General features: G+C 69.1%; 43 protein-coding genes and 9 pseudogenes. 31 read left to right on the forward strand and 21 right to left on the reverse strand.

The window, feature by feature from the left end; translation table 11 throughout:
- The 6 genes and pseudogenes from ACFYXB_RS36580 to ACFYXB_RS36605 all read left to right on the forward strand — a co-directional run.
- Positions 1-81 (forward strand): cold-shock protein (locus ACFYXB_RS36580; protein ID WP_389584148.1); only part of this gene is annotated, 81 nt, incomplete at its 5' end.
- A gap of 1,046 nt (positions 82-1,127) precedes the next feature.
- Entirely contained in the window at positions 1,128-2,483 is a 1,356-nt protein-coding gene (locus tag ACFYXB_RS36585) for an ABC transporter substrate-binding protein (protein WP_389589338.1), read from the forward strand.
- A gap of 13 nt (positions 2,484-2,496) precedes the next feature.
- Positions 2,497-3,450 (forward strand): sugar ABC transporter permease, encoded by a 954-nt coding sequence (locus tag ACFYXB_RS36590; protein ID WP_351366683.1) that lies wholly within the window; start codon positions 2,497-2,499, stop codon positions 3,448-3,450.
- The gene (locus tag ACFYXB_RS36595; RefSeq protein ID WP_389589339.1) at positions 3,447-4,319 is read left to right on the forward strand and encodes a carbohydrate ABC transporter permease; all 873 of its coding nucleotides are present in this window, start codon (positions 3,447-3,449) and stop codon (positions 4,317-4,319) included. Before ACFYXB_RS36590 ends, ACFYXB_RS36595 begins: the two co-directional genes overlap by 4 nt.
- Positions 4,320-6,608 carry a glycosyl hydrolase family 65 protein gene (locus ACFYXB_RS36600; RefSeq protein WP_389589340.1) on the forward strand — a complete coding sequence of 763 codons (2,289 nt, stop codon included), beginning with the start codon at positions 4,320-4,322 and terminating at the stop codon, positions 6,606-6,608.
- Positions 6,609-6,692: 84 nt separating this feature from the next.
- Positions 6,693-7,012: pseudogene (locus tag ACFYXB_RS36605) on the forward strand (transposase); the annotation flags it as partial.
- On the opposite strand, the gene ACFYXB_RS36610 reads toward ACFYXB_RS36605, so the two are convergent.
- On the reverse strand, positions 7,000-8,481 hold the full coding sequence (locus ACFYXB_RS36610; protein ID WP_389589341.1) for a hypothetical protein: 1,482 nt from the start codon (positions 8,479-8,481) through the stop codon (positions 7,000-7,002). The pseudogene ACFYXB_RS36605 and the gene ACFYXB_RS36610 overlap by 13 nt on opposite strands.
- 153 nt (positions 8,482-8,634) lie before the next feature.
- Positions 8,635-10,110 (reverse strand): FG-GAP repeat protein, encoded by a 1,476-nt coding sequence (locus tag ACFYXB_RS36615; RefSeq protein ID WP_389589342.1) that lies wholly within the window; start codon positions 10,108-10,110, stop codon positions 8,635-8,637.
- A gap of 625 nt (positions 10,111-10,735) precedes the next feature.
- Between ACFYXB_RS36615 and ACFYXB_RS36620 the strand changes: the two are divergent.
- Positions 10,736-10,840 (forward strand): annotated as a pseudogene (locus tag ACFYXB_RS36620) (Lrp/AsnC family transcriptional regulator); the annotation flags it as partial.
- Here the strand turns inward: ACFYXB_RS36620 and ACFYXB_RS36625 are convergent.
- Positions 10,837-11,439 (reverse strand): PQQ-binding-like beta-propeller repeat protein, encoded by a 603-nt coding sequence (locus tag ACFYXB_RS36625; protein WP_389589343.1) that lies wholly within the window; start codon positions 11,437-11,439, stop codon positions 10,837-10,839. The pseudogene ACFYXB_RS36620 and the gene ACFYXB_RS36625 sit on opposite strands and share 4 nt — an antisense overlap.
- A 714-nt stretch (positions 11,440-12,153) precedes the next feature.
- A complete protein-coding gene (locus ACFYXB_RS36630) occupies positions 12,154-12,927 on the reverse strand; it encodes an enoyl-CoA hydratase-related protein (protein WP_389589344.1) in 774 nt (257 codons plus the stop codon).
- A 693-nt stretch (positions 12,928-13,620) separates the two neighbouring features.
- Between ACFYXB_RS36630 and ACFYXB_RS36635 the strand changes: the two genes are divergently transcribed.
- Together ACFYXB_RS36635 and ACFYXB_RS36640 are read left to right on the forward strand one after the other, a co-directional pair.
- Positions 13,621-14,775: an NAD(P)-binding domain-containing protein gene (locus tag ACFYXB_RS36635; protein ID WP_389589345.1), complete on the forward strand. Its 1,155-nt coding sequence runs from the start codon at positions 13,621-13,623 to the stop codon at positions 14,773-14,775.
- 829 nt (positions 14,776-15,604) lie between these two features.
- On the forward strand, positions 15,605-16,648 hold the full coding sequence (locus ACFYXB_RS36640) for a DUF6348 family protein (protein ID WP_389589346.1): 1,044 nt from the start codon (positions 15,605-15,607) through the stop codon (positions 16,646-16,648).
- A gap of 256 nt (positions 16,649-16,904) precedes the next feature.
- On the opposite strand, the gene ACFYXB_RS36645 is transcribed toward ACFYXB_RS36640, so the two are convergent.
- Both ACFYXB_RS36645 and ACFYXB_RS36650 read right to left on the reverse strand, forming a co-directional pair.
- Positions 16,905-18,068: a LacI family DNA-binding transcriptional regulator gene (locus tag ACFYXB_RS36645; protein WP_389589347.1), complete on the reverse strand. Its 1,164-nt coding sequence runs from the start codon at positions 18,066-18,068 to the stop codon at positions 16,905-16,907.
- Between the two features lie 28 nt (positions 18,069-18,096).
- A pseudogene (locus ACFYXB_RS36650) lies at positions 18,097-18,299 on the reverse strand (transposase); the annotation flags it as partial.
- 153 nt (positions 18,300-18,452) lie between these two features.
- Here ACFYXB_RS36650 and tnpA point away from each other — a divergent pair.
- Positions 18,453-18,899, forward strand: coding sequence for an IS200/IS605 family transposase (tnpA, locus tag ACFYXB_RS36655; RefSeq protein ID WP_389589377.1), 447 nt, complete (start codon positions 18,453-18,455; stop codon positions 18,897-18,899).
- Positions 18,883-20,091: an RNA-guided endonuclease InsQ/TnpB family protein gene (locus ACFYXB_RS36660; RefSeq protein WP_389589348.1), complete on the forward strand. Its 1,209-nt coding sequence runs from the start codon at positions 18,883-18,885 to the stop codon at positions 20,089-20,091. The genes tnpA and ACFYXB_RS36660 overlap by 17 nt, the downstream gene beginning before the upstream one ends.
- 243 nt (positions 20,092-20,334) lie before the next feature.
- Here ACFYXB_RS36660 and ACFYXB_RS36665 read toward each other — a convergent pair whose 3' ends face one another.
- Both ACFYXB_RS36665 and ACFYXB_RS36670 read right to left on the reverse strand, forming a co-directional pair.
- A complete protein-coding gene (locus ACFYXB_RS36665) occupies positions 20,335-21,249 on the reverse strand; it encodes a helix-turn-helix transcriptional regulator (RefSeq protein ID WP_389589349.1) in 915 nt (304 codons plus the stop codon).
- A gap of 4 nt (positions 21,250-21,253) precedes the next feature.
- Positions 21,254-22,186 (reverse strand): phytanoyl-CoA dioxygenase family protein, encoded by a 933-nt coding sequence (locus ACFYXB_RS36670; RefSeq protein ID WP_389589350.1) that lies wholly within the window; start codon positions 22,184-22,186, stop codon positions 21,254-21,256.
- 242 nt (positions 22,187-22,428) lie between these two features.
- On the opposite strand from ACFYXB_RS36670, the gene ACFYXB_RS36675 reads away from it, so the two are divergent.
- The 10 genes from ACFYXB_RS36675 to ACFYXB_RS36720 all read left to right on the forward strand — a co-directional run bounded on the left by ACFYXB_RS36675 (position 22,429) and on the right by ACFYXB_RS36720 (position 36,183).
- Positions 22,429-23,586, forward strand: coding sequence for a LacI family DNA-binding transcriptional regulator (locus ACFYXB_RS36675; RefSeq protein WP_389589351.1), 1,158 nt, complete (start codon positions 22,429-22,431; stop codon positions 23,584-23,586).
- Entirely contained in the window at positions 23,583-24,509 is a 927-nt protein-coding gene (locus ACFYXB_RS36680) for an ABC transporter permease (protein WP_389589352.1), read from the forward strand. Before ACFYXB_RS36675 ends, ACFYXB_RS36680 begins: the two co-directional genes overlap by 4 nt.
- On the forward strand, positions 24,509-25,387 hold the full coding sequence (locus ACFYXB_RS36685; protein ID WP_389589353.1) for an ABC transporter permease: 879 nt from the start codon (positions 24,509-24,511) through the stop codon (positions 25,385-25,387). The genes ACFYXB_RS36680 and ACFYXB_RS36685 overlap by 1 nt, the downstream gene beginning before the upstream one ends.
- A gap of 142 nt (positions 25,388-25,529) precedes the next feature.
- The gene (locus ACFYXB_RS36690) at positions 25,530-27,074 is read left to right on the forward strand and encodes an ABC transporter substrate-binding protein (RefSeq protein WP_389589354.1); all 1,545 of its coding nucleotides are present in this window, start codon (positions 25,530-25,532) and stop codon (positions 27,072-27,074) included.
- Entirely contained in the window at positions 27,071-28,102 is a 1,032-nt protein-coding gene (locus tag ACFYXB_RS36695) for an ABC transporter ATP-binding protein (RefSeq protein ID WP_389589355.1), read from the forward strand. The genes ACFYXB_RS36690 and ACFYXB_RS36695 overlap by 4 nt, the downstream gene beginning before the upstream one ends.
- Positions 28,099-28,977 carry an ABC transporter ATP-binding protein gene (locus tag ACFYXB_RS36700; RefSeq protein WP_389589356.1) on the forward strand — a complete coding sequence of 293 codons (879 nt, stop codon included), beginning with the start codon at positions 28,099-28,101 and terminating at the stop codon, positions 28,975-28,977. Before ACFYXB_RS36695 ends, ACFYXB_RS36700 begins: the two co-directional genes overlap by 4 nt.
- Complete coding sequence (locus tag ACFYXB_RS36705; RefSeq protein WP_389589357.1) at positions 28,974-31,214, forward strand: trehalase family glycosidase; 2,241 nt, start codon at positions 28,974-28,976, stop codon at positions 31,212-31,214. Before ACFYXB_RS36700 ends, ACFYXB_RS36705 begins: the two co-directional genes overlap by 4 nt.
- Positions 31,215-31,254: 40 nt before the next feature.
- Positions 31,255-32,868: an FAD-dependent oxidoreductase gene (locus tag ACFYXB_RS36710; RefSeq protein ID WP_389589358.1), complete on the forward strand. Its 1,614-nt coding sequence runs from the start codon at positions 31,255-31,257 to the stop codon at positions 32,866-32,868.
- A 125-nt stretch (positions 32,869-32,993) separates the two neighbouring features.
- Positions 32,994-33,875, forward strand: a complete 882-nt coding sequence (locus ACFYXB_RS36715; protein ID WP_389589359.1) for a dihydrodipicolinate synthase family protein — start codon at positions 32,994-32,996, stop codon at positions 33,873-33,875.
- Between the two features lie 193 nt (positions 33,876-34,068).
- The gene (locus ACFYXB_RS36720; protein WP_389589360.1) at positions 34,069-36,183 is read left to right on the forward strand and encodes an exo-alpha-sialidase; all 2,115 of its coding nucleotides are present in this window, start codon (positions 34,069-34,071) and stop codon (positions 36,181-36,183) included.
- A 265-nt stretch (positions 36,184-36,448) separates the two neighbouring features.
- Here the strand turns inward: ACFYXB_RS36720 and ACFYXB_RS36725 are convergent, their stop codons facing one another.
- Positions 36,449-36,853 carry a hypothetical protein gene (locus tag ACFYXB_RS36725; RefSeq protein WP_389589361.1) on the reverse strand — a complete coding sequence of 135 codons (405 nt, stop codon included), beginning with the start codon at positions 36,851-36,853 and terminating at the stop codon, positions 36,449-36,451.
- A 254-nt stretch (positions 36,854-37,107) separates the two neighbouring features.
- On the opposite strand from ACFYXB_RS36725, the gene ACFYXB_RS36730 reads away from it, so the two are divergent.
- Together ACFYXB_RS36730 and ACFYXB_RS36735 are read left to right on the forward strand one after the other, a co-directional pair.
- Positions 37,108-37,323: an SDR family oxidoreductase gene (locus ACFYXB_RS36730; RefSeq protein ID WP_389589362.1), complete on the forward strand. Its 216-nt coding sequence runs from the start codon at positions 37,108-37,110 to the stop codon at positions 37,321-37,323.
- A pseudogene (locus tag ACFYXB_RS36735) lies at positions 37,271-37,444 on the forward strand (NAD-dependent epimerase/dehydratase family protein); the annotation flags it as partial. The gene ACFYXB_RS36730 and the pseudogene ACFYXB_RS36735, both read left to right, overlap by 53 nt.
- A 120-nt stretch (positions 37,445-37,564) precedes the next feature.
- On the opposite strand, the gene ACFYXB_RS36740 reads toward ACFYXB_RS36735, so the two are convergent.
- The 4 genes and pseudogenes from ACFYXB_RS36740 to ACFYXB_RS36755 all read right to left on the reverse strand — a co-directional run bounded on the left by ACFYXB_RS36740 (position 37,565) and on the right by ACFYXB_RS36755 (position 41,099).
- On the reverse strand, positions 37,565-38,332 hold the full coding sequence (locus ACFYXB_RS36740) for a hypothetical protein (protein WP_389589363.1): 768 nt from the start codon (positions 38,330-38,332) through the stop codon (positions 37,565-37,567).
- Positions 38,333-38,413: 81 nt separating this feature from the next.
- A pseudogene (locus tag ACFYXB_RS36745) lies at positions 38,414-38,997 on the reverse strand (5-methyltetrahydropteroyltriglutamate--homocysteine S-methyltransferase); the annotation flags it as partial.
- Between the two features lie 160 nt (positions 38,998-39,157).
- A complete protein-coding gene (locus ACFYXB_RS36750; RefSeq protein ID WP_389589364.1) occupies positions 39,158-39,829 on the reverse strand; it encodes a hypothetical protein in 672 nt (223 codons plus the stop codon).
- Between the two features lie 271 nt (positions 39,830-40,100).
- Positions 40,101-41,099, reverse strand: a complete 999-nt coding sequence (locus ACFYXB_RS36755) for an Ig-like domain-containing protein (RefSeq protein ID WP_389589365.1) — start codon at positions 41,097-41,099, stop codon at positions 40,101-40,103.
- 731 nt (positions 41,100-41,830) lie between these two features.
- Between ACFYXB_RS36755 and ACFYXB_RS36760 the strand changes: the two genes are divergently transcribed.
- The 3 genes from ACFYXB_RS36760 (at position 41,831) to ltaE (ending at position 45,156) form a co-directional block, all read left to right on the forward strand.
- Positions 41,831-42,832, forward strand: coding sequence for an aldo/keto reductase family protein (locus ACFYXB_RS36760; protein WP_389589366.1), 1,002 nt, complete (start codon positions 41,831-41,833; stop codon positions 42,830-42,832).
- Between the two features lie 158 nt (positions 42,833-42,990).
- Entirely contained in the window at positions 42,991-43,980 is a 990-nt protein-coding gene (locus ACFYXB_RS36765; protein WP_389589367.1) for an NAD(P)-dependent oxidoreductase, read from the forward strand.
- 135 nt (positions 43,981-44,115) lie between these two features.
- Positions 44,116-45,156, forward strand: coding sequence for a low-specificity L-threonine aldolase (gene ltaE, locus ACFYXB_RS36770; protein WP_389589368.1), 1,041 nt, complete (start codon positions 44,116-44,118; stop codon positions 45,154-45,156).
- Between the two features lie 63 nt (positions 45,157-45,219).
- Here the strand turns inward: ltaE and ACFYXB_RS36775 are convergent, their stop codons facing one another.
- Positions 45,220-45,399, reverse strand: a complete 180-nt coding sequence (locus ACFYXB_RS36775; RefSeq protein ID WP_389589369.1) for a hypothetical protein — start codon at positions 45,397-45,399, stop codon at positions 45,220-45,222.
- A gap of 429 nt (positions 45,400-45,828) precedes the next feature.
- Between ACFYXB_RS36775 and ACFYXB_RS36780 the strand changes: the two are divergent.
- Positions 45,829-46,080 (forward strand): annotated as a pseudogene (locus ACFYXB_RS36780) (transposase); the annotation flags it as partial.
- Between the two features lie 186 nt (positions 46,081-46,266).
- Here ACFYXB_RS36780 and ACFYXB_RS36785 read toward each other — a convergent pair.
- Positions 46,267-47,070, reverse strand: a complete 804-nt coding sequence (locus ACFYXB_RS36785; protein ID WP_389589370.1) for a DUF427 domain-containing protein — start codon at positions 47,068-47,070, stop codon at positions 46,267-46,269.
- Positions 47,071-47,308: 238 nt separating this feature from the next.
- On the opposite strand from ACFYXB_RS36785, the pseudogene ACFYXB_RS36790 reads away from it, so the two are divergent.
- Positions 47,309-48,050: pseudogene (locus tag ACFYXB_RS36790) on the forward strand (HAD family hydrolase).
- The gene (locus ACFYXB_RS36795; RefSeq protein WP_389589371.1) at positions 48,047-50,392 is read left to right on the forward strand and encodes a glycoside hydrolase family 65 protein; all 2,346 of its coding nucleotides are present in this window, start codon (positions 48,047-48,049) and stop codon (positions 50,390-50,392) included. Before ACFYXB_RS36790 ends, ACFYXB_RS36795 begins: the two are co-directional and overlap by 4 nt.
- A gap of 143 nt (positions 50,393-50,535) precedes the next feature.
- Here the strand turns inward: ACFYXB_RS36795 and ACFYXB_RS36800 are convergent, their stop codons facing one another.
- The 5 genes and pseudogenes from ACFYXB_RS36800 to ACFYXB_RS36820 form a co-directional block, all read right to left on the reverse strand.
- A complete protein-coding gene (locus ACFYXB_RS36800) occupies positions 50,536-50,658 on the reverse strand; it encodes a DNA-3-methyladenine glycosylase I (protein WP_389589378.1) in 123 nt (40 codons plus the stop codon).
- 263 nt (positions 50,659-50,921) lie between these two features.
- A pseudogene (locus tag ACFYXB_RS36805) lies at positions 50,922-52,289 on the reverse strand (IS1380 family transposase).
- A 122-nt stretch (positions 52,290-52,411) separates the two neighbouring features.
- Positions 52,412-53,023 (reverse strand): maleylpyruvate isomerase family mycothiol-dependent enzyme, encoded by a 612-nt coding sequence (locus ACFYXB_RS36810; RefSeq protein WP_389589372.1) that lies wholly within the window; start codon positions 53,021-53,023, stop codon positions 52,412-52,414.
- A 143-nt stretch (positions 53,024-53,166) separates the two neighbouring features.
- Positions 53,167-53,598, reverse strand: coding sequence for a VOC family protein (locus ACFYXB_RS36815; protein ID WP_389589373.1), 432 nt, complete (start codon positions 53,596-53,598; stop codon positions 53,167-53,169).
- A gap of 30 nt (positions 53,599-53,628) precedes the next feature.
- Entirely contained in the window at positions 53,629-54,057 is a 429-nt protein-coding gene (locus tag ACFYXB_RS36820; RefSeq protein ID WP_389589374.1) for a helix-turn-helix domain-containing protein, read from the reverse strand.
- A gap of 17 nt (positions 54,058-54,074) precedes the next feature.
- Between ACFYXB_RS36820 and ACFYXB_RS36825 the strand changes: the two genes are divergently transcribed.
- A complete protein-coding gene (locus ACFYXB_RS36825) occupies positions 54,075-54,233 on the forward strand; it encodes a hypothetical protein (RefSeq protein ID WP_389589375.1) in 159 nt (52 codons plus the stop codon).
- 42 nt (positions 54,234-54,275) lie between these two features.
- Here the strand turns inward: ACFYXB_RS36825 and ACFYXB_RS36830 are convergent, their stop codons facing one another.
- Positions 54,276-54,572 (reverse strand): hypothetical protein, encoded by a 297-nt coding sequence (locus ACFYXB_RS36830; protein WP_389589376.1) that lies wholly within the window; start codon positions 54,570-54,572, stop codon positions 54,276-54,278.
- Between ACFYXB_RS36830 and ACFYXB_RS36835 the strand changes: the two are divergent.
- Positions 54,525-54,712 (forward strand): annotated as a pseudogene (locus tag ACFYXB_RS36835) (hypothetical protein); the annotation flags it as partial. The gene ACFYXB_RS36830 and the pseudogene ACFYXB_RS36835 sit on opposite strands and share 48 nt — an antisense overlap.

Raw genomic sequence — 54,712 nt, forward strand, 5'->3', positions numbered from 1 at the left:
CTCCAGGAAGGCCAGGCTGTCACCTTCGACATCACCCAGGGCCAGAAGGGCCCGCAGGCGGAGAACATCACCCCCGCCTGAGTAGGCGCTGCGTACGGCCAGGCCTCCTGGAGCTCAGCTGAAGGAGGCCTGGCGCATCGCGCTCAGCAAGCCCCAAAGCCGCTGGTGGTCACGCCCGCGACGAACTGCTCCAAGGATCGGATCACATCGGATCCGGGGGCGTTCTGGGCCCAGCCAACAGCGAGCCAGGCCCGGCCAGGCGACCCACCCAACACAGCGTGTCCAGCGGGCACGATGACCAGCCTGCTGCCACCGGCGGATCCTCCGCGGTGAAGTGCTGACCGTCTTCCTGACGGGCGCGAACCGCGACCCGGTCGTCTTCTCCGACCCCGATCGCTTCGCTGTCCACCGCGAGAATGCCCGACTCCAACTGGCCTTCGCACACGGCCCACGCTACTGCCTAGCCGCGCACGAAGACCCGCATCGCTTTCCGGCGTCTGCTCGAACGCCTTCCCGCCTGCGTCTCGGCAACGTCCCATCGGAAGCACCGGGTTCATGATGAGGGTGGCCGGTCAGGTCGGGCGCAGGCCGCCCAGTGTCTCTTCGGCGCCGGTGGCTTCGAGATGGACGCAGGCCAGTCGCAGGTGGGGCAGCTCGGCCAGGAGGGCGTTGTAGAACTCTGCGCCCGTCCGATCGCCCGCAGCCGACTGCCGGCGCCTGCCGCACCATGTCGGCGAGCGAGGGGGCCGAACCGTTGGAGCATGCTCCGTAGTAGCGAACTCGCGTCGGCGTACCCAGGTGCGGCTCGGTCAGCATCAGTCCCGCGGGGCGGCCAGAGCTCCCGTGCGTACGCGGTCGTATCGGCAATGCTTCACGGCTGAAGTAGCCGGATATGAACGATCAAATTTCCGGTGACGGCGGAAGCGGTGCAGAACGGTCGGGACGGTCTTGAATGGGCGTGGGAAGGTCAGTTGGAGTGTGCACATTCCCTCCCCAGGGGTTGACGGGACGCTCTCTCGCGGCCATCTTGAACGATCAAATCTGGGTTTTGGTCGTCGACGAGCCGCCGCCGGGAGCCGTGTTGTGGTGCGGTCCGCGACCTGCCGGTGAACAGCGAGGAGGCCACGGTGAGTTCGTTGCGGATGGTGTTGGGTGTGGGACGGACACCCCCGGGCTCCGGGGGAGCGGGACCGCGGCGGCGGGCCGTGGCGGCGATTGCCGCAGTGGTGTGCGCGTCGGTGCTCGCCGGATGCGGCGACTCGGGCTCCTCCGACTCCAAGGGCGGCCCAAAGAAGTCGAACGACCGCGGCCCGATCACCCTCGCCACCGGCAAGGACACCACCGGCACCCTGCAAGGGCAGCTGGACCGCTGGAACCAACAGCACCCCGCCGAGAAGGTCACCCTCGTCGAACTGCCGGAGAGCGCGGACCAACAGCGCCAGCAGTTCATCCAGAACGCCCAGACTAAGTCGGACGCCTACACCGTGCTCAACCTCGACCCGATCTGGGTGGCCGAGTTCGCGGCCAACCAGTGGATCGACGAACTGCCCGCCAAGGACTTCCCGCTCGACAAGATGATCCCCGCCGTCGTGAAGACCGGGAACTACTTCGGCAGGCAGTACGCGATCCCGTTCAACACCAACGCCGGGCTGCTCTTCTACCGCAAGGACCTGCTCGGCAAGATCGGTGCCAAGCCGCCCACCACCTGGGCCGAGATGAAGCAGGACTGCGCGAAGGCCCGTCAGCTCCCTGAAGGCAAGGGCATCGACTGCTACGCCGGCCAGTTCGACAAGTACGAGGGGCTCACCGTCAACTTCTCCGAGGCCGTGGCCTCCGCGGGCGGCAGCGTCGTCGACGCCAAGGGCAAGGCGACGGTCGACACCGACGCCGCCAAGAAGGGCCTGCAGTTCCTCGTCGACGGCTTCAAGGACGGCTCCATTCCCAAGCAGGCCGCCACCTACGAGGAGGAGGACGGCCGACGCGCCTTCCAGGCAGGCAACCTGCTCTTCCACCGGCAGTGGCCGTACCAGTGGACGCTTGCCAACGCCAAGGACGGCTCCAGCAAGGTGGCCGGAAAGTTCGGCGTCGCCACGCTGCCGGGTCTCGACGGGCCCGGCAAGTCGAGCCTCGGCGGACTCGACCTCGCGATCAGCAAGTTCGCCAAGCACAAGGCGACCGCGCTCGACTTCATCAAGTTCTTCTCCAACGAGGAGAACGCCCGCACCAACCTGAAGGTCACCTCGGCGGCCCCGCCGTACACCGACCTCTACGACGACCCGGCCCTGCGCAAGCAGTTCCCGTACCTGGACACGCTGAAGCAGTCACTGGCCACGGCGACACCCCGGCCGGTCGTGGTGCACTACGGCGACGCCACGGCCGCCATCCAGGAGAGCGCCGCGGCCGCGCTGAACGGCTCGAAGTCCGTCGACGCAGCCCTCGCCGACATGCAGAAGAACCTCTCCGCGGCGATCGCCGAGAAATAGGCGGGTCCCGCTCATGTCCGTACTCGCCCAGACGCCGGGGCGCACGGCCCCGGCGTCCCGGCCCCCGCGCACCTCGCGCCGGGCCGGGACCGGCCGCCTGGCTGCGGCACTGCTCTCGCCGACGCTGCTGGTCCTCGCCCTGGTCATCGGCTACCCGGTGATAGCCGCTCTGCGGCTGTCGTTCCAGGTGTCCACCGAGGGCATTGATCCGCACACCGGTTTCGTCGCGACCACCAGTCACTACGGAACCGGCAACTACGCCGCTGTCTTCACTGACGACCGGCTGCTGCGACCCTGGTGGAACACCACGTCGTTCGCCCTGGCCTCGGTCACCCTCGAAGTCCTCATCGGCGTGTTCATGGCCCTGGTGATGCACCGTGCCTTCCGCGGCCGCGCGCTCGTCCGCGCCGCCGTCCTCGTGCCCTGGGCCATCCCCACCGCGATCTCAGGCATGCTCTGGAAGTGGATCTTCAACAGCCAGGGTGTCGCCAACGAACTCCTCGGCACCCAAGTGCTGTGGAGCAGCGAGGGGTTCCACGCCTGGCTGTCCGTGGTCGTCGCCGACACTTGGAAGACCGCGCCGTTCATCGGCCTGCTCGTCCTCGCCGGACTGCAGATCATCCCCGGCGAGTTGTACGAGGCGGCCCGCGTCGACGGCGCCTCTGCGTTGCGTGTCTTCTGGCGGATCACCCTGCCCCTGGTCCGCCCGGCCCTCGTGGTCGCCGTTCTGTTCCGCCTCCTGGATGTACTGCGCATGTTCGACCTGCCGTACGTCCTGGTGGGGCCGCGCAAGCACTCGGTCGAGACGCTGTCGATGATCGCCTTCAACGAGATGACCAATCTGCGCTTCGGCTCGGCCGCCGCGTACGCGGCCGTCCTCTTCGTCTACATCGCCGTCGTCGCCCTCGCGTTCGTGAAGCTGTTCGGCGCCGATCTGCTCGGCCGGGGCACCAGGAGTGAGCCATGAGCATGCTGTCTCTCACACGACTTTCGCGGCGCGGGGCGACCGGGGGCGGACGGGGCGCGGCCTGGGCCCGGCGGCTCGGCATCGCCGCGATCGTCGCTTACTGCGTCGCGCCGTTCTACTGGATGGTGGTCTCCAGCCTGCGCAGGCCGGCCGACCAGTTCTCGAACGCGCCGCTGCCCGCCCCGGTCACCTTCGACAACTACACGGCGGCCTTCGACCCGCACAACGGATTCGGCCGGGCCCTCGTCAACAGCCTCGTCGTCGCCGGCGTCACCACCGCGGCCACGCTGATCGTCGGCATCTTCGCCGGATACGCCCTGGCACGGCTACACTTCCGCGGCAAGACACTGATCCTGACACTGATCATCGCAGCGTCGATGTTCCCGCCGATCATCCTGGTGGTCCCGCTGCTGCGGCTCTTCACGGACGCCGGCTGGATCAACACCTACCAGGCGATGATCGTCCCGAGCATGAGCTTCGCCCTGCCGCTGGCCGTGTGGAACCTCACGGCGTTCTTCCGCCAGATGCCCGCCGAGTTGGAAAAGGCCGCGCAGGTCGACGGCTGCACACCGGCGCAGGCGTTTCGCAAGGTCGTGCTCCCGCTCGCCGCGCCGGGCGTCTTCACCACGGCCATCCTCGTTTTCATCAGTGCCTGGAACGAATTCCTCATTGCCGTCAGCGTGGTGAACGACCGTCACATGATGACGGCCAACGTGATCGTGTCCCTCTTCACCGGGCAGTACAAGTACGACCAGCCGTTTGGCACACAGATGGCCGCGGGGGTTGTGGTGACCCTTCCGCTCGTCGTGGCCGTGCTGTTCTTCCAGCGGCGGATCGTCGACGGCCTCACGGCAGGAGGGCTCAAGTAGGTGAGCGACCCGACCAGGGGCGGCCCCGCCCCGGCCGTCGACGCATGGGTGCTGGCCACGGACGATCCTCTCCGAGCCTCCGGCCGCGGGGACCCCCGCCTCGCTGCGCTCGTCGGCTACCACCCCGCCTTCACCGGCAACGGCCGTTTCGCCGCACGCGTCCCGGCGGCCGGCAACGGCTTCGCCGAGGCTCCCGTGCGCACCCAGTTCCACGTGGCCGGCCTCTACACCGGCCGTAACGGCACCTGGTCCCGCAAGGCGTCCCTGCCGGCGTGGTCCACGCTCGACGTGAGCGACGGCAGCGGTTCGTTCAACGCCGCATTCACCTGTCCAACCGGCGCGCGCGAGACCGCACCAGACGAGGGCGAGCGGCTGGTCGGCGGCGACTGGGCCCCGGTGACCAGCCCCCGCGCCGGGGTGGCCCGCGGCATCGAGCGGTATCGGCAGTGCCTCGACCTGCGCACCGGGGCGATCATCACCGAGGCCCGCTGGACCTCCCCGGCGGGCCGGGTCACCGACGTGCGCTACGAGGTGTTCACCGATCGGTCCAGGCCGTACGTAGCCGTCGTGAGCGTGACGGTCACGCCGCACTGGGAGGGCGAGCTCGTCGTCACCGACGCGCTGGACGAACGTGCCGCGTTGCGCACCCGGGCCGTGGAGCGGGGCGCGGGCCGCGGGCGGATCTGGGCGCTGGTGGAAGCCGAGGGCAGCGGCGTCACGGCCGCGCTCGTCTCCGTCCTGCATGGGCCGGGCAGCCGGGGCGGACCCGGCTACGACGAGCCCGTCCCGGCGCTGGACGGCACCGCGGCGCAGACGATCCCCGTCCGCACCTCCCCGGGACGCCCCCTGACGTTCACCAAGTACGTGTCCGTGGCCACCTCCCACACCGCGGACGAGCCGCTGAGCACAGCCCGGGCCCACGCCGATGAGGCCGCCCGCGAGGGACACGCGCAGCTTGCCGACGACAACCGGCGCGCCTGGCAACGCGAATGGGAGGGCGACATCGTCATACGCGGCGACGCCCTGCTGCAACGCCGCGTGCGGGCCGCGAAGTTCTACCTCCTCACCAGCATGCACGAGGACTCCCCCTGGTCGCCCTCGCCCTCCGGACTGTCCAGTGACGGCTACAACGGCCACGTCTTCTGGGACACCGAGACCTGGATCTGGCCCGCCTTGCTCGCCCAGCATCCGCACATCGCGCGCAGCGTTCTCGACTACCGGGTCGCCCGGCTCGACGCGGCCCGCGCCGCCGCGGACGCCGGAGGCCACCGGGGTGCCCGCTTCCCCTGGGAGAGCGGACTCACCGGTGACGAGGACACCCCCGAGTGGGCGCCCTTCGGCCGCCTCGAACAGCACGTCAGCGCCGATGTGGCCCTGGCCTTCTGGCAATACTGGCTCGCCACCGGCGACAAGCAGTGGCTCCGTACCGCGGGACTGCCCGTGCTGAGCGCGGTCGCGGACTTCTGGGCGAGCCGCGTCACCACCGACGCCGACGGCCGCTGCCACATCAACGGCGTGATCCCGCCGGACGAGTACGCGGTCGGACCACACGACGACTCCGTCTACACCAACGTCGCCGCCCGCGACACCCTGCGCTTCGCCGCCCGCGCCGCCGAGGCCCTCGGCAAGAGCGCCGACCCGCGATGGGCCGAGACCGCGGACCGCATCGTCGTCCCCTTCGACGAAGCACGCGGCACACACCCGGAGTTCGCCGGGTACGACGGCCAAATGATCAAGCAGGCCGACGTGGTGATGCTCGCCTACCCGTGGGAGAACCCGCAGCCCCCCGAGGTCACGCGTGCCGACCTGGAGTACTACGCACCCCGTACGCACGAGGACGGGCCGTCGATGACGGACTCCGTCCACTCCATCGTCCATGCCGAACTCGGCGACGCCAAGGCGGCCTTCGAGTACACCCGGCGCAGTGTCGAACCGTTCGTCAGACCGCCCTTCGAGCAGTTCGCCGAGGCCCGCGCCGGGGGTGCCTTCACCTTCCTGACCGGCCACGGCGGCTTCCTGCAGGAGTTCCTGTACGGCTACTCGGGGCTGCGTTGGCGCACCGACCGGGTCGTCCTCGCGCCGATCCTGCCCGGCCCGCTGGAAGGTATCACCCTGAAGCGGCTCCGCTGGCGGGGCCGCGTCTTCGACGTGGACATCCGGCACGACGGCACGACCGTGCGGCTCCACACGGGCGAACCGCTCCCGGTGGAGACGGCGGGCACGGTGCGCCAGGTACCGGCTGGGGGAGAGGTCACGGTGGCCACACGGACCTCTGCGCCGCACCGTTGAAGACGTGCCGCCGCACGCGTCGGGCCGCTGATAGGACTCCGTCAGGTCTTCCGGTCGGGCATCTTCGGGATCAAGGTGGGTTGGGTGGATGCCCATGAAGTGAACCGTGTTCGGGTGACGTCGGCGTTATTCGTCGCTGATGTGTTCGCCTCGGTGCCGCGGCAAGGACCATCGGGCCAGGGGCGACTGCTACCTGCGGGGACTGATGCTGGACGGCCGCCGCAAGTCCATCCAGGCCATGGCCTCGCGGCTGACGGACGGCAACGAGCAGAGCCTGCAGCAGTTCGGTACCCAAGGACGGCAGAACGTCGGTCGCCGTGGCTCCGCAGTACTGCGGAGCCTTGGGTGAACGCGCCAACTGCCAGGTCGCGGTCAGCGTCCACGCCGCTCGTCAGCCGGTGTCGGCGGCGAGGGTGAACGGCGCGGTGTTGTTGTGCAACTGCGGGTCGAAGTCGCTGATCCGCGGCCCCTCAAGTCCGTTGTCGGGGAGGGTGACCGATCCGGGGGCGTTGGCGGGATCCACGCTGTCGATCCGCAGGGTGAAGGTGAAGGTGTTCCGGCCCTTCTCCCAGAGGTAGATCGGCGTCTGGCACACATAGTGCCCGGTGTCCACGGGCTCCGCGGTCCCGTCGTCGTCGCCGGTCCACGGGATGTGGCAGGTGTCCGGCTTGGCGACGGCGGTCGTGCCTTCGGGAAGCTGCACCTCGACCGGCGCGACCTGGGCACCCGCCCCGAGCGAGGCGACCCAGGCAGGCCCGTTGTTCTTCACCCCGACGGTGGCGGTGACGGTGTCACCGGGCTTCCCCGACACCTCGTCGCCGAGCGCGATCAGATCGGCGGTGTTGGCGACGTTGATCTGGGTGACGCGGTAGTTGTCCTCCTCGCCAAGGTCCGGAGCCAGGGCCGTGGCCTTCAACGGGGCAGCCATCGGCTCCAGGGCGAGGTCGGCGCCGGAGCCGGGGACGAACTCACCGAAGCGCAGCGCTTGTTGGTACGCCTCGTCGGAGTACGGCTGGACGGCGTAGTCGAACCGCTCGTACAGGGCGGCGCGGGTGGTCCGTACCGCGGCGGCGTCCGACAGGTCGTAGGTGGTACCGGGCACGACCGGCTGGTCGATGACGCACACCACGGCGGCCATCGTCGGGTTCGTGACCGGGTCGGCGTCGTCGTACTGGCAGTTCCCGTACCGGTTCTTGAGTGCGAGCCCGTGCGAGACGAAGAAGGTGAGAAGGGTGCGGTCGACGGGCTGGTTGCCGAAGTTGCTGAGCCGGACCGGCTGGGCGATGTCCGTACGCGGCGCCACGCCGTCGAGATAGGGCACCTGGTTGAGCGACAGATCGGGCCCGTCGCCGATCGTGACGGGCACCTCCGTCATGTCTGAGTTGAGTTGCCCGAAGCTGCTGTCGGCGGTCGCCGACAGGCGCAGGGTCCCGGAGGCGCCGACGACGGCGTCCGCCTTGGCACGCAGCCGGATCTCGGCGACGCTCCTGTACGACCACCCTACGGGTATTGCCCCGAAGTCACAGACGGCAGTGAGCGGTGCCGTGCTGTCCGGAGTACAGGTGTCGGGCCATGCCACCTCGGCCACGTCCGCCAGACCGCTTGCGTCAACGGTGAGATGACCGCCGGTGACGATGTTGTCCGCGTTGTAGTGCTGGAGCCGCACTTCGAAGGTCCGCTGGATTGCGTTGCCGCTCTCACTGTCGGCGACGGGCAGCGGAAGTTCGTACGGGCTGTCGATGAAAAGACTGTCGGTCTGCTCGTCGGCGACGGCCGAACCGGCGCTGCCCGCGATCAGGGCGGCGGCGCCCAACACAGCGACGAGAGCGAGCCATCGGCGACGGCGTGCGTACTGACCCTGAATTGTCCGCATAGTGATATGCCCCTCCCCGATTCTTCCTGCGTACGTGCCCGGGTGGCCCGGACACGAGTTCTGACTGCGAGGTACCGCCAGGTCCGGTGGGACGGGAGAACGGGCCCCCGGCCCATGGGCGGGCGGCGTTGCTGTGAAGCTGTGGCGCGGCGGCTACGGGGCGAGGGTCTCGCCGAGGCGGGCGTCCGGGGACGGGGCATGGAGTTTGGCGCCGTTGAACCACCACGAGCCGCTGGTGGCCAGGCCGCTGCTGGTCCCGGAGAAGACCCAGGCGCCGCCGTCGTTCGTGTCCTCACCGGGGGCGCCGACGACCAGGCCGGCCCTGCGGTCCCGGTTGGCGTCGATGAGGCGGAGGGCGCTGCCGAACTGGTCGGCCTTCTCGGCGGTGCCGGGAACGGACGAGAGGTCCTGGCTGAGGGTCTTGGCGCCGGTTGTGGTCAGGCCGGTGGCCGTGCCGCGCATGACCCACACGGTGCCTGCGTCTTCGGCGTGCACCCTGTTGCCCGGGGCGCCGATCGCGGCGTCGGCGTATCCGTCGCCGTTGATGTCACCGACGCTGACGGCTGCGCCGAAGTAGTCGCCTCTGATGTCCGTGCCCGGAACGCCGGGGGAGTTCTGGGTCCAGCGCTGGTGTGAGGCGGATCCCGGGGCGCCCGGACCGTCGGGTCCGCCGAGGACGACGTCGACGCTGCCGCCGTCGAGCAGGACCTCATTGAGGTCGTCGCTGTCGGCGGGGGAGCCCATGACGAGGTCGGCGTAGCCGTCCCTGTTGATGTCACCTGAGGCGCCGATCGGGCCACCGGGGACGTAGCGGCCGTACTTCAGCCCGTCGGGGCCTCCAGGAAAGTAAGTGGCCGAGCCGTGCGTTTCTACAGGGTAGAGCCACTCGTCAATGGTGGCGATGCCGAGGAGGACAAGGTCGTCGGCACCGTCCTTGTTGTAGTCGCCCGAGGTGAGGCCGGCGGGCGTGGAGACGTTGTGGCGCCAGGACAGAGCGGCGGCCTCGGACGCGTGCCGGACCCCGCCTGCGGCGTTGAAACCGTATGTACGTATGTCCTTCCAGTGGAGAACGGCCAGCTCGGTGCCGGATCCGTTGAACCGGCCGGTCGCCAGGCCCATCCCGAAGCGGTCGCCCGCCACAGGGCTGCCGTCTGTCAGCCACAGGCTGTCGGCGCCGTGCAGCCCGGTCCTGGAGCCAAACAGCACCGTCGCCGCACCCGCGTCGGCCGCGGTGCCGACGTCCTTGCCGGGGATTCCGATGACGAGATCGGCATAGCCGTCGCCGTCCAGGTCACCGGAAGCGGTTGCCTTGCCGAAGTTGTCGTTGACCTGGGCGAGACCTTGTATGCCGGGGGTGCTGAGGCTGAACGTCGCCCGCCGGGAGGCGGAGATGCCGCCCGGGGAGCCGTACAGGACGGCGACATACCCGGCGCCCTTCTTGGCGCTGACGGTGCCGCCGGGAGCGGAGACGACGAGGTCGGGGTAGCCGTCGCCGTTGAAGTCGTCGTGGGCCACGGCCGCGGGCGCGGCTGTGGCGGGCGATGTCGTCGCGGTGATCGTGGCGCCGATCGCCAGCAGCACGACCGCGGCGGATATCCGACTTCTTCTGGTGAGTCGCTTACTGCGCACGTGACGGCTCCTGAGCTGATTGGTCCGGTTCCCCGCGACGTACTCGGTCGACCAGCTGACCGCGACGCGCTTGCCCGGGACGATGGGGCGGACGTGCCTTTTCACCCGCGAGAGTTGTTGGTGCACATCGGCTCTGCGTGCTGCCTGCCGACGAGCCGGAAAACTACCCATCTCGCGGCAACGGCCTTCGCAGTGAAATGACTCGGTGGTTTTCTCCAGCATCGGCGGACGCGGATCGCCTGTCGTTGTCCGTCAGCGCCGTGCAGTTGACGATGCGGGCCGACCGGTTCGTGCAACTGCCATGAGCTGGTGCCGATTTGGAGATTCCGTCCGGGCGGCGGCCTGCGAGTGACAGCTCGATGGAGTGCGGGCAGCCCGCGGAGGCGGGGGCTCGGGGGACGGCCCACCCTGAACGGACGCGGTGGCTTCGCGCGGCAAAACGCCGGCCACGACAGTTTGACCCGTGTAATCCCGGCCGCGGTGGCGTCCGGCGCGGCCCGACCTGTTCATCGCCGCCCGCATCGCCGCCGACCAAGCCCACGAGCAGCAACTCGCCTCAGGTCAGGCCGCAGTTGCCGATGACTTGCACGGCGCCCAGCCCATGGCGAACGCCGACCGGGCTGCGGTCAGCAAGATCCCGGGCGTTCTGGCCACCGACACGCACGTCGCCTTCCGCACGTACTCCCAGCACGACCTGGAGGCTGCGTTCGCGATCGGGCTCGACAACTAGACCATTACGTCCAAAGCGGTGACGCCCTTGGCGGTGGCCACGTAGACGCGGTCGCCGCGGACCACCGGGTGGTGGGTGTCGACCTGCGGGTACTCGAAGGCCACCCGGCTCCGCAGCCTGCCGCGCCTGTCCACCACGTGCAGCGTCGAGTCCAGGCAGGTGTAGGCGAACGCTCCCTGGACCGTCGGATCGCTGCGGCTCTGCCCGGTGCCGCCGCCGGTGACGTTCCACACCGTCGACCCGTCGCGCGGGCTGAGGGCCGTCAGCTGCCCCTCGTTTGTGGTGACGGCGACCGCACCGAATGCCACGGACGTGAAGTAGCGGCTGCCGCCCACGTCCCTGTTGTCGACACTCCACTTCGGCCTGCCGTCCAGTGTGATCCCCCGCAGCCCGCGGTCGCCGGCGGAACCGAGGACCAGCGTCCCGTCGACGGCCTCGGCCCGCCCGGGGGCGGCGCTGATCCGCACGGACCACATGCGGTTCCCGGTTCTGACGTCCAGGGCCTCCACCGCGTCCCCGAAGGTGCTGACGTAGACGTTGTCGTCCACGACCGCCGGCTCGCTGGTGGGGGCCGGCCCGGACGCCGTCTGCCAGCGCACGCTCCCGTCCGCCCCGTACGCCCGTAGGCTGCCCCACGGAACCTGGCACGGAAGATGCGGTCCTCGGCGTACTCGGCCCGCACCACCTTGACGGCCAGCCTGACGCCCGCGCGTGCCTCGGCGAGATAGACCTCGCCCATCCCGCCCCCGCCGAGCCTGCCCATGACCTCGTACGGCCCGATCCGCCGCGGATCCGCCTCGCGCAGCTCCTGCAACTTCTCGCTCCCCCTGTCGCCCGTTGGGCCGCCGAGAGGAGCGTATACGCTCCGGGACCTCAGTGGATCAGTCCGTCCGCACGCAACGACCGCCCTCCGTACGCGGGCAGGCCAGGCTTCCTGCTTCGTCGCGCTGTGCGAAGTTCCAGCTGGTGACAGGGGTCTGCGGTGAGTGTGCTGGAACTCCCTTAGTACCCCGAGCTGTTCGGTCGGCGCGAGCAAACCGCACCGCGGAGGGGCCACTGCCGGCGAGGCCCGCCACGGCGAGCCCTTGCAGGGCGGTGCCGCACGCCGAGAACGGGGTGATGCCTCTGGCTCTCGTTCTCACAAATGACCGTTTGTGAGAGATCCGAACGGGAACCGGCGCTACCGCCAGCCGCGGTTCCGTTGTTCCCCGAGTCCGGACACACCACCCCTGGCCCCGCACCTGGAGAACTCCAGGTGCGGGCGGTGCTGGTGCCCATTTTCATCGGGAGCGCGAAGTGCCGCCGGGTCTGTGTCACGCGGGCCACACCGGTGCCCGCTTGTCGAGGAAGGAGGCGACGCCTTCCCGAGCTGCCGGGGACTGGGAGGAGACGGCCATGACCTCACCGGCGATCTCGTAGGCATCGGCCTCCGGGCGGTCCAGCTGAGCGTAGAGGGTCTGTTTGCCCAGCGCCTTGCTGGCCGGGCTGCCGCGGGTGGCGCGGGCGAGTAGTTCTTCCACCGCGGTGTCCAGCTCCCTGTCGGGAACCACTCGATTGATCAGCCCCCAATCGGCGGCGGTACGCGCATTGATCACGTCGCCGGTCAGGGCCATCTCCATGAGCCTCTTGCGCCCGACCGAGCGGGCCACCGCAACGGCGGGCGTATGGCAGAACCAGCCTCCCTTGCCCCCGGGGAGAGCGAACCCGGCAGACTCGCCGGCCACCGCCAGGTCGCAGGTCGCCACCAGTTGGCATCCGGCGGCTACGGCCAGTGCGTGCACCCTGGCCACCACTATCTGCGGCACGGACTGGATCAGCCGCATCACCCCGGTGCACAGCTCCAGCAGTTCTCGCACGTCGTCGGTGTCCGCACCGATGACGTCGGCGAAGTCGTGCCCCGAGCAGAAGACCGGGCCATTTCCTGCCAGTACGATGCCCGTCGCCGGGGAATCAGACACCTCGGTAAGGGCCTTGTGCAGTTCCCGCAGCATGCTCCAGCTCAGGGCATTCCTGCGTTCGGGGTGGTTCAGGGTGACCCAAGCGGACGGTCCTCGGGCCGCCACGGTCAGGTGTTCGTACGCGGCCATGTCCTCACCCTACGCCGGAGTAGCGGGCCGTGCTTCGGCCCGCCTCCCTCCTGCGAGGAGCGGGGATCTCACCTTCCGGTGGGTCGCGCGGTCGCCCGGCCGGCAGGGTCTTGCGAATCCCGCGGGGCGTCTGGGCCGGCAGTGCCATGGCAGGCCCATGTGGGCGGGTCGAAGGCCTTGTGCCGCGCCGAAGACCCTCGAGTCCGGCGAGGACGCCTTTGATCATCGCCGAGCGAGTGCCGCACCTGCCCGGCCGCGGCTTGGCGAGCCTCGGTTGCGGCAGTGTCCACCACCGAGAGATCCTCAACAGCGTGGGGCCGTCACCTGGGTGTGAGGAGCTCTGGTGCCGGATGCCGCTGCCGCAACGCAGACGTCCATGGGGCTTGGAGCGCGCCGGCGCAGCACACGTGCCGGTGGTACTGCCGGGCCGGCGGCGACGCCCTGGTGCGGCCCGTTCGACTCCGGGCCCGGGGAAGACCGGATCGCCCGGCGATGACGACGCGTCCGGCACCGCGCACCTGAGCTGCCGATTCACCGGCGACTGCCACTGCTGGGTGTGAGATGCCGGCGGCTCGGTATCCAGCAGGCGCTTTGCAGAGTGCGTGCCCCTGAGAGCCGCCGTGCGGACGTCGATGCGCCGCGCATGTCGCGCAACGACTGGATCCGCATCAAAGCCGGGGACAGGAGCTGACCGTGAATGACACCACCTCCACGAGCGTGCTCATCGTCGGCGCCGGCCCGTTCAGCCTGTCCGCGGCCGCGCTCGCCCAAGAACATGGCATCGACACGTTCACGGTCGGCCGGCCGATGGGCTTCTGGCGCGAGCACATGCCCGACGGGCTGCTGCTGCGCTCAGGCCACGACTGGCACCTGGATGCCACCGGGGAGCACACTCTGCGGGCTTTCCTGGACGAGCAGCGCCTCGCCGCTGATGACGTCGACCCGATACCCGTCACCTTGTTCCTCGGCTACGCCGACTGGTTCTGCCATGCCAAGCACATAACGGTCCAGGAAGAGCTGGTCACCGCCATCACCCGGCACGACGGCGGATTCGAGGCCGAACTCTCCGGAGGCGGACGCGTGCGCAGCGACGTAGTAATCGCCGGCCCCGGCATCGGCTATTTCGGGCAACTGCCGGGCTGGGCTGCCGAGGTGCCGCCTGGTCGCGCCGCCCACAGCAGTGAGCTGGTCCGTTTCGACACCCTGTCGGGACGGCGCGTCCTGATCATTGGAGGCCGGCAGAGCGCGTACGAATGGGCGGCGCTGATCAGTGAGCACGGTGCGGAGCGAATCGATGTCGTGCATCGTCATCCCGCGCCCCGCTTCGCACCTGTGAGCTGGGAGTTCTTTGACGAGCATGTCGAGAGCACGCTACGGGTGGCAGGCTGGTGGCGCCGGCTGACGGCCGCGGAGCGAGAGGCGGTCCTCGCGCGGTGCTGGCAGGCCGGCCGGGCGACGCTGGAGCCATGGCTGCCGCCGCGTCTTGCCCCCTCCGTCGTCCATGTGTGGCCGCAGTGCCACGTGGTCCACGTGGACGGCGGCGCAAGCGGCAACGGCCTGCAGATCACCCTGTCGAACACCGAGACTCTGACGGCCGACCAGATAGTGTTCGCCACCGGGTACGCGCCTGACCTCGGACGCGTCCCCTACCTGGCCGGCCTGCTCGACCAGATCGCCACCCGCAACGGCTTCCCGGTGCTCGACGAGGGCTTCCAGACCACCGTTCCCGGCCTCTACCTCACCGGGTTCGCGGCCACTCGGGACTTCGGCCCCTTCTTCGGCTTCGTCAAGGCCGCACCGGCCTCCTCCATCATGCTCCTGCGGGCGCTCCAGTCACGCTGGAGCTGATGACACGCCCCTGGTGTCTTGGCGGTCGTTTCCGCGGCAGGAGGACATGCGCCCCTGCCCGCGAGGTGGCCGGAGAGCCGGCTACGCGGTGAGGCGCGGGTAGTCCAGATTGAAGCCGCCGATTTCACCGTGGACAGTGATCGCCTGTTGCCCGGCCGGGAGGCGTCGGGTACGTGCACCGACTGGTACGTCCCCCAGCCGCCCGCGACGGCGGCGCAGCCAGGTGTCTTGATCGCTCACGTGCCCCTCACGCGTGAAACCTGATCAGGAACAGGTAAGAGCGGGCACCTAGCGAGACTGGGCGCCCGCTCCTTGTTTTGGTATCCGCCCTGGTCAGCGCTTGATCCCTGCTGATCTTCGGCGAGCGCCCCCGGCAGGATTCGAACCTGAGCAACGGTTCCGGAGCCCAGGTGATAGGCAGAGGCCTACAGGCGCCTGACCTGCGAGGGAGGGGAAGTCGGAGGCTCGGCAGAGCGAGATCATTACTCCCGATCACGTGGCGGGCCGCCGGGCGGCCGCTCCGGCCCGTATGGTCGAAGCATGATCTCGGGCAGCAGCGGGGGCCCGGACGGCCGCGGCACAGAGTTCACGGCGGAGGGCATGGTGCCCGTTCTGCAGCGGCAACGGGTCGAAGTATGCAACCCCAGAGACTCAGCTTCCTCAAGCCAGTGCAAGCGGCGTAGAAGATCAGCCAGCGGTTGCGTCCAAGGAAGTGGTGTACGGGTTCGACCTGATCCGGGGGTTTGCTCCGGCGTCGGGGTGAGGACCGCATAGACGAACGGCCACCGGCTGATCTTCGAGGTGTCGAAGCTCGAAGGAGATCAGCACGATGACCGCTCCAGACAGTGTGCCCCTGCACGCCCTCGCCGAGGACAACCTCGCCGCGGCGAGTCCCGATCTGCTCCGCGCATTGGACAGCGTCGGTGTCGGGTTGTCGGCCCGGAGGGCGTGTCTGGGCATTGTCGGCAGTCACCGATACAGGTTCGGTGACAGCCGGACTGAGGCCTGTCCGGCGAATCGTTCAGTCGGCCGCTGGTCATCCGTGGACCAAGGGATCCGAGACGGCATCCGCGCACGGTTGCGGCTCAGTAAGATCCACCGCATGCCCTGGATACGACGCCGTGCGCGCGAAGCCCAGCCGCCTGAGGAGCGCCTGCCCGACCTTGAGTTCCTCGCCCTTGTGAAAGCGAGCCTTGAGGAGTACGCGCCCGGTGTGACGCGGGGCACCGAACTCAAGGGCAATTCGCTGAGCAGCCCGCACGGATGGGCGGTGGGCGTGGCGCCGCCCCACCATGGGGGCGGCCGCCATTACGACCTTGTCGCGGTGCCGGACGTGAGTGTCCAGCCGGATGTGCCTTGTTTCATGGACTGTGTCGTGGCGATGTCCGGCGATCCCCGCAAGGCGGCCGATGCGTGGGTGCAGACGGCGGGCGCGTGCATGCTTGAACTCCTCGACCGGCGCGGGCGCTTCGCGGACCACGCGGGCCCCGATCACCAGCGCGGCGTTCCCGGCTGGCACTCGATCATCTCCGGCGCGGTCGGCTTCGGGCTCGACGCCGCCGAGAACCAGCGTCTGCAGAGTGCTCTGCTCGACGCGAACGTGCTGCACCGCATCGCGGGCACCTTCACCGCCGACCTGGAATCGCCGTTCTTCAACGGGGTCAAGGTCTTCTACGGTGGTCGACCCGGCGCGATGGAGGTTGAGATCCGGGTCAACGGGGAGCGCCACGAAACCGCCTCGGCCGCGATGGCGATGTTGGACCTGCCCGAGCCGAGGGTGTTCACGGCTGTTCGTCACTACGCGCTGTTGCTCCCGGCGCCGGCTGACGGTGGGGAGCCGAGTTACTCCCCTCGGCCCGCCTCGACGCCCTGATGACCGAGCGACTCGACAACTGCCGTGCGGACACTGCGCTCGGCTTCGAGTAGGCCGCCCGGCGGGTTGGGCGCAGCAGTCGGAAGCTTCCCGCAGAGGCGGCACCCGGCCGACAGGCTGTCGGGTGTCGAGGGAGCCGCCCCTGTCGGATGTGAACTGGCGACCGTCGCCTTACAAGTGATGGCACTGCGGAATCGATCACGGCCGACGGTATGCGACCAGGTCGTTGCCGGGGAGGGGTCTCTGGGCCAGGCTGTTAGAGACGAAGAGAGCGGGGGTCCAAATCGGCCGGGGTCGAGCCCTGCAGCGGCGTGGAGCTCGCCCGGACGACCAACTCGGGTGCCAGGAGCCGGTGCAGTGGCTCCGCGGGCGGTTCGCCGCCCGCACCGGGACTCCGGCCGGTCAGCCGCAGCACTTCCGCCATGACCAGCCGGCCCACCTCCTCGATCGGCTGACGAACGCTCGACAGATCGAGCGCCGTAGCCGCCGGAGAGTCGTCGAAGCCCACCACAGCGATGTCCCGACCGGGGTACAGCCCGTGGTTGCGCACCGCGTGGAGCGCCCCCACCGCGAGCGTGTCGGTCGCCGCGACGACGGCGGTCGGTGGGCCGGGCTTGTTCAGGAGCTTCGTCATCAGCGTGGTACCGCTCGTTGTCGTGTCGTCGCCCCGTACGTCGAGTCGGTGGCTCCCGGCCAGCAGACCGTGCCGGTCCATGGCGAGCAGCCAGCCGTGCGCCCGCGCATCGCCGACGCTGGACCCCTCGGGCCAGCCCAGGAAGCCGATGCGCCGGTGACCGGCGGCAACCAGGTGGTCGACGGCCGAGGCAGATCCCGCCGCGTTGTCGACGTCGACCCAGCTGTAGCGCTCTGTGCTGGCCGCCGTACGCCCGAAGGCCGTGAACGGCACACCGGCCGCCGCGAGCCGCCCCGGCCGGGGATCGTCCTGCGTGATGTCGTAGAGCACCACACCGCTCACGGCCCCCGCACGCCACAGGGCCGTGCACTGCCCGGTCTCCGCGGCGACATCCGCAGCCGCAAAGAGCAGCACGTGATGGTTGGACTCCTGCCCCGCCTCGGTGAGCGCGTGCAGGAACCGGTCCTGGATGGCGGCCACCGTTTCCGCGTGCACCGGCAGGATGCGACAGCCGATCATGCGGGGCGAACTTGCCCGCAATGAGCGCGCCAAATGGTTGGGGTGGTAGTCGAGGTCGGCGATGGCCCGGGTGACTCGCTCCCGTGTCTCGGCGCGCACGCGGTCCGGTGCGTTGAGCACGTTGGAGACCGTCTGCCGAGACACGCCTGCCGCCTCGGCGACGTCCGAAATGGTCACGGACTGCGCAAGCGAGGGACGTGCCTCGCGGAAACCGGCTGTCACGTTCTCCCCCTCGCCCACGCTGGAACCCTCATTTTTATCGTTCATACGGAAGCTGTCGAGGCCGCAGGGTGAGCTCGGCCAGGACGGCCCCGACCAAGCGGATCAGGGCGGTGCGGTCGGGGAAGATGCCGACCACGTCGGTGCGGCGACTGATTTCCTTGTTCAGGCGTTCTTGCGGGTTGTTGGGATCTGCCGCCAGATCTCGCGCGGGAACGCGGTGAACGCCAGCAGGTCGTGCTGGGCGGCGTCCAGGTGGGCTGCGGCCTTGGGGAACTTGGCTTCCATCGGATAGCTATTTAGCGAGGGGGCCCGTGCTTTCAGGTATGGGGGGAATCGCTTCTCTGGGCTGTTCTGACCTCAACTATGCCCATGGGTCTGCGCGGTTGGCCTCAACTAGATGCATGCCGCGTGTATAGTGATCGTGTGACTGTGACGCGGAAGGTTCGCCGGTACTCCGGCGGTGTGTACGACTTGGGCTTGCACGTGGTGTGGTGCCCGAAGTACCGCCGCCGGGTCCTCGGCGGCCGTGTCGCCGTCCGGTTGCGTGAGCTGATCGAGCAGAAGGCAGCCGAGAAGGGCTGGGAGGTCGTCGCTCTTGAGGTGATGCCCGATCACGTGCACCTGTTCGTCAAGCACGAGCCGAAGGCTTCCGCCTCGTACGTCGCGAACCAGTTCAAGGGCTTCACCTCCCGCGTGCTGCGGGAGGAGTTCCCGCACCTCAAGAGCCGTATGCCCACGCTGTGGTCGTCATCGTTCTTCGTCGCCTCGGTCGGTGCCGTCAGCGCGGACACGGTGGAGAAGTACATCAACACCCAGTGGGAACGCCCCTGGACGAAGGAGCAGAAGGAGCAGGCCGACCGTGCACCGGGTGTATAAATTCCTCCTCCGCCCCACCGTCCGCCAGGCCCAGGCCCTCGGTGAGATGCTCCGGGATCACTGCTCCCTCTACAACGGCGCGTTGCAGGAACGCCGCGACGCCTACCGTCACGCCTCGAAGACGAGCATCACGTACGGGCAGCAGTCCGCGCAGCTCAAGGAGATACGGGCGTTCGACCCGGAGAGGCAGGGCCGCTGGTCGTTCTCGTCGCAGCAGGCCACCTTGCGCCGTCTGGACAAAGCGTTTCAGGCGTTCTTCCGCCGGGTGAAGGCCGCAGAGAAGCCCGGATACCCCAGGTTCCGGGGCGTGAACTGGTTCGACACGGTGGACTTCCCCAGCAACGGGGACGGTTGCCGGTGGGACTCCACCCCGCACGATCCCGTCACCCGCGTCCGGCTGCAAGGCGTCGGGCAGGTCCGCGTCCACCAGCACCGGCCGGTGAAGGGCCGGGTCAGGACGGTGTCCGTCAAGCGCGAGGGGCGACAGTGGTACGTCATCCTCGCCTGCGACAACGTACCCGCCGAGCCACTGCCCGCCACGGGCGCGGTGACCGGCGTCGACATGGGCGTCACCCACTTCCTCACCACCTCCGAGGGCGCCCACGTCGAAAACCCCCGGCACGGCAAGCGCAACGCCGATGCACTCGCCGACGCTCAACGAGCGTTCAAGGCGTTTTTCCGCCAGAAGCGGGAGAACCGCACCGCCAAGCACCGCCGGGCAGTGGAGAAGGTTGCCAAGCTGCACCGCAAGGTGCGCCGTCAGCGTCTCGACCACGCACACAAAGCCGCACTCGTCCTGGTCCGCGACTACGACGAGATCGCGCACGAGCGGCTGAATATCGCGAACATGGTCCGCGCACCCAAGCCGAAGCCCGACCCCGAGGCACCCGGCGCGTTCCTGCCGAACGGCGCCGCTTCAAAGGCCGGGCTCAACCGCAGCATTCTTGACGCGGGTTGGGGGGTGTTCCTGGGCATCCTCACGCAGAAGGCTGAAAGCGCCGCTCGTGTACTGATCTCGGTGGACCCCCGCAACACCTCGCGTACCTGCCCCACATGCGGGCACGTGGACGCAGAGAACCGCGACGGCGAAAAGTTCCAGTGCACCTCATGCGGGCACGTCGACCACGCCGACCGCGTGGGTGCCTGGAACGTCGCGCTCAGGGCCGGGCTGGTCCTTCCCGACGTGGCATAGCCACCGACAGGAGAAGCCCCCCGGACTTATCCGGGGGGAGGAGTCACAGCGTCCAGCCATGTAGTGCTCGCATTCCTCGCGTACGCCGAGGTCAAGCCGTCGATCGGTACGGGACTGCGGGAGTCCGCCGCCGGGATGCGGGGGTTCCGTCGATGTGGTCGATGCTGCCGGGGGAGGGGAGCGAGGTTGATTCTTCCGGAGGTAATCGACGTCGGCGATCTGGGTGTGCGGCCCTTCAGCCGATCACTGACCCGAGTGTGAGGGTGGCGCCAGAGCCTGGAGTGCGGACAGCGCGCCGTTCGCGATCGGAGACGGTGGTGCCGACTCGGGCGGGACCGTGCGGAAGGCGCTCGGGGACATTCCGTAGACCGCGCGGAATCGGCGCGAGAAGTGGTACGCGTCGGCGAAGCCGCACTGGACTGCTATGGCGCGGAGCGAGAGGTTGCTCAGCCACAGCAGTGGCTCGGCCCTCGCCAGGCGGAGCCGTTCGAGCCCTTCCACGGGGCTGACGCCGAGTTGCCGTCGGCAGATGCGGCACAACGTGCTCTCCGAGACTCCGGCCGCCCGCGCCAGTCGCTCCAGGGCGAGCGGCCGGGCGACGCCGTCCGACCAGTGGGCGCGGACCGTGGCCATCATGGCGACCAGCGGTTCCGGGAGCGTGCCCGCGCCGGTCTCGGGGCCGGGGCCGTGCACGAAGGTGAGGAGCAGCAGCCGCAGGGTCTCCTCGGCGTGCCGCTCCCAGGCCGGCGGGCGTGTCGCGCCGAGTGTCAGGAGGTACTGGCAGAGCGCGGCCATCGGGTCGCCCCGTCCCGTAAGGTCCCGGACGATCGGCCAGTCGGTGTCGTCGGCGGTTTCCGCGCCCTGTACGGCGGGGTGCAGCCGGAAGTGCGTGTAGGCGTGCCGGGTGGGCCGGTGGGTGTCCCAGTGGAACGTGTCGCGCATACCGGGGCGTACGAGCAGCAGTGCGCTGGGCGTCAGGGGCACGGTCAGGTCACCGCAGAGCCAGCGGGCGCTGCCGTGCAGCAGCCAGACGAACTCGTACGAACCCGCGTCCCTGGGGCCGAAGACCGACCCGGGCGGGTAGTCGGCGACCGCGGGACCGAGCCGGGCGACGAGCGTGGGGGCGAGGGGCGGGACGAGCTCGGCGCTGTCCGTCATGGCCTCACCTGTCGCAGCCCCCGGACCGGTCGCGCCGCACCCGGGGCGTACGGATGTCGGTGGTGCCTTTGTAGGCGTACGGGTCGTGGCCCGCGATGAGCACGATGTCCCGGAAGTCGGCCTGGGCCATGGGCTCTTCGGCCTCGGGGGGCGCCCAGGGGAGCAGGGACGAGGCGCGCATGTAGTGGTTGACCAGGGCCCGCCGGAAGCCTTGCCCGCTGGTGTTGGGCAGCGACTTGTGCAGCAGATAGCCGTTGAAGAGCAGCACCGATCCGGCGGCGATCTCGACAGGTACGGCGTCGGCCTGGTCGTACGGGAAGTCGTAGGACTCGACCGTGCAGTCGTAACGGGCGTCGTCGTGCTCCCGGTTGGGGTAGATGACGCCGGGCCGGTGCGAACCCGGCAGGACCCACAGGCAGCCGTTGTCGACGGTGGCGTCGTCGAGGGCGAGCCAGGCGGCGGTCAGCGACCGGTCCCGGGTGGGGATGAACATCTCGTCCTGGTGCCATGCCTGGCCCGGCTTGCCCTCGGACTTGACGAACAGCATCGACTGCATCGACTTGATGTCGGGACCGATCACTTCGGTCAGCGGTCCGACGATGGCGGGATGGCGCATGGTGTCGAGCATGAGCGCCGACAGCTTGTGCGGATAGTGCACGCACAGGAATCTACGCACGGTGTCGTCGTCGCTCTCGCCCGCGACAGGCGGCAGCGCCCCCTCGACGAGGCCCCGCTCGCCACGGCAGATCCGCGTGGTCTCCGCTCGCAGCTCCACCACCTCTTCCGGCGTCAGGACGCCCGGCAGCACGGCGTAACCGTCCCGGTCGAAGCGGGACGCGAGGTCGTCGGCAGCGGAGGCGGCAGGGGCCGCGGAGGCTGCCGAGGGGGCGGGCGGCAGGGCGCTCCCTGTGTTCTCCGGGATGGTGCGGAAGGTCATCGAATTCCCTTTCTCACCGGGACGTCGGAATAACGGAATGCGGTCGTCCCGATGCTCCTGAATATCGCGCCCGCGTGCCATGGCTCGCCCGTGCGTCCGGATGGCGAATCCTGTCACGCGGCATGATCAGATCATCTGTCAGAAATGAGCTGGACAAAGGCCGTTCACGACTCTTGACGCGTTTCGTGGCATCCGAGTAGCGTCTTGCGGCACTTGCTAATACGTATTAGTTGGGAGTGCTCATGGCCCCTCCCGAACGGCGTCGACGGTCCACCCAACGGGACATCGCCCGGCGCGCCGGCGTCTCCCAGGCAACGGTGTCGCTGGTGATAAGCGGCGGCGCGGCGAGTAGCCAGATCGCGGAATCGACACGCCGGGCCGTTCTGGCGGCGGCCGAGGAACTGGGCTATGCGGCCAATGTCGCCGCGCGCAGTCTGAAAGGCGGCCGGAACCGGCTGCTCGGGCTCTACACCTTCGAGTCGGTGTTCCCGACCGACCAGCGCGATTTCTACTACCCGTTCCTGCTCGGCGTGGAGGCAGAGGCGGCGCGGCAGGGTTACGACCTGCTGCTGTTCAGTTCCGGCATGGGCGAATCCGGTACTTCGAGGGCCGAGCGGTCGATCTTCGTCGGTGGGGCCAACCGGCTGAAGATTGCGGACGGTTGCGTCCTGCTCGGCAGGAACGTCCGTCGCGAGGAGCTGTCGGCGCTGGTCCGGGAGGACTTCCCCTTTGTCTTCGTCGGACGCCGCGAGGTGGACGACGGTGAACTCTCCTACGTGGCGGCCGATTACGTCTCGGCGACCGCGGCGCTCGTCGCCGAGCTGGCGCGACTCGGCCACCGGCGGATCCTGTATCTGCGGGCCCTGGAAGACAGCGAGCCCACCAGGGACCGCGAGGAGGGATACCGGCGCGGGCTGGCCGAGGCCGGCATCGCCTTGGACGAGGCGCTGATCCGGAGCCTGGCCGATCCGGCGGACCTGTCGATCGAGCGGCTGGAGGGGTGGATCCGCGAGCTCGGGATCACCGCGCTGCTGGTCGAGCCGACCGAGGACAACCGGCTCACCGAGGCGCTGGCGACGATGGCCAGCACGGAACGGGTCAGGTTCCCGGAGGACTGCTCGCTGGCCCTGCTGGGTGATCCGCCGTCCTGGATACCGGAGTTGCGGAACTGGACGCGGTTCTCGCTGCCCCGCACCCAGATGGCGGGCGAGGCCGTGCGGGTGCTGATCGAACTGCTCGACCAGGAGACCCCTGAGCCGCGACAGCTGACGGTGCCCTGCGAGTTCGTACCGGGTGACTCGATCGGCCCGGTCCGTACCGGCGGCCCGATCCTCACTCGTCCGGTCGCCACCGATCCCGTCCCCCTTCACCCCGAGCCCGACGGGAGGCCGAGGACATGATCCGAATGATCGTGCACCGGCTGCTCATCGGGGTCTTCGTGATGTGGGGCGCCGCCTCGCTGATCTTCCTCATCGTCCGGGCCGCGCCCGGCGACCCCGCGACGGTGCTGCTCGGCCCGGACGCCGACCAGACCCAGATCGACCGCCTGCGCGTCTCTCTCGGACTCGACCGGTCGCTCGGCGCGCAGTACCTCAGCTACCTCGGCGATGTCTCCCGGCTCGACTTCGGCGAGTCGCACCGGCTCGGCAGGCCCGCCATGGAGGCGGTCCTCGACCGGCTGCCCGCCACGATCGATCTCACGCTGACGGCCACCGCGATCGCGGTGATCGTGGGACTGACGCTCGGCATGCTGGCCGGCGGACGGCCGGGCGGGCTGCTGGACCGGGTGGTCTCGGCCTGCACGATCGCCCTCCAGTCGTTCCCCACCTTCTGGATCGGCATCATGCTGGTGCTGGTCTTCGCCCTGGGCCTGCGCCTGCTGCCCAGTTCTGGGGTCGGCACGCCCCAGCATCTGGTGCTGCCGGCCGTCACCCTCTCGTTCCCGTTCATCGCGATCATCGCCAGGCTGACCCGGACGAGTGTCGCGGAGACGATGCGCGAGGGCTACGTCCAGACCGCGCGCTCCAAGGGGCTGACCGAGCGCCAGGTGCTTCTCGGTCACGTCCTGCGCAACTCGCTGATCCCGGTCGTGACCGTGGTGGGCGTCCAGGTCGGGGCCCTGGTCGGCGGCGCCGTGATCGTCGAGAACGTCTTCGCCTGGCCCGGCCTCGGATCGCTCGTGGTGGACGCGGTGGCCAACCGCGACTACGCCGTCGTGCAAGGCGTCACCCTCCTGATCGCGGGCATCGTCGTCGTACTCAACCTGATGGCCGACCTGCTCGTCGCCCAGCTGGATCCGCGTATCCGGACGGGAGCTGTCTGATGGCCAACATCGCCACCGCCCCCGAACAGCTCATGACGGCCCCGCCGCGGGCGCGGCGCCGGCTGCTCTCCCGGATCCCCTATCTGGTCGTGGGCTTCTATCTGCTGGTCGCCGTCGTGGGACCGCTGCTGATCGATTACGACCCGGTGCACACGTCTCTGGAGGACCGGCTGCTCTCTCCCGGCTCCGAGACGTCCACCGGAGGCACGGCCTGGTTCGGCACGGACGGGCTCGGCCGTGACGTGCTGGCCCAGATCGTCTTCGGGGCCAGGACGTCGGTGCTCATCGGCGCGTCCACGGTCGCGATCTCCAGTCTCGTCGGGGTCGTCCTCGGCGCCGTCGCCGGTTACTTCCGCGGCGGCGTCGACGCCGTACTTGCCCGGGTCTTCGACATCCTGCTGGCGTTTCCCGCGATCCTGCTGGCGATCGTGATCGCGGGCGCCTTCGACCGCAGTGTCCTGCTGGTCGTCGTCGCGCTCTCGGCGACCGGCTGGATCACCTTCGCCCGCGTCACCCGTGGCGTTGCGCTCTCCATCAGGGAACGGCCCTGGGTCGACGCCGCGCGGGTGCTGGGAGTGCCGGGCCGGACCATCCTCGCCCGGCACGTACTCCCGTTCACGGCGGGACCGATCGTCGCCCTCGCCACGCTCGAATTCGCGCTGGTGGTGCTGGCGGAGGCGGGGCTCAGCTTCCTCGGCATCGGGCTGCCCCCCTCGACCGTGTCGTGGGGGCAGACCATTGCGAACGGCAAGGAGTACCTCGAAGCCCAGTGGTGGATCTCCACCCTGCCCGGCATCGCCCTGTCCCTCCTGATCATCAACGTCGGCATCCTCGGCGACCAGCTCACCGCCCGCTACCGGCGTGGCCGCTCCGACTGAACTTCCCGAACTTCGCCTACCGCCTGATCCGACTGAAGCGACCCGTCCGACCGGCCCACCGAACATCCACCCGCATCGATTCGCATCGACTCACCCACCGGCTGACTCCGACCGATCCTCGATCGCAGACAGGAGCACCACCATGACCAAGACGCGTGAGTACGGGCGGAGCCGGCTGATCCGGCTCGCCGCCATCGCCACGGCGGGCGCGGCGCTCCTCGCCGCCTGCACGACGACAACCGGCGGCGACGACAACGGAGGCGGTTCCGGAGCCTCGGCCGACGTGACGGCCGCGGGCACCTATCCGATCGAGAGCCTGGACCCGCACGGTGCCCAAGGCGCCTCCACGGGAACGCAGTTGGCTGGGCAGGAGATCTTCAGCAGACTCGTGAAACCCGACCCGGACGGCACGCTCAAGGGCGACCTCGCCACCTCCTGGAAGCCCAACAAGGATGTCACGGCCTGGACGTTCACGCTGCGCGACGGCGTGACGTTCTCCGACGGCTCCCCGCTCGACGCCGACGACGTGGTCGCGTCCTTCCAGCGGATGATCAGCCTGAACGGCCCCAACGCGGGCAACTTCCCGGGCTCCACGATGACCAAGACCTCACCCACCGAAGTAGTGCTCCGCAGCCCGGCGCCCGACGCGTCCGTCCCCGGCAAGCTCGGCACCTTCTACGTCATCCCGTCGGGCGTCGGCAAGGACGACACCGCCTTCTTCAACCACCCCGTCGGCTCGGGCCCGTTCACCGTCGACAAGTTCACCCCGGGCGAGTCGCTGGTCCTGGTGCCCAACAAGAAGTACCGGGGCGAGAAGCCCGCGCTCCGCCGGGTCACCGTACGGAACATCCCCGACCTGTCGGCGCGCATGACTGCGCTGCGCACCGGTGAGGTGGACATCGTATGGGGCATCCCGGACGACCAACTGGCCTCGCTGAAGGGCGAGAAGGACCTGACGGTGCAAACGGTGCCGAGCAGCGCCGAGTTCACCATGTGGTTCAACTCTTCGACCCCCGCCCTCAAGGACGCGAAGGTACGCAAGGCGATCTGGCAGGCGGTCGACTTCAAGACCATCATCAGCAAGCTCTATCCCGAGACCGGCAAGCCGGCCGACGCGCCCGTGACGAGTGTCGTCCTCGGCCACGTACCGCAGCCGCCCGTGGCCTACGACGCGACAGCCGCCAAGGCGGCGCTCACCGCCGCAGGCTTCGACTTCTCGAAGAAGCTCCGGCTCCAGTTCGCCAACGCCGAGTTCCGGCCCTTCATCCAGGCCGTCGTCTCGGACCTGCAGAAGGTCGGCGTGCAGGCGGACCCGCTGGAGAAGGAGCAGGCCACCTTCACGGAGGACCTGATCGCGCTCAAGTGGGACATCAACTTCCAGCAGCTGGCCACCCCCAGCTACGACGCGGCCAGCAACCTCGGCCGCCTCTACACCTGCGCGGCCAAGCGGAACGGCTACTGCAACAAGCAGTTGGACGGCCTGCTGGCGGCGGCGGGAGCGACGGCCGACAAGAAGAAGCGCACCGACCTCTACGGTCAGGCGAGCCAGATCATCTGGCGGGACGCCGTCGGGATGTACCCGATGTCGGTGAGCATCGCGTACGCCTGGAACAGTGACCTGAAGGGCTTCGTCCCCGACGCCAGCGGTCTGCCGGACTTCGCCACCGTACGGACCGGTGGCTCGTGACCCCCGCCGGAACCGCGCGCGAACGCGGGGTCACGAAACCGGCGCCCGCGATCGACGGGCCGCCCCTGCGGATCGACGACCTGGTGGTGGAACTGCCGGGCCCGCGCGGCACCCGGGTGCGCGTGGTGGACGGCGTGTCCTTCGACGTGCCACGCGCCACCACCGTGGGGCTGATCGGCGAGTCGGGCAGCGGAAAGACGATGACCGCCCAGGCGATCCTGGGCCTGCCACCCGAGGGCGCGACCCTGGCGGGCCGGCTGCTGTGGCACGGCGAGGACCTGATCGCGGCCGACCCGGCACGGCGCCGTACGGTACGCGGCCGGGAGATCGCGATGATCTTCCAGGACCCGCTCGCCGCGCTCAACCCGACCCAGCGGATCGGCCGTCAGGTCGGCGAGATCCCACGCCGCGACCGGCTGCCGCGCGCCGAGGTGAGCCGCCGGGTCGTCGAACTCCTCGACCGGGCCGGCGTGCCGGAGCCGAAGCGGCGGATGCGCGCCTACCCGCACGAACTCTCCGGTGGACTGCGCCAACGCGCCATGATCGCGATGGCGTTGGCCGGACAGCCCTCGCTGCTGCTCGCCGACGAGCCCACGACGGCGCTCGACGTCACCGTGCAGTCCCGGATCCTGCGGCTGCTGGCCGACATCCAGGCGGCGGACGGCCTGGCGATGCTGCTGGTCAGCCATGACCTGCGAGTCGTGTCGCACGTCGCCGAACGGATCGTGGTGATGTACGCGGGACGGGTCTGCGAGCGTGGGCCCGCCCGCGACGTACTGCGGCGGCCTGCTCATCCGTACACCGCCGCCCTGGTGCGCAGCGTGCCCGCCGTCAGAGCCCGTACCGCGCTGGCCGATCCGCTGCCGGGCGCCCCGGCAGCGCCGGCGAACCGGCCGGCCGGCTGCGCGTTCCATCCGCGCTGCCCACTGGCCCGCGCGCGGTGCCGCGGTGAGGTGCCGGAGGTGCGAGAGGTGGCGCCGGAGCGCTGGAGCGCCTGCCACTTCGCCGAGGAGGTGCTGGGGTCGTGAGCGCGAGTGAGCGGGAGGGGGAACTCCCCGCAGAGCGCGCACTTCCCGGCGGGTGCGCACTCCTCGATGTGCGTGATCTGCACGTCAGTTACGGAGGGCGGGGGAGAGGCCGCCGGGGCGGCCAGGTCGCCGTGGACGGGGTGAGCCTGTCGGTGGCGCCCGAGGAGACACTCGGGCTTGTCGGCGAGTCGGGCTCCGGCAAGACGACCGTGGCCCGGTGCGTGGCCGGACTGCTACGGCCCGGCGCCGGGACGCTCACCTTCGACGGCCGGCCGCTCGGCCGCGCGGGGCGTCGGCCGCCCGAGTTGCAGCGCGCGGTGCAGATGGTGTTCCAGGATCCGCGTTCGTCGCTGAATCCGCGCATGACGGTCGCCTCGATCATCGCCGAGGTCTGGAGCACCCATCCGGTCACCGCGCCGGAGGGCGACCGCACCGAGGCGCTGCACCGGCTCCTCGCCGACATGGGGCTCGACCCCGAGGTGGCGTCGCGGCGCGCGGGGGACCTGTCGGGCGGTCAGTGCCAGCGGGTCAGCATCGCCAGAGCGCTGGCGGTACGGCCCCGGCTGCTGGTGTGCGACGAGGCGGTGTCGGCGCTCGACGTGTCGGTCCAGGCCCAGATCCTGCGGCTGTTGGTCGATCTGCGGGGCATGCACCGGCTCGCGATGCTGTTCATCTCCCACGACCTGGGGGTGGTGCACCAGATCGCCGACCGGGTGGCGGTGATGCACCGGGGCGTGATCGTGGAGGAGGGCCGGACCGGCGAGGTGCTGACCGCGCCGCGTCACGCGTACACCCGGACGCTGCTGGACGCGGCCCTGGACCTGGACGACTCGGTGCCGGGCGACGGCACCGCCGACGACAAGGCGGTCGTATGAGCGAGAGTCGTACAAGCGAGAAGCGTGCCACCGTGACTCCGGAGGCGACCGGCTGGAACACCTGGGACGTCCGCACGCACACCGGTATGAGCCGGCTGCCGTCCGGACCGCGGGTGCGGTTCGGCGTACTCGGCCCCGAAGGCCCGGTGCTCGACGGGTTCACCTGGCGCGAGGGACTTGAGCGGCCGGGGCCGCACACCGTGGACGGCACCTACGCCGAGGTGACGGTACGGGCGGCGGGTCACCGGCTGCGGCTGGTCTTCGCGGGCGGACCCGGCGACGTCCTGCACGCCCGCGCCGAGAGCACGGGCAATGTCGTGCTGTCCGTGGAAGGCCTGGACGGCATCGACGAGCCGACGGGCCGTCCGGACTCGGCCGGCGGCGTCCCGGCCGGCACCTTCCTGGTCGGCACTGTCCTTGCGGGCGGCGTCCGTTGGACGGTCACCGCCTCGTGGCCGGCCCGCAGGGTCGAGAGTCCGGCGCACACGCTGGTGCTGGCGTTCGGAGCCGTGGCCGACGACGAACCGAACGACGAGGCCGGGACCGACGCCGGTCCCGGCACCGTGGAGCTGCGTATCGCGCCGGAGCGCGCGCCGGGCACGGTGGCGGAGACCGGCAGCGTACTCGCGGCGCGCCGCGCCGCCACCGACCGGACCCGGCTACGTTCCGGCGGCTGGCTCGGCGATGCCGCCGACGCCCTGACCAGGGCCGTCACCTGGAACACCATCTACGCCCCGGACATCGGCCGCGTCCTGACCCCGACCTCGCGGGACTTCGTCTGCGCCGAGCGGAAGGGCTTCTACGGCACATGGGCCCTGCACGCCTGGGACACGTTCTTCACCGGCCTCGCCGCCTCCGCCGTCGACCGGGACTACGCGCGCGGCGTGTTCGGGCAGATCCTTCCGTACACGGACGAGGCCGGCATGATCCCGAACCGGATCTCGGACGACGGGGGCCGCACCGACGACCGTTCGCAGCCGCCGGTCGGCGCGCTGACGGTGTATCAGGCCTATCTGGCGGGCGGCCTGTCGCCCGAGACCCGCGACGCGACACTGCTCGACGACACCTTTCCGGCGCTGCTGGCCTGGCACGACTGGTGGCCCCGGGCCCGCCGCGGGCCGCACGGGCTGCTCGCCTGGGGTTCCGACCCGATCGCGGGCGACCCCGCGTCGGCGACCCTGGACCGGGCCAAACGGGAGTCGGGCCTGGACGATTCGCCGATGTACGACGAGACGCTGTACGACCCGGCGACCCACACCATGGACCTGGCCGACGTCGGCCTGAACGCGCTGCACATCGCCGACGCCGAGGCCCTGGCGGAGATCGCCGACATCCTGGGGGAGCGCGCGACGGCCGACCGGCTGCGCGCCGAGGCCGCCACGGCCAAGGCGGTCGCCGACCGGCTGCTGTGGGACGGCGAGCGGGGCGGCTACCGCAATCTCACGGCGGCGGGCGCGCACGATCCGCACGTCTCACCGACGATGCTGTACGCGCTGCTCGGCGGGTTGCCGGACGCCGGCCGTGCGGCGGCCGTGGCCGCCGATCTGCTGCGGCCCGAAGCGCTGGGCGGCGTACGGCCCCTGCCCAGCGTGGCCCGGAACGACCCCGGCTTCGCGGCGACGTACTGGCGCGGCCGGATCTGGGCACCGATGGCGTATCTCGCCGTTCGTGGGCTGCGACGGTACGAGCTGACCGAGCTGAGCCGGCCGGTGGTGGGGGCCCTGTTGCGGCTGTTTCTCGACGAATGGCGTGAGTACGGCCACGTCAGGGAGAACTATCCGGCCGTCGACGGGGAGAACCTGACGGGTCTTCAGAAGCGTTCGGACGGGCTGATGGCCTGGGGAGGTCTGTTGGCGTATCTCGCCTTCGGTGAACTGGCCGACGCGCGGGCCGACGGCTGGCGGTTCGCCCACCCGGGCGAGCCGGCCGAGCTGTGCAACCTGCCGCTCGGCGAGGGCCGCCTCGACGTCCGGGCGGCCGACCGGCTCACCGTCGGCCTCGACGGACGTGTCCTGCTGGACATGGCGCCCGGAGTCGTCGTACGGGGCTACCGGCTGACCGACGACCGCGTCACCGGGACTGCCGAGGGCATCGGCGACCTGCTCGTCACACCGCCGGGCGGTGGCCCGCCCGTGCCGGTGGACGTACGGGGCGGACCTCGGAGCTTCACGTTCGGCCCGGACGGAGGGCCGGCCGAGCGAAGCTCCGGCCACGACCGGCAGCGCAGACAGCGATGACGCAGACAGTGCGGGTAACACACGGGAGGGGGAGCGGCATATGAGCGCGGAGACGTCGGCATCCACAGACATCCTCGTCGTGGGCGGGGGCCTCGGCGGCGTGGCCGCCGCGCTGGCCGCCCTCGACCGCGGTCGGTCGGTCCTGCTCACCGAGGAGACCGACTGGATCGGCGGTCAGCTCACCAGCCAGGGCGTACCGCCCGACGAGCACGCCTGGATCGAGCAGTTCGGCGCCACCCGCACCTACCGCGCGCTGCGCGAGGCGATCCGCGAGCACTACCGGATGTGGTATCCGCTCACCGACGAGGCCAGGCGGCGCCGGTATCTCAACCCGGGCGAGGGGCGCGTGAGCGCGCTGTGCCACGAGCCGAGGGTCGCCGCCGCCGTTCTGGAGGCCATGGTCGCGCCGTACGTGGCCGCCGGCCGACTGCGGATCCTGTACGGGCACCGGCCGGTGGCCGCTTCGGTGGAAGGCGACCGGGTACGGTCCGTGGTCGTCGAAGGCCCGGACGGTATGCGGGTCGAGGTGTCGGCGCCGTACGTCCTTGACGCGACGGAACTTGGCGACCTGCTGCCGCTGACCGGCGCCGAGCATGTGACGGGCTTCGAGTCGCGGCGGGACACGGGGGAGCCGAGCGCGCCCGACGAGGCGCAGCCGGCCAACATGCAGGCGTTCTCCTGGGTGTTCGCCGTCGACCATCTGGCCGGAGAGGACCACACCGTCGACCGGCCGGCCGGCTACGACGGCTGGGCCGCGTACCACCCCCCGCAGTGGCCGAACCGGCTGCTGAGCCTGAGCGCGCCCGACCCGAGGACGCTGGAGACCGTACCGCGCGGCTTCACTCCGAACGCCGACTCGGGGCCGGTCGTCGCCGACCAGAGCAAGGACGCGGGTGACAAGGAGTTGTGGGAATTCCGCCGGGTGGTCTCCCGGAAGCTGTACCGGCCAGGCTTTGTCGCGAGTGATGTGACCATCGTCAACTGGCCCATGATCGACTACCTGCCCGGATCGCTGATCGGGGTGGACGACAAGGAGCGGGACCGGCATCTGGTGGGGGCCCGCGAGCTGAGCATGAGCATGCTCTACTGGCTCCAGACCGAGGCACCCCGCCCCGACGGCGGCACCGGCTGGCCCGGCCTGCGGCTGCGCGGCGATGTGTTCGGTACGGCCGACGGGCTGGCCAAGGCGCCGTACATCCGTGAGTCACGCCGGATCGTCGCCCGGCGCCAGATCGTCGAACAGGACCTGTCCCTCACCGTCAGGGGCGAACACGGCGCGGTGCGCTATCCGGACTCCGTCGGCATCGGGATGTACCGGATCGACCTGCATCCGTCCACCGGCGGCGACACCTATATCGACATCGCCAGCAGCCCCTTCCAGATCCCGCTGGGCGCCCTGCTCCCCGTGCGGCTACGGAACCTGCTGCCCGTGTGCAAAAACATCGGCACCACCCACATCACCAACGGCTGCTACCGGCTGCACCCCGTCGAGTGGAACATCGGCGAGGCGGCCGGGTCGCTAGCGGCGTACTGCCTCGACAACCGGCTGGACGTCGAGCAGGTATACGAGGACGGCGAGCGGCTGCGCCGCTTCCAGGACGAACTCACGCGCGCCGGGGTCGAACTGGCCTGGCCCGAGATCAAAGGGTACTGATGGGCAGTCAAGACAGAGGGGCCGACGGGGAGAGACGGACCCGCGGGAGCGGAACGGATGGCCGGCCAAGACGGGTCGGCGACGAAAGGAGGCAGGCCGACGGCCGCGCGCTGCTGGCCGGTGTCATGGTCCCGTTGGTCACACCGATGGACCGGCCGGGACGACCGTCGGCCTCGGCCGCCGACGCCCTGCTCGGCGCGTTGGCGACGGCGGGCGCACGCGGCCTCATGCTCTTCGGCAGCAACGGCGAGGGCCCGCTGCTGCCCACGGCACAACTGGGTGACTTCGCCGCCGGGGTAGCCAAGCGCTGGCGCGAACTGACCGAGGGTGGGCCGGTATTGGTCAACGTCACGGCTCCCGGCACCGCCGAGGCGCTGGCGCGGGCGGAGGCCGTCCTGCCCGCCGAGCCGGACGCGCTGGTACTCAGCCCGCCGATCTACTTCCACCACAGGCACGACGAGATCGTCGCGCACTACGTGGCCTTGGCCTGCCTCGGCGTTCCCGTCGTCGCCTACAACGCTCCCCGCTACAGCAATCCGCTGACACCCGCCCTGCTCGACGAATTGACGCGCCTCGCGCACCTCGTGGGTATCAAGGACAGCTCGGGCGACCTCGCGCTGTTCGGCCACGCCGTCGCGGCGGCCCGCCGGCGCGACGACTTCGGGGTCAGCCAGGGCGCGGAGGGGCAGGCACTCGACGCGCTGCGGCTCGGGGCCGACGGTGTGGTCCCCGGAGTGGCCAATCTGGCGCCTGGGGCGGCCGTTGAACTGTTCCGGGCCCACCGCGATGGACGGGACGGTGACGCGTGGCGCGCGCAACAGCTGCTCGACGAGGTGCTGGCGCTGCACACCGTGCGAACCGGTGTGCCGGCGGTGAAGGCCGTCCTGGCCGAACGAGGGTTGTGCCCGCCGCATGTCGCGGCGCCCTTCACACCGTGCTCCGACGAGGAGCGACATGCACTGCTCGACCTGCTCGCTCCCCTCGACGCACATCTCATACGCGCCTGATCCCGCATGTGCGCCTGATCCGGTACGTGCCGGATCCGCACGCCCCCGATCAGGACCACACGCCCCTGATCAGCGCCCCAGGCTTGTGACCAGGACAGCACGCCCCTGATCAGTCCAGTACGTCCTGATCGGGACCGTAACGCCCCTGCGCCGGCTCCCTCTCCTCCGTACCGCCCGAAAGGGGTGGCCCACCATGTCCGACACCGGACCGAAGCGCACCGCCATGAACCGCAGATCCTTCGCCCTGGGCGTCGCCGGCCTCTCGGTGACCGCCGCGTTCGGCCCCGCAACCCTCGGATCCACGGCACATGCCGCCGACCGGTCGTCCGCACCCGACCGGCATGGCAACTTCTTCCACGAGCAGACCCTCTGGGACTCCGTCGAGGGCCCGCTCGTGAACTACCACGTCCACGCGCTCGCCGTGCTGCCCGACGACACCATCCTGGCCGTGACCGAGGGCCGTCACGAGGTGTGCGACGCCGGGCCGCGCGATCTGCTGCTGCGCCGCAGTACCGACGGCGGCGAGACCTGGGAGGCGAGCCGCACACTGGTCACCTCCGCCGACGGCGAGTCCTGGGGCAACCCGGCGCTGGTCGTGGACCGGGAGACACGGGAGGTCTTCCTCTTCTACATGCTCTCGCTCCGACTGCCGCAGAACACCTCCTGCTCGGGCGACTCGGGCGACCTCTATATGATCTCCAGCCGGGACAGCGGCCGGACCTGGGGCGAGGTACGGAACCTGGCAGGCCTGTTCGACGGGTTTCCCTACAACTGGGCGCTGCACGGCCCCGGTCCGGGCCACGGAATCCAGCTGAGGTCCGGCCGTCTGCTGCTCAACTGCTCGCACCGCAGGGTGATCGTCGGCAACACCGTGGCCGAGCGTTACTACGGCGTCGCGCCGATCTACAGCGACGACCACGGCGCCACCTGGCAGGCAACCGGCGAAGTGCCCGTACAGGTCAAGTACCCCATCAACGAGGCGCGGATGGTGCAGCGCTCCGACGGCAGCGTGCTCGTGAACGGCCGCGCCGCGGCGGGCGGTGAGGGACAGCGCATCGTCTCCGTCAGCTCGGACGACGGCCTGACGTGGTCGCAGCCGGCGCTCGACGGCGGCACCGGCTCGTTCAACGCGGTGGACGCAAGCCTGTTGCGCTACACCGGCAGCCGCGACACCGACCGGGTGCTGTTCAGCCGCCCCGACTCGCCCGTCAGATACAACATGACGGTGTCGGTCAGTTACGACGAGGGCATCTCGTACCGGTACTCGCGGGTCATCAACGAGAACCGTTCCTTCTACTCGGATCTCGCCCGGCTGTCCGACGGCACCATCGTGCTGTTGTACGGCTGCGACGGTGACCTGGCGAGTGTCCCGCGCCGGGTCAACGTATGCCGTTTCTCGCTCGACTGGCTGACCCGTGGCCGCGACAGCCTGCGCCGTGGCCCCCGCTGCCGGGAGACCGTCATCGCCCTGGCCGACACGGACCGCAAAGTCACCGGCGGCGCCGTGAAAACCGTCAGCGATCCGCTCGCGCGCCGCGGCGAGCGACTGGTCCTCACTCCCGAACAGGTGGGCGATGCCGCCGAGTTCACCTTCCGGGTGCCGCACACCGGCGAGTACGAGCTGCTCCTACGCCACTACCGCTCGGTGGACGGCGCACTGGCCACCATCACGGTGAACGGCACCAGGCTGCCCGCCTTCGCGATCGACACCACGGCGCAGTCAGCGGACGGCTTCGATCTGGCCCACATCGGCACCACTCGACTGCGCGCCGGGCGGCACACCGTGCGGTGCGCGGTGACGGGGACCGGCAGGGGCGGCGGGACCCTGCTCGGCCTCGACTCGCTCAGCCTGATCGAGGCGCCGGGCTCCGCCGACGTACGCGCGGAGGTGGTCGTGGACAACGACCGGCTGGGCTTCGAGGTCGTCACCGGCAGCTGGCCGACGGCGACGACGGGCCCCGGCTTCTGGGCGGGTAACTACCGCACAGCGCCCGCCGGTTCGGGCGAGCGGATGGTGCGCTGGCGTCCGGCCGTGCCCCAGGACGGCGTTTACGAGATCCAGACGTCCTACCCCCCGGCTGCCAACCGCGCGGGCAACGCCCCGTACACCGTCGTCCACGCTGACGGCACCGCCACTGTCCGGATCGACCAGCGGGTAGCGGGAGCCACCGATCCGCGCGGCGGCTCGTGGGTCTCGCTCGGCACCTACCGGCTGCGGGCCGGTCTCGGCACGTCGGTCGAGCTGACCAACGACGCCGACGGCACGGTGGTCGCCGACGCGATCCGACTGCTGGGCCCGAGGACCTGAGGCCCGGACTCCGGCCCGCCCCGGCCCCGGTATCGAGGTGGCCAGCATGACGGTGAACTGCGCTCCGGCCAGGGCCGCGAGCGCGGCTCCGGGACTGCGGCTGGCGGTGGATTTCACAGCACCCTCCCTGTGTGGTTAACCCCTCACATCAAAGGTCCAAGAGCGGCGGGGCTGTGCGCCCCGCCTGCAGGCCGCGCCCGGTAGCGCTCATGCGCGCGTGTCGTCGACGTCGAAGCCGATCACCGCGCTCAGGGCCCGCAAGGCGTCATCGTATTGGCGACGATCGAACTGGAACGGACCGAATGCCACATGGTCGCGGGTCTTGCGGTGCGGTTGCTCGAAGGGCGTCCCAGGTCACGAGGTCGGCTGTCGCGGTGATGCGGGCCATGAGCGGCCAGCATCCCCACTCGCCGCATTCACAACCGAGAACGGGTGTCTTCGGCCCCATCGCGTTGGTGGACCGTCCGAGGAAGTGGTCCTGCACCGGGCCGAACCCGAAGAACTCCGGGATCAGACCGCCGTAGGCGTCGCCTGCGGGCTGCATCCCGGCCGCGATCTCGAAGCCGTCGATCAGCTCGGTGAGTGGTGCTCCGTCGATGCGGGGGACGATCACGAGCGCGCCGCCGTCGCCATGGTGCTGGCAGTCGAACCGGATGTCATTGCTGGTCATCCAGTGATTGTCTCAGCGAAGCCGTTCCCTCCTCCCGGGTGGGTTGAGCTGGGGCTATGCGTGGCATGCCGAGGTTGATCGCCCCCCGGACCGATCAGGTCCGGGACAGCCAGCGGCGGCGGCTGCTCCGGCGCCTGGCACGGATGAGCTGCTGGGCCACGATGTGTCCCGAGCCGCCGCCGAGACCAGGGCCAGGATGTGTGGAGGCACCGATGTGCCACAGACCTCGCACCGGTGTGGCGTGCCGTGCGCGGGTGAATGCCGTTTCACCTGGACCGGCGGGCACCGAAGGCACCGCCGCCGTCGGCGACCAGTCGGACGCCTTCAACCAGGTCAATGCGCGCGGTCGTGCAGGTGACCCGGGCGAGATAGCCGAGATCGTCGCCTTCCTCGCCGGCCCGGCCGGCAGTTACCTCAATGGCACGATCATCCCCGCGGACGGCGGCGAACGCAGCCTTCTGCCTGGCTGACGGGATCAACACCGTGCGCATCTTCATCATCGGGGCCACCGGCTTCGTCGGCGGAGCCGTCGCCCGCCACCTGTCCCACGAGGGGCATCACGTCACCGGGCTGGCCCGCAGTGCTCGTGCTGCCGCCACACTCACCACTCAGGGCATCACCCCGGGCGCGGTCGCCTGGTCATACGCCATGGGCAGATTGCCAGCGTCCACCGAGCCGGGCTCCTCGTCGCGGGCATCCTTCTTGGGCCGGTCACCCGGAGACCGGGGAGCCGTCGGCCGTGTCGGTGGAGCGCAGCAGGCGCAGGAACGCCTTCACGCCCGCGATGATGTCCTGGTTGTCGGTGAGGCGGTTCACCGTGGACTCGAACTCCCTGCCCAGCGCGGCGATCCTGCGGTCCGCCTCCTCGGTCCGCTCGTACGTGCTCATGGCCAGCGCGTCTACGGTGCGGCGCAGTTCGGCGAGGGCTCGGTACTGTTCCTCCGCCTTCTCCTCCAGGACCCGTGTCCCGGCCTCGGCGCGATTCAGCTGGGCGTGCAGCTCAACGACGTCGTCGCGCGGATACGTGACCTCCTTCAGGAGGGTGCCCAGACGTCGCCGAAGCTGGCCGAAGTAAGCGCCGGCCGGGCGGAAGAAGGTGCTCAGCAGGAAGAACGCGGCGAACCAGTAGCCCGTGAACTCGCCCGTCGCCCAGGTGACCGCGAAGACGACCGCCGCCGTCAGGACGTGACCCGCGACCGCCGCCCGGAGCATCGTGCGGGCGATGCGGTCGGCCTCGGCATCCCGGGTTGGGGAGACCTTCATGCCCCTCTCACGGCTCACCGCGATCTCGGCGAGCACCGCATGCGCGCGGAAGTACAGGTTCCAGGGCAGCGTGAGCAGGAGCAGTAGCCACAAAAGGCTGAGCACGCCGGCCCCGACCGCGAATACCACTGCGGGCGGTGCCCCTGTCACGTATGCGAGGACCAGCGCTGCGGCCGCCGCCGCGACGGCTGCCACCGCCGCCAGGAATCTGCCCATGCCCCCGCCTCCCGCGCGTAGGTCGACACAGCCCATCGTCCCCGGCCCGGTACGGGTCGTCATGAGTAGGCGTACTCAGTGGAGCATGCCCTTGACGGGGTGGTCGGTGAAAGTCTGGGCGTATGTCGTCCAGCGCACCGTCATCGGCTCGGGGCGGGAGAGGTCACAGGCGAGGATCGGCGGGCGGACGGAACGGGTGCCGTAGGACTGGACCCAGCCGTGCCGGGTGGCGAGGCGACCGGTGAGCCGTTCGGCGAAGTACTGGACCATGTCGTTGCGTTCGGGCTCGCCGTGCACGAGGACGTCAAGACCGCACTTCTCCTGGAAGGCGATCACCTCGTGAATCTCGGCCCTGACGCGTTCCTCGTAGGCGGCGGTGTCGATCCGGCCCGCGCGCAGATCGGCGCGGGCCCTGCGCAGTTCACCGGCGTGCGGGAAGGAACCGATCGTCGTCGTGGGCAGCAGGGCAGGCCGAGTCTGGCACGCTGGGCCGAGACCCGTTCGCCGTACGGCAGAGAGCGGCAGGCGTCGGCATCGGTGACGGCGGCGGCGCGGGCGGCCGGATCGTGGGTGAGAGGAGAGCCGGCGTGGGAGGCGAGATCCGACCGGTTCGCGGCGGGCTCGGCGGCGATCGAGCCGGTGCCGTGGGTCAGGCCCAGGGCGAGGGCTTCCGTCAACTCGCCGACCTGCTTGGCGGAGTCGGCGGTGAATAATGTGTCCGGACCCAGCTCGGGGACCAGGTAGTTGTAGTTGTTGTCGAACCTCCGACAGGCTGTCTCACTAGTCTCGGGGAGTCCATACAGGGGCCTTTGAGCCCAGGCCAGATCAGAAGAGTCCCCACGAGGTCACAAAGTTCGTGAGATCTGCGTGAGGGAGCGGTTCGTGAGCTGATGTCCGTTTCTGGGCGAGGCTGAGGCAGGACTGCTGCATGGTACTGGGTCTGTTAGATCCATTCCCTTGGCCAAAGGAGCACGGCGAGCGTGCCGCCGACGAAGGAAGGACGACCAGGAAGAGGCTCGGGCCTTCAGTGTGCGCCTGCCCACAACGATCCCTCCAGTCCGGTCGTTGTCCACGCCAGCCATTCCCTGGCCGGGGCGGTGGTCGACGGGCACAGCGTCCACGGCGCCTGAAGACCGCGTGCTGCGAAGAGAGTTCCTCGAGGGCCCGGCGGCGGCGGGCGTTCGGCCAGCCGGTCAGGTCGGTGCCGTCCTGGTGGAGCAGGTCGAAGACGACGAAGTGCGCCGGCCACTGCCGCGCCGCCCGGCCGCAGCGTTCCCGCGCCATGTTGAGGCGCTGATGCAGCCGCTCGAATGCCAGCCGGTCCTCCTCCCACACGACCAGTTCGCGATCCAGTCCCGTGTCCGCGGCTAGCTGTGCGAGGGCGGTTGCGCGGATCTCGGGGAACGCCTGCACCATGTCCGTGCCGCGCCGCGAGCGCAGCAGTACCCGCCCGTCCCCGTACGCGGCGAGCTGGGCGCGGTAACCGTCCCATTTCATTTATGCGCTGTTGAACTGTCTGCGGATTTTGTCCGGCGCCATGTCGATCACGGGTTGACGAGTGCGCTTCACTCGCCAGGAGCAGGCGTGGCCACGCGAGGCGACGGCGCTCATGCGTGAGTTCAGTGCCTTGTTCGCTGACCTCGACCAGCGGTTGGACGAGTGGGGGTGCCGGAGGGCCAGCCGTTTCAGACCAGCCCGAAGGGCGAGAACGACGGTGGCCTCGCGGTCAACATCATCGAGTGCTGACTGGCGCCGCCACCGCAGCGCATCACAGCGTCGCGGTCGTCTGCTCCCCGGACGCGCTGCCCGCGAGCCACTGGTCCCATCCCAGGTTGAAGTCGGCGTAGCCGTTGTCGGCCGGGGCCTTGGCTCGGGGCGAGCCGGTGATGGTGACGGGGTCGCCCTGCTTGACCTGGCCGTAGAACCACTTGGCGTCCGACATGGACAGGTGGACGCAGCCGTGCGAGCCGCGGGCGCTGCCGCTGCCCGGAGTGGGGTCGCCGGTCGAGTAGTGCACGTACGTGCCGGACTGGGTCAGGTGGACGTCCCAGGGCAGCGTCAGGTCGTAGTAGTTGGGGTTGGCCTTGTCGCAGCTGATGCCGACGCTGCAGGAGGTCATGTGGACCTTCTTCTGCTTGTCGATGACGGCCATCGTGCCGTTCCACGTCGGATACTGGGCGCTGCCCGCATTGATCGACAGGGTGCGCACCAGCTTGCCGTCGCGGGTCACCTTCATGGTGTGGCCGGTCACCGAGACATCTGCGTGCACCTCGTCGCCGATCGTGAAAGTGTGCGTGTAGCTGTGCACGCCGTAGCGTCCGTTGCCGTTGCTGACGCCCTTCATGTCAGCGTCGATCTTCACCTTGGTGCCGGAGGGCCAGTACGTCTTCGGCCGCCAGTCGGCGCGCTTGTCGCCCATCCAGTGCCAGGCGCCGGCCACCGGCTGCGAGGCGCTCACCGTCATGTGCTTCTCGACCGTGGCCCGTGCCTTGGCCGCCACCGGGTTCGTGAAGACCACCGAGATCGGCATGGCCACGCCGACCGTGGTTCCCGTCTGCGGGGTGATCGTCTCCAGCAGCATCGGAGGGCCCGGGGGCTTCGTCGGGGTGGGCCAGGCGCTCGCACTCGGCTTTCCCGACGCCTTTGCGTCGTCCCGGCTCGCCTTGTCACTGCCGCCCCCGCCGCAGGCACTCGCGCCCACCAGCATCGCGACCGTGACGAGTGCGATCCCTATGCCGCCCTTGCGCCGTCCCACAACCTGCCCCACTCTCTCGCTCCACGGCCCTAGCGGGCCCACTCGCTGTCAGACAGCGAGGGCGTGGGCTGCAGTTGCGTGCGGCGCGTAAAAAGTGCCTCAAAACTCGGTGTGCACCGCCGGGTCGGGGACGATGAGGGGCGCGACATCGTCGACTCCCACCTTCAGAGCGCGTCAGGTGGAAGGGATTGGGCCGCACCACTGTGGTCTGGCGGTCGGTGGTACCGGCCGGTGTGCAGTTGCGCGGACGCTGGTCCGGCTTGATCTTGAGAGTCACTAGGGAAACCTGCACGTCATGGCCCCCTACGGCCGAATGCGCTGACGAATTGATCTTGCCGACTGATGCAGGTTGGGCGCAACGTGAATCCCGTCATACTCGGCAATGTGCCCTCCGTTGAACATTCCGGGGTGATCCGGTTGGCGGCCGGAAGGTCGCACAGGGAAGTAACTGGCAATGAGTTCGCGGGGTTTTACCAAAAGAAAGGTAACGTGACCGAAACGGAAGAAGGCTTTGCCGAGTCGCCTTGAGCAACGAAGCTTACCGGCTGACCACCGCCGATCAGCAGAGAATTTGAAGCAACTCGCAAGCGAGAAAAGGGGCATTCAAGGCAAGCCATGCACCGCCCGCACCACCTTCGCAGCCCGCGCCGGGGTGCCGTAGAACGGTTACCCGACCCCCCATCGCAGCAGAACTCGCGCAGGGGGATCATGGAGGCATTCCCGATGCATTGAGAGGTTCGACGATGGAATACCGGCATCTCGGTAGCAGTGGCATGGTCATCAGTGAGATCGCATACGGCAACTGGCTGACCCACGGCTCGCAGGTCGAGGAGGAAGCCGCCGTCGCCTGTGTGCGGGCGGCTCTCGACGCGGGTATCACGACGTTCGACACCGCTGACGCCTATGCCGAGACCCGCGCCGAGGCGGTGCTGGGCCAGGCGTTGAAGGGGGAGCGCCGCGAGGGGATCGAGATCTTCACCAAGTTGTACTGGCCCACTGGCCCCGGGAAGAACGACCGCGGGCTGTCGCGCAAGCACATCATGGAGTCGATCGACAACTCCCTGCGCCGGCTGCAGACATCTTACGTGGACCTCTATCAGGCGCACCGGTTCGACCGATTCACCCCGCTGGAAGAGACCATGGAGGCGTTGGCCGACGTGGTCCGCTCCGGCAAGGCCCTGTACATCGGCGTCTCCGAGTGGACGGCCGACCAGATCCGGCGAGCGCACGCGCTTGCGCGGGAGCTCAAGGTGCCGCTGGTGTCGAGCCAGCCCCAGTACTCGATGCTGTGGCGGATCATCGAGGGCGAGGTCGTGCCGACATGCCAGGAGCTCGGCATCGGACAGATCGTGTGGTCGCCGATCGCCCAGGGTGTGCTGACCGGCAAGTACCTTCCCGGAAAGCAGGCCCCCGCGGGGTCTCGGGCGACGGACGACAAGGGTTCGGCGATGATCAGCCGCTTCATGCGTGACGAGGTGCTCGAAGCGGTGCAGAAGCTGAAGCCGCTGGCCGATGAGGCGGGCCTGACGCTTGCGCAGTTGGCGGTCGCCTGGGTGCTGCAGAACAGCAACGTTTCGGCTGCCATCGTCGGCGCGTCCCGTCCGGAGCAGGTGGCGGAGAACGCCAAGGCGGCCGGTGTGAAGCTGGATGCCGATCTGATGGCCCGCATCGACAAGATCGTGGCACCGGTGGCCGTGACAGATCCTCAGCTCGTGCACCAGAACGTCCCGGCGCAGCGTCCCTGAACCGGTCGGCGCAGCGTCAGCACTCGGCCGGGCCTTCAAAGGGGCCCGGCCGGCGAGCCGAGACCGCATCGATCACCGGCTCCTTCCCAAGCCGGGTCACGAACGACTCCAGCGTGTCAAGGGACACCAGTCGATGACGAAGTACTGAAGGGTCGGACGTGTCTGAGCTGAGCGGGGGTGACCTGACGTCGTCCCATGGGTGGACCACGGAGTTGAACAGCGTCCGGATCGTCGTCGCCCACCAGCTCTCCGGTGAGCTGGAGGGCGCACTGGCCGAGGCGCTCGCGACGCGAGGCGGCCCGGCGGTGCACCGGTACTCCTCACAACTCGCGCACACAGGGCAGCCGCTCGTCTACATCGGCTCGACACCACCACGAGCACTGCTCCAGGACAGCGGCGGCCTGGTCTGGTTCCACAGCAGCAATGCCGGGGTGGATGCGGTGCTGCGAGAGGGCTTGCCGAGCGGAGTACTGCTGACGCGCACCGTGGGAAGGATGGGAGAGCGGATCGCTCAGTTCGTGGTGGGCTGGATCCTGTCGGAATGCCAGAGGGTGCCGGATCACCTTGCGCAGCAGCGCGACCGGCGGTGGCAGCGGCTGCACTCCGAACTTGTCCGGGGGCAGCTGGCTGTGGTGTACGGAACCGGTGCGGTCGGCGCGCAGATCGGCCATGCGCTGCGACGGAACGGCATTCGATCGGTCGGGATCTCCCGTACGGGGCGTCAGGCCGGTGGATTCGCCGATGTCCTGGTTCCGGGCCGAGCCGAGGAGGTTTTGCCTCAGGCGCGTTGGGTGATCAACGCGCTTCCGCTCACAGCGGCCACTGCGGGACTCTTCGACGACACGGTGTTCCGACAGCTGAACGAAGCCACCTTCGTCAACGTCGGCAGGGGCGCCACGGTGGACATGGAATCGCTGGCCCGGGCGCTGAGCGGCGGGCAGGTGCGCAGTGCGGTGCTCGACGTCCTGCCCGAGGAACCTCCTGCACTCGACGCCCTTTGCTGGAGTCTGCCGCGTACCACGATCACAAGCCACTCGGCAGGCATCACGTACGACGAGGACGTCGTCCATGACTTCATGAGGTGCTGGGACGACCTGCGACGCGCCAGACATCCTGCGCTGGCGGTCCAGTCGACACTTGGATACTGACCGCCTCGGCACCAGGTTTTCGAACAGCCGGCCCGGTGACACGGCCGTTGCCGCGATCATCGCCACGCCCGCAGGACGCACGCGCTCGGCCGCCCCGCCGACGGTCGCAAGACGGTGCTCCGGTAGGAAAGAGGCATGAACAACGTCATAGACCTGCGGAGCGACACCGTCACCCGGCCCACCCAACCGATGCGCGACGCCATGGCGCGGGCCAACGTGGGGGACGACGTGTTCGGCGACGATCCCGCCGTGAATGCGTTTCAGGAGCGGATGGCGGAGTTGCTCGGCTTCCCGGACGCGCTGTTCGTCTCGTCAGGCACCATGAGCAATCTGTGCGCAATGCTCAGTCATTGCGGGCGGGGCGACGAGTACATCGCGGGATGGGACGCGCACGTCTACACCCATGAGGGCGGCGGGGCGGCCGCGCTCGGAGGGATCCACCCACAGCCGTTGCCGCATCGGGAGGACGGGACGCTCGACCTGACGGACATCGAGGCGGCGGTCAAGCCGGACGATCCGCATTTCGCGCGAACTCGGCTGCTGTGTCTGGAGAACACATTCGGGGGCACGGTGATCGCTCCTGAGTATCTGGAGGCGGCCACGTCTCTGGCCCGCAAGCACGAACTGGCGACGCACCTGGACGGGGCCAGGCTGTTCAATGCTGCGGTGGCCGGCGGCGGCGATCCGTACGACGGGGCGCGGAAGATCGCGGGGGATTTCGACAGCGTGTCGGTGTGCTTCAGCAAGGGTTTGGGGGCGCCGGTGGGTTCGGTGCTGCTCGGTTCACGGGAGTTCGTCGGCGAGGCCCGGCGGTGGCGCAAAGTACTGGGCGGCGGCTTGCGACAGGCGGGAGTACTGGCAGCCGCCGCGTCGTACGCGCTGGATCACCACGTCGAGCGGCTGGCCGAGGACCACGCGAACGCCGCACTGTTCGCCGAGGCGCTCGATGGAGTGCCGGGGCTGGAGGTCGGCGCGGCGCGCACCAACATGGTGTTCGCGCGGACCATTGCAGGGGCCACGCCGCAGGACCTGGTGGAGCGGCTGGCGGCCCGGGGTGTGCTGTGCACGGGTGGGCGGCCGTACTTCCGGTTCGTGTTTCACCTCGACGTCTCGCGGGAGAACGCGGAGTGCGCCGCACGCGTGGTACGGGACACCCTGGCCGAAAGCACCGACTGACGGCAGGCGGCGGGTGTCGACATGCATGCGGCTGAACTGCACTGGGCTTCGCAGAATCCATGGTCAGGGCGACGGCTGCCATGCAGAGGCGGCGTTCGGGGAAGCGAACCGGGTGTCACGGATCGGCCGGGACCGCCGGAGGGTAAGCGCGGCGAGCGTCGTGCAGAACTCCAGCGCCACCTGCGCGACGTCGCCGACTGCGTCGCCCGCATCAGCGAACGCGTGCACGGCCGCGTAGATCAAGAAGATACCTCTGAGCGCCGGGACTGGCTCTGGGCTCAGGCACTACACCGCCCGGACACCGACCCGGACAGCTGGCCCTCAGCAACAGAAAAATCGGCGCACGCTCTGAGGAGGGTGTCAGCCATCGTCGCCGCGGGCGCCGGGGATCCCCGCCCAGCTCACCGAGCTTGCCGCGCAATCGCTTCGTGCGACTCCGCCCTGGGCCGGACGGCGTCGGAGACCGACGCGTCCGAGGACCTGGCCGAGGCCGTCGGCGATCAGCGCTTCGACGTCGTGGTCGACCCGGTCGGCGGCCGGCTTCGCACGGAGACCATGCGGGTGATGGCGCCCTTGGGCCGGATACGGCCCGGACGGTCGCACCGTACGGCGAGACTGACGTCTCGTCACTGCCGGTACCAGAACGGGCCTCCACCGATGTTCATACCGGGTACCAACGCAATCGAGTCGGTCAACGCGCGCATCCGCAAGGCCGTCCGCGCCCGCGGGCACTTCACCAACGAAGCCGCCGCCCTCAAGTGCATCTACATGGCGCTGATGAGCCTGGACCCGACCGGTAAGGGACGTAGGCGGTGGACCATGCGCTGGAAAGCACCCCTGAACGCGTTCCAGATCGCCTTCGAGGGCCGCCTGAGCCCGAGCAACAACGGACACCTCAACAACCAAGATCAGCCGTTAAGTTGACACACCCTTCCGGTCGCCACCTGGCGGCCGGGGCCTCCTGGCGGCCGGGTTCGGCCGCCCGCGCCTGCAGCCAGGTGATGTGAGCGGCGTCCTGGAGGTCCCAGCAGGACGGGGAGACGAGGCGGGATGAATGGGTGCGCGGGAGACGGGAGGCGGCCCCCAGGTGGGGCGGCGCCGCGTGTGAGGTCATGCAGGGTGCTCGTGCTCCCAGATGGCTCTGGTGACGGCGGCGGGGCGTGGCAGCAGGTGCCCGTCGAGGGAGAGGTCTATGTGCTCGTTGTAGAAGGCGACCAGGCCGGCGATGGGCGCTACCTGCCGGGTTGGGAAGTCGTACGCCCAGGCGAGGTCGGGGTGGGTGTCCGTGTCGGTTTGGACAGACCAATAGCCGCTGGTCTTGCCCTTGTAGGGGCAGTTGGTGACGGTGTCGGTGGGTTGCATGCGTGTCCAGTCGATGTGCACGCGGTCGAGGTAGTAGCGCGTCGGGAGGCCGGTCTCCAGCACCATCACCGAGGACGGTGCGTCTGCGAGCATGGCTCCGTCGAGCATGATGCGGACACTGCGGCCCGAGCGGAGTGCGTCGACGCGGGTGTAGGGACTCCTGGGGTGGACGAACACCTGCTCGTCCTCTTCGAACCACGCGTCGATGGCCTCCCAGCGGAAGCTGACGGTGCCGGCGATACCGGGCGGTGTGTCGTCAGCCCATTCCCAGGCCGCGCCGGGGCGGGTGAGCGGGACCAGGCGGAGGGTCTGGCGGCGTGCTGTGCCGATGCGTAGTGCCATGGTCCGGCCCTCGTCGAGGAGGGCCCCCGCGCGGATGTCTTCCCGGGGGATGCAGTACTGCGGGTAGCCGGGCCACAGCCACACGTACTGTGCCCGCACGGTGTCGAGGACCAGAAGGTTGGCTGCATAGCCGCGGATGCGGCGCGGCACAGGCTCGACATGGCCGACCGGGACGATCATTTCCGGGTAGTCCGGTGTGTAGTGCGCCATTGGTCGTGTCCTTGTGGCGGTTTCAGCTGGCCCTGTGGGGCGAAAGGCCGCGCGCGGCCCATCGACACCAGGCAATCACAGGGGCGGCTGTCCGTCATCTTCTGCCTCAGGTAGGCCGGGGGATTCGAGGACACGTGGTGCGATGCGAGCGCCATGCCTCGATGACCGGCCAGTCGGCCCGCCGTTCATTTCGTGTCCGTGGGAGTCGGCGGAGGCCGGCACGGGTAGAAGACCAACGATGGCAAAGTTGGGCCTTCCGGACAAAGTAAGGGCATGTCTGTTCGATCTGGACGGTGTGCTGACCAAGGCTGCAGTTTTTTATGCAGCCGCGTGGAAGGAGGCATTAGATGACTTCCTGCGGCGGCGGGAAGGGTCCGCCTTCCGTCCCTTCGACGCGGTCGCCGACTACGAGCAGCACGTTGACGGTCGCCCGCGCCTTGACGGGGTGCGGGTCTTTTTGGCTCACGCGGAATCGAGCTGCCGGAGGGAAGGGGCGATGATTCACCGGAGCTGAACACCGTGCAGGGGCTCGGCAACCGCAAGAACGCCGTCCTTCTGGAGAAGATCCGCGCGCAGGGTGTCGAGCCGTATGCGGGTTCCGTGCGTTCCGTTGATGTCGTACGGGCGGCGGGGCTGAGCACGGCGGTCGTATCCTCCAGCGCCAATTGCCGCGAGATCCTGATCTCCGCGGATATCGAGGACCGCTTCGATGTGCGGATCGGCGGGGTCGTCGCCGCCGAGCGCGGGCTTGCCGGTAAGCCGCACCCGGACACCTTTCTCGAAGCCGCGCACGATCTCGGGGTTGAACCCCGGGTGGCGGCCGTGTTCGAGGACGCCCTGGCTGGTATGGATGCGGACGTGCCGGTGGCTTCGGGGCCGTGGTGGGCGTCGACCGTGTCGGCCAGACGGACGCGCTACGTCGGCACGGCGCCGACATCGTGGTGAAGGACCTCTGCGAGCTGTTGGAGGGCCACACATGATCAGCCACCCCGCCTATGCCGTCGAGCCGTGGTGTCTGCGCGAGACCGACCTCAACCTGGACGTGCTGGCACAGAGTGAGTCCGTCTTCTCCCTGTCCAACGGGCATGTCGGCTGGCGCGGCAATCTCGATGAGGGCGAGCCGCACGCCTTGCCCGGCAGCTACCTCAACGGTGTGCACGAGCTTCATCCGCTGCCGTATGCGGAAGCCGGCTATGGGTTCCCGGAGTCCGGGCAGACGGTGATCAACGTGACCAACGGCAAGCTCATCCGCCTGCTGGTCGACGACGAACCGTTCGACATCCGCTACGGGCGGTTGCACTCCCATGAGCGCGCGCTCGATCTGCGTGCTGGACTGCTCCATCGCGCTTGCGAGTGGACGTCGCCGGCCGGCAAGACGGTACGCGTGCGGTCCACCAGGCTGATCTCCTTCACCCAGCGGGCCATCGCTGCGGTCGCCTACGAAGTGGAACCGGTGGACGCCCGGACGAACCTCGTCCTTCAGTCGGAACTCGTCACCAACGAGCAGCTGCCCACGCTGACCGGCGATCCCCGGGTTGCCGCCGCTGTGGAGTCCTGCCTTCAGCCCGAGGAGCACCTCGCGATCGGCATGCGATTGCGCCTGGTGCACCGCACGGCACACAGCAACCAGCGTGTCGCAGCCGCAGCCGACCACGTGGTGCAGGGCCCCGTAACCACCCAGACCTCAAGTGAGAGTACGGATGATGTGGGCCGCCTCACGGTCACCTGTGTCATCGACCCGGGACAGACCCTTCGAGTCGAGAAACTGGTCGCCCATGGCTGGTCCGTGAGCCGCTCGCTGCCGGCCGTCCGCGACCAGGTGGAGGCCGCGCTCGCCGGTGCGCGCAACACCGGTTGGCAGGGACTGGTGGACCAGCAGCGTGAGTTCCTTGACGGCTTTTGGCGGCATGCCGATATCGAGGTCGACGGCGATGCGGAAATCCAGCAAGCGGTACGGTTCGCGCTCTTCCACGTACTGCAGGCCGGCAACCGGGCCGAGCAGCGGGCGATCCCGGCCAAGGGCCTTACCGGTTCCGGATACGACGGGCACTCCTTTTGGGACACCGAGACGTTCGTTCTGCCGGTGCTCACGTACACCTGGCCGAACTGCGTCGCTGAAGCCCTGCGCTGGCGACAGGACACCCTGCCGGCGGCGCGTGCCCGCGCCCGCCAGCTCGGACTGCAGGGTGCAGCCTTCCCCTGGCGGACGATCGATGGAGCAGAATGTTCCGGGTACTGGCCGGCCGGCACCGCAGCCTTCCACATCAACGCCGATATCGCCGCCGCCGTCGTGCGCTACGTCTGGGCTACAGGTGACGCGGACTTCGAACGCGAGACCGGCTTGCAGCTGCTGGTGGAGACGGCCCGTCTGTGGCACTCCCTCGGTCATCACGACTCCGGTGGCCGCTTCCACATCGATGGCGTCACCGGCCCTGACGAGTACAGCGCACTGGCGAGGGACAACGCGTATACCAACCTCATGGCCCGGACGAATCTGCAGGCCGCCGCCGACGCGGCCGAGCGTCACGCGGCGCAGGCCGCAGCCCTCGGCGTCGATGAGAAAGAGATGGCCGGCTGGCGTGATGCGGCCAAGGCGATGTCCTTGCCCTACAACCGTGCCCTGGGCGTGCATGAGCAGTCGGCCGGCTACACCAGCCTCGACGTGTGGGACTTCGCGGGCACACGGTCCGAGCAGTATCCCCTGATGCTGCATTTCCCGTACTTCGACCTGTACCGCAAGCAGGTGGTCAAACAAGCGGACTTGGCGCTGGCGATGTTCCTGTGCGGTGATGCTTTCGAAGAAGACCAGAAGGCGCGGAACTTCGCCTACTACGAACCTCTGACCGTCCGGGATTCCTCGCTGTCGGCATGCATCCAGTGCGTGATGGCCGCCGAAGTCGGCCACCTGGGCCTTGCCTACGACTACCTGGGGGAGGCTGCGCTGATGGACCTGGCGGACCTGGAGAGGAACACCCGCGACGGCCTGCATGTCGCCTCCCTCGCAGGTGTCTGGATAGGACTGGTCGCCGGCTTCGGCGGCATGCGGGACCATGGAGACGTCCTGCGCTTCGCTCCCCGCCTGCCCGCAAGGCTCGGACGGCTGGCCTTCTCGCTCCGCGTCCGGCAACGCTGCCTGCGGATCGACATCACTGGCTCACACATCACCTACGCGTTGATGGAAGGCGAACCCCTCCAGATCAGCCACGACGGCGAGGTCATCACCCTGTCCAAAGAAGCGCCGCAGACCCGCCCCGTCGAGCTGCCCACCGCCCTGCCCGAGCCCACCCAACCGCCAGGCCGACGACCCGAACCACGCCGCTGACAACTGCCGGGCACAGGGCAGTTCTCGGCGCGCCGAAGTGCTGTCGGCGTATGCTCATCCGGTCGCTGCATGACGCAGTGGAAGCGGCCCTGGGCCAACTGTCACCCGCTGAGCCGGAGCCGCCGCTGGCCGCTGCCGGCCTACTAACTTGACTTCGCGGGGCAGCCGTCGACACGGTCATCGACAACTCCCACTGCCTGCAGACAGGCGTAGACGATCGTGCTGCCGGCGAAGGTGGAGCCGCGGCGTTTGAAGTCCGTGCTGATCCGGTCGACAGTTCAGTACTGGGCGGCAGCGGTTCGCCGGGCTCCGGATGATTCACGACTGGTTCACCCTCTACCCAGCTCCACAGTTAGCCTCGATTTTGCATGACGGATCGTCAGTGTTGGGCGGCGGGCCGTCTCTGCTTGTCCGGGCTGAGTCTTCTGTTGGTGGGTAGGCCGGGGGCCCGGCTAACGCGTCGGGTAGGCGTCGGGTCCACGGCTCCGAAGGCGGCGACTGCTCGTCGGGACAGGGGCTTTGTTGTTGGTCAGCCGGGTTTCGGCGGGGCTCGCAGGCGGGTGAACGCAGCTTTGATCACGTCGGCCCAGGGCCAGTGTTGGGCAGGGCGCAGGACGCGGCGGCGTCCGGTGGTGATCAGCTGGGCAGCGACGGAGAACAGCCTCAACCGCAGGCGTTTGGGTTCCCACCGGCGGGCGGGTCCGGTCAGGGCGAGCATGGGCATCCAGGCGAGCAGGTCGAGCGCGAGCTGGACGATCTCCAGCCAGATCTGGTTCTGTGCGGTGTCGTGTAGGGGCAGATTGCGCAGGCCGGTCTCGCGAGCGGCGCGGATGCGGTCCTCGGCGCGGGCCCGCTGGCGATGCCGCAGCTCCAGCTGGGCGATCGGCGTGTCGGTGGCGAAGCAGGTGATCCGCATCCCGTCGGCGTCGGTGAAACGCAACTGGGCGCCAGTGTACGGCCGTTCCTTGCGGACGATCAGCCGCATCCCCCTCGGCCAGCCGGTGAGGACATCGCCGGCGAGTTCAGCGACCCAGGCGCCATCGCGGATCTGCCCGTCCGGCTCGATCGCCGGCGTCCAGGCCGCCTCCGGGATCTTCAGCACTGCGGCATGGATGGTGTCGGTGACGGTCATCCCCACCGAATGGGACAGCCATCGGCCGCGTGCGGTGGGTCAGTTGAGGAACGCGTGGGTGCCGCCGGCAGAGTCGGTGCGGATCAGGGTGCGGCGTCCGCGCCGGTAGCTCTTCGGCAGCTGAGCCAGGGCCGCCCGGGCGGCTTCGATGTGGTCGGCGGCGGCGTTGCTGCCCGCGTTCCCCGGCCGCAGTAGGCCGGCGACCGGCTCTCCGGCCCCCTCGCGGCCGTGATCGACGAACGCGAACAGCGGGTGATGACCGAACGTCTTCTTCCAGGTCTTCGCGGCGTCCTCCTTCTCGGAGTGCGCCAGGACCAGGACGCCGTCGATGTCCACGAGCACCTCGCCGCCCGCGTTCGGGGCCGCTTGGCCGGCCAACTTCCAGACCTGTTCGCGGATTTCGGACCGAGCACGGCGGATCGCGGCCAGGGCGCGGGGACCGGCTGCGGCGAGAGTGTCGACCAAGCGGGAGACGGTCGGGTCGGAAGCGACCGGTCCGAACACGGAGGGCTCGGCCCGCAGCATCGCGACATCAGCCAGGCAGTCCCCGCCCAGGGCCACGGCGAGCGCGACGTCCAGCAGGATCTTGCCAGGATCATGGACCGTCCGGTGCTTGCGCCATGGTGCCAAAGCTGTGGATATCGCCATGTCCAGTCCAGCCGTGCGGGCGGTCTCGACCAGCAGAACGGTGCCGGCCCGCGAGACCAGGCCGCGACCATCGCCTTCGATGCGGGCACGTGGGTACAACCCGCTACGCTTGTTCACCCGGAGAGTGCAGCTTCCTCGACGACGACAGGATCCTAGACAAGTCCCATCGTCCCAGGTCAGCGACACTCCTCGTTCTTTTGATCACCTGTCGGATAGCCCGCTCGGTGGACGTGCGGGGCTTAAAGCGGCTTGCCCTCGAGGTGTGCGTACGGAAGCGACCGGCCGCAGAGCGCGAGCGCGAGGTCGTCGGCCGTTCCACATAGCGACGAACCCGCGCCCCAGGACCAATCAATGTCGGTGGCTTGCAGGCTACGCCCGTCAATCTCGACACCGAAGTGGCTGTGACCACCGCCGTCGGTGAGGCCATCGAGGACGACGATCATGGCCTCATCCGATGACCGTCGCGGCACCCTGAGCGGAACGGTGACGTCGAGGCCATGGATGACGACATGGTTGAGGGCGCCGTGGTAGCCGCCGCCCGGCGGCGTCCAGTGGTGCATGACGTCGGTACGCAGGTTCGCGACAAGCTCGGTGGTGGCGAGGGTGGCGTCACGGGCGGCAATCTGATTGGACAGCCGTGTGAAGTCAAAGTCACAGTCGCGCAACTCGGCCATGAAGGCTTGTTCCGAATAGCGCACCGGCATGGTCAAGTGAGCGATGACCTCACGAATACGCCAGCCCTCGCACAGCGACGAGGTCTCCCACTGCGCATCGGAGATCGAATCGAGCAGGTCCGCCAGAGCTAAGAAGTTGTGGGCCAGGAGAGGTTGAAGGCTGGCGTCGTCGGTCATAGTGGTCGCTCCTGTTGTCCAGGCGTGCGTCGCGCGCCTCGATGGATAGCGTGGACGAAGCGGTGTACATCAGTGTGAAGATCAGGCGTTACCACGCGCGATCTCCGGTGGCGTGTCCGCCACCGGCCGCTCCGGGGGCGACCTCAGGCGCGGTCCATCGAGAACTCGAGCACCTGCGTGAGGCGGATGTTGTTGCCGGATGGGTCGCGAAACGACGTATCAATGCCGTAGGGCTGCCGTGTCGGCGGGTCGTTGAAGATGACACCCCGCGCGGAGAGTTCGTCGTATGCGGCCTGGCAGTCGTCGGTCTCAAGGAACAATGTGCCGCTCGCGCCCTTGGCGACCAGTTCCGCGAGTTGATCAGCAGTCTCCGCGTCGAACATTGGCGGCTTCGGGATCGGCATCAGCACGAGCCCCACGTTGCCTTGACCGACCGGTCCGACGACCAACCACCGGAACGTCCACTCCTCCATGGTGACATCCGCTCGCACCTCCCAACCGAGCGTCCGTGTGTAGAACGCGAGGGCCTCTTCTTGGTCGTGCACCCAGAATTGCGTGTTGGCGATCTTGATCACCGGACCTCCTCGGATCGGGTGCAAGTCACGCTACGTGTCACAGGACGCATCGGCTTCTCGAAACGTGCGGTTCTGCGGACGACCGTAGGCACGAGCGATGCAGTCGGGGACCCGGATGTGCCGTCGCGCGGGCGGAAAGCTCGCTCGGTAGGCGAGTGGTGCCACGCCGAACACGCGCTGGAAGCTCGTGGTGAACGAGCCGACGCTGGCGAGTCCAACCGCAAAGCAAATCTCGGTCACGGTGCGATCGGTGTTGCGCAGCAGCGTCGCCGCGCGCTCGAGACGGCGCGTCAACAGGTACTGGTGTGGTGGTTCGCCGAACGTGCGCCGAAACTCACGGCTGAAATGTGCCGGCGACAGCCCGGCGACGCGAGCCAGGTCCGCAACCGTGAGCGGCTCGAAGTACCGGGCATCGGCAAGGTCTTTCGCCCGCAACAGGTGACGGGCAGGCGGCACCATGCGTCGGAGTATCGCAGATGGTGGACAACCGATCGGACCGCGCGTCGATCGCGGACAAGCCGACCCTCGAACGCACCCACAAGGCCGTCGCACCGCGGTCGCAGGCCGGACGCGACCGCCCCGCGTCCGCCGCCTCCGACACGGACGGGCGGGTACGACCCGCTACCTTCACCTGAGGAGTGCGGCCCTCTTGATGGCGATCAGGACTTTAGAAAGCCCTATCGTCCCAGGTCAACGACACTCCTCGCTTCATTGATCACGCTTCGGCCACCGCGGTCATGGAAGCGCGAGGTTAGGTTCACCGGGTGCGTCAGCGGTGAAGTTGCGGCCGACGAGGTCCGGCACTTGGCCGGCCGTGGCCTTGGTGAGGCTGTACCTTTTCGGCTGCGGCTGGCAGGGCTCAAGTCCCAGTTCGCGCATGAGCCTGCGCTGCGGACCAGTTCCAGGCTCGCGGTGACGCCCCAGCGGTGCAGCTGGGCCTGGATACGCCGGTGTCCGTAGGTGCCGTCGGACATGTCGAAGGCTTTCTCGATGAGCAGTTGTCGGCGACGGCTGAAAAGTGGTTCTGGATCACTTTCAGTGCAGGCCTGACGGACGGTCACCGCCGCGTCGTTTCCGGCACGCGGGTCAGCGGGCGAGGAGGACACGCTTGCGC

The sequence above is a fragment of the Streptomyces sp. NPDC002619 genome, assembly GCF_042889305.1.
Classification (GTDB): Bacteria; Actinomycetota; Actinomycetes; order Streptomycetales; family Streptomycetaceae; genus Streptomyces.

Excerpts from the sequence above, each read along its gene's own strand:
- ACFYXB_RS36685 (WP_389589353.1), top strand. The coding sequence starts at position 24,509 with ATGGCCAACATCGCCACCGCCCCCGAACAGCTCATGACGGCCCCGCCG.
- ACFYXB_RS36785 (WP_389589370.1), bottom strand. The coding sequence starts at position 47,070 with ATGGCGCACTACACACCGGACTACCCGGAAATGATCGTCCCGGTCGGC.
- ACFYXB_RS36705 (WP_389589357.1), top strand. The coding sequence starts at position 28,974 with ATGAGCGAGAGTCGTACAAGCGAGAAGCGTGCCACCGTGACTCCGGAG.
- ltaE (WP_389589368.1), top strand. The coding sequence starts at position 44,116 with ATGAACAACGTCATAGACCTGCGGAGCGACACCGTCACCCGGCCCACC.
- ACFYXB_RS36830 (WP_389589376.1), bottom strand. The coding sequence starts at position 54,572 with ATGTCCGACGGCACCTACGGACACCGGCGTATCCAGGCCCAGCTGCAC.
- ACFYXB_RS36665 (WP_389589349.1), bottom strand. The coding sequence starts at position 21,249 with ATGACGGACAGCGCCGAGCTCGTCCCGCCCCTCGCCCCCACGCTCGTC.
- ACFYXB_RS36760 (WP_389589366.1), top strand. The coding sequence starts at position 41,831 with ATGGAATACCGGCATCTCGGTAGCAGTGGCATGGTCATCAGTGAGATC.
- ACFYXB_RS36740 (WP_389589363.1), bottom strand. The coding sequence starts at position 38,332 with ATGGGCAGATTCCTGGCGGCGGTGGCAGCCGTCGCGGCGGCGGCCGCA.
- ACFYXB_RS36810 (WP_389589372.1), bottom strand. The coding sequence starts at position 53,023 with ATGACCGACGACGCCAGCCTTCAACCTCTCCTGGCCCACAACTTCTTA.
- ACFYXB_RS36690 (WP_389589354.1), top strand. The coding sequence starts at position 25,530 with ATGACCAAGACGCGTGAGTACGGGCGGAGCCGGCTGATCCGGCTCGCC.
- ACFYXB_RS36820 (WP_389589374.1), bottom strand. The coding sequence starts at position 54,057 with ATGGTGCCGCCTGCCCGTCACCTGTTGCGGGCGAAAGACCTTGCCGAT.
- ACFYXB_RS36710 (WP_389589358.1), top strand. The coding sequence starts at position 31,255 with ATGAGCGCGGAGACGTCGGCATCCACAGACATCCTCGTCGTGGGCGGG.
- ACFYXB_RS36715 (WP_389589359.1), top strand. The coding sequence starts at position 32,994 with ATGGTCCCGTTGGTCACACCGATGGACCGGCCGGGACGACCGTCGGCC.
- ACFYXB_RS36825 (WP_389589375.1), top strand. The coding sequence starts at position 54,075 with ATGGTGGACAACCGATCGGACCGCGCGTCGATCGCGGACAAGCCGACC.
- ACFYXB_RS36675 (WP_389589351.1), top strand. The coding sequence starts at position 22,429 with ATGGCCCCTCCCGAACGGCGTCGACGGTCCACCCAACGGGACATCGCC.
- ACFYXB_RS36610 (WP_389589341.1), bottom strand. The coding sequence starts at position 8,481 with ATGCGGACAATTCAGGGTCAGTACGCACGCCGTCGCCGATGGCTCGCT.
- ACFYXB_RS36670 (WP_389589350.1), bottom strand. The coding sequence starts at position 22,186 with ATGACCTTCCGCACCATCCCGGAGAACACAGGGAGCGCCCTGCCGCCC.
- ACFYXB_RS36795 (WP_389589371.1), top strand. The coding sequence starts at position 48,047 with ATGATCAGCCACCCCGCCTATGCCGTCGAGCCGTGGTGTCTGCGCGAG.
- ACFYXB_RS36680 (WP_389589352.1), top strand. The coding sequence starts at position 23,583 with ATGATCCGAATGATCGTGCACCGGCTGCTCATCGGGGTCTTCGTGATG.
- ACFYXB_RS36645 (WP_389589347.1), bottom strand. The coding sequence starts at position 18,068 with ATGAACGATAAAAATGAGGGTTCCAGCGTGGGCGAGGGGGAGAACGTG.
- ACFYXB_RS36630 (WP_389589344.1), bottom strand. The coding sequence starts at position 12,927 with ATGGCCGCGTACGAACACCTGACCGTGGCGGCCCGAGGACCGTCCGCT.
- ACFYXB_RS36725 (WP_389589361.1), bottom strand. The coding sequence starts at position 36,853 with ATGACCAGCAATGACATCCGGTTCGACTGCCAGCACCATGGCGACGGC.
- ACFYXB_RS36590 (WP_351366683.1), top strand. The coding sequence starts at position 2,497 with ATGTCCGTACTCGCCCAGACGCCGGGGCGCACGGCCCCGGCGTCCCGG.
- ACFYXB_RS36750 (WP_389589364.1), bottom strand. The coding sequence starts at position 39,829 with ATGAAATGGGACGGTTACCGCGCCCAGCTCGCCGCGTACGGGGACGGG.
- ACFYXB_RS36720 (WP_389589360.1), top strand. The coding sequence starts at position 34,069 with ATGTCCGACACCGGACCGAAGCGCACCGCCATGAACCGCAGATCCTTC.
- ACFYXB_RS36640 (WP_389589346.1), top strand. The coding sequence starts at position 15,605 with ATGACCGCTCCAGACAGTGTGCCCCTGCACGCCCTCGCCGAGGACAAC.
- ACFYXB_RS36595 (WP_389589339.1), top strand. The coding sequence starts at position 3,447 with ATGAGCATGCTGTCTCTCACACGACTTTCGCGGCGCGGGGCGACCGGG.